Genomic DNA, 53,713 nt, shown 5'->3' on the forward strand with positions numbered 1-53,713 from the left:
CCTTGGGCCGCCGACATCAGCCATATCCGGACGGCGCAGGGCAGGCTGCGCCCGCCCGATCGCCTGAACCACTGAAAGATTTGGTCGGAGTGAGAGGATTCGAACCTCCGGCCCCTGCCTCCCGAAGGCAGTGCTCTACCAGGCTGAGCTACACTCCGAACCAGCGGCGCGGGCGGCGAATTCGGGCGCCCGCGCACGGGGTGGCTATAGCGAGGCGCCAAACCCGGCGCAAGCGCAAAATCGCCTGCGGTCGCGGCGGTCCGGAACCGACCCCGGATCGCGCCGGCAAGCGGGTCTGCGAATGCGCTTGCAGCAACCGGACTGGCTGCCTATGTTCCCGGCGCGTTTGGGGCGTCGCCAAGTGGTAAGGCAACGGTTTTTGGTATCGTCATTCGCAGGTTCGAATCCTGCCGCCCCAGCCAGCCCCTTTCGGCAAAGCTATGGCGGGTCCGCGCGCAGGTGGCAGGCCACCTGCTGATCCGCGCCTGCCGCGCCAGCCGGCCCGACCGCGCGCAGAACGGGGGCTTCGCGGCGGCAGATGTCCTCGGCCAGCGGGCAGCGGGGATGAAAATGGCAGCCGCGGGGCGGGTTGATCGGGCTCGGCACGTCGCCGCCAAGGATCTCGCGCTTGCGCTTCAGGCCCGGGCGCGGGGCGGGGACGGCGGCGAGCAGCGCCTCGGTGTAGGGGTGGCGCGGGGTCGCGAACAGGGTGCGCTTGTCGGCGATCTCCACGATCCGGCCCAGATACATCACCGCGATGCGATGCGCGATGTGCTCGACCACCGCGAGGTCGTGGGAAATGAACAGATACGCCAGGTTGGAGCCCCGCTGCAGGTCGCGCAGCAGGTTGAGCACCTGCGCCTGCACCGACACGTCGAGCGCCGAGACCGGTTCGTCGGCGACGATCAGCGACGGCTCCAGCGCCAGCGCGCGGGCCACCCCGAGCCGCTGGCGCTGCCCGCCCGACAGTTGATGCGGGTAGCGCGACATCTGGTCGGCGCGCAGCCCGACGCGTTCGAACATCTCGGCCACCTTGCGGATCTTGTCGCGGCCAAAGGCGATGCGGTGGATCTCCAGCGGCTCGGCGACGATGCGCCCGCAGGTCATGCGCGGATTGAGCGACGAGAACGGGTCCTGAAACACCATCTGCACATGGCGCCGCCCGGCGCGCAGATCGGCGTCGCTGGCGGCGGTGATGTCGCGCCCGTGCAGCGCGATGCGCCCCGCGTCGGGGTTCAGCAGGCGCATCACGGTCTTGCCGAGCGTGGTCTTGCCGCAGCCGCTTTCGCCGACCACGCCCAGGGTCTCGCCGGCATGGATGGCGAAGGACACCCCGGCGACCGCGTTCACCCAGCCGCCGCCGCGCCCCAGCAGCCCGCCGCGCAGGCGAAAGCGCTTGACCAGGTCCGAGACCTCGAGCACCGGGGTCGCGCTATCCATGATCGGCGCGCGCTGAAGGGGCGCCTTCGGGCGGGGGCTTGTCGGGCGGCGGCGCCCAGCAGGCGGCGGCGTGATCGGGCCCCCTTGTTTCGAGCGCCGGGGCCTCGCGCTCGCAGCGCGGGCGCGCCAGCGGACAGCGCGGGGCGAAGGCGCAGCCGGCGATGGGCTCGCGCATCGAGGGCACGACGCCGGGGATTTCCTGAAGCCGCTGCTCCTCCGCCCCCGGCTGAAGCGACGAGAACAGCCGCGGCGCGGACTGGAGCAGCCCGCGCGTGTAGGGATGCTGCGGGCGGGCGAACAGGTCCTCGACCGCGGCGCGCTCGACCACCTGTCCCGCATACATCACCACGACCCGCTGCGCCATTTCCGCCACCACGCCGAGGTCATGGGTGATGAGGATGATCGAGGCCCCGATGCGCGCCTTCAGTTCGTCCATCAGGTTCAAGATCTGCGCCTGCACGGTGACGTCGAGCGCGGTGGTCGGTTCGTCGGCGATCAGCAGCTGCGGGTTGCAGGCCATGGCCATGGCGATCATCACCCGCTGGCGCAGACCGCCGGACAATTCGAACGGATACTGGCGCGCGCGCTTGGCGGGGTCGGGCACGCGCACCAGTTCCAGCGCGGCGATCGCGGCGTCGAGCGCGGCGCCGCGCGACAGGCCCTGATGGACCTCCATGGCCTCGGCGATCTGGCGGCCCACGGTCATCACCGGGTCCAGCGAGGTCATGGGCTCCTGAAAGATCATGGCGATGTCGTTGCCGCGCACCTTGCGCATCTCGGCTTCGGACAGGGTCAGCAGATCGCGCCCGCCGAACCGGATTCGCCCGCTGACGACGCGGGCGTGGGGGGCGGGCAGCAGGCGCAGGATGGACAGCGCGGTGACGCTTTTGCCGCTGCCCGATTCGCCGACCACGGCGAGGGTTTCGCCGCGGCGCACCTCCAGCGACACGCCGTTGACGGCCCGCACCACGCCCGCGGCGGCGCGAAATTCCACGCGCAGATCCTCGACTCGGATCACCATGCCGCCGGCGGCCCCGCCCGGGCCCGCGCCCGCGTCGCCGGCTGGCGCGGGCGTCGAAACATTCAAGTCATTCATGCGCTGACCGTATCCGCAGCCCCGCGCAAAGGCAAACGCCCGAGCGCGTGAAGCAAAGCGGCCATCTGGCTGGAATCGCCGACAATCAAGGCTGATTTTGACATTCATCCACCTTGGTATACGCTTTCCGAATTCGCAGGCAGGAAGGGTGAGGGACTATGAAACGCAGAGATTTTCTAGTGACTTCAGGCGCTCTCATGGGCGGGACCGCGCTGGGCGCCGGGTTGCGCCCGTTCGCGGCGCAGGCGGCGGAAACCCCGGTGCGCGGCGGCACGCTGATCTGGGGCCATTCCGAGACCACGCAGAATCTTGACATGCACCAGACCGGCACGGCCTCGACCGCGCGGGTGCTGGAGAACGTCCATGACGCCATCGTCACCGTGGATCCTGAATTCAACGTCATCCCCAGCCTTGCGGAGAGCTTCGAGAAATCCGATGACGGGCTGACCTACACCTTCAGGCTGCGCAAGGGCGTGAAATTCCATGACGGGTCGGAGCTGACCTCGGCGGATGTGAAATATTCCTTCGAGCGGGTGAAGAACCCCGAGACCGGCGCGGTCAATTTCGAGGTGTTCAACGACGTGGCCGCCATCGAGACCCCCGACGACCTGACGGTCATCGTGCGCATGTCGCAGGTGAACGCGCCGTTTCTGAGCCGGCTGGCGGAAAACGGCGCCGGGGTGATCATGCCCGAGGGATCGGGCGACGTGCAAGGCACGGCCCCCGTGGGCTGCGGCCCGTTCAAGTTCGTGCGCCGGGAATTCGGCAACGAGGTGGAACTGGCGCGCTTTGACGATTACTGGCAGGGGGCGCCCTATCTCGACGGCGTGTTGAGCCGCGAGGTGACCGAGCCCACGGTGCGCCTGACCGGGGTGCGCACCGGCGAGATGCACCTGATCAACGACATCCCGCTGGACCGGGTGGAGGCGCTGAAGAAGGACCCGGATCTTCAGGTCAGCACCTGGTTCCCGCTGTCATGGGCGTTCCTGAACATGAATCACGACCGGGCGCCCTTTGACGATCCCAGGGTGCGCGAGGCGCTCGACTACATGATCGACAAGGCGGCGCTGGTGCAGGGGGCGCTGTGGGGGCAGGGCGAGGTCACGGCCTCGCCGAGCTTCCCGTCCTCGGCCTCCTACAACGCCGATCTGACCGCGCGGCCGCAGGATTTCGACAAGGCCAGGGCGCTGCTGGCCGAGGCCGGGTTCGCGCCGGGGCAGCTGGAATTCGTGTTCAAGGTGACCACCAACTATCCGTGGCACGTGCAGGCGGCGCAGATCCTGGTGGAATGGTTCCGCATGGGCGGGGTCAAGGCCACGGTGCAGCAGCTGACCTGGTCGGACTGGCTGAGCCAGATCTGGGTCGATCGCGACTACGCGGTCACGATGATGAACTTCTTCACCCTGTGGGAGCCGGATTTCCTGTATTATTCGCTGTGGAATTCCGAGGGCGCGTTCAACTACCGCCAGATCAAGGATTCCGAACTCGACCGCATGACCACCGCGGCGCGGCGCGAGGCCGACCCCGCCGCCCGGGCGCGGATCTACAAGGACATCCAGAAACGCATCCAGGACGAAACCCATGACGTGATCCTGTGGTTCCGCAACGGCACCGTGGCGGCGCGCCGGACTGTCGGCGGGCTGGACACGCTGGTGCACCCCAACGGATCGAACCTGCTGTTCCGCCAGATCTGGCTGAAATCCTGATTTCTTCGCCGGGCGGCGCCTTCGCGCCGCCCGGCGCATGACCCGCCCGGAACCCCCTCATGACCTATATCGCCCGACGGCTGTCGATCTTCGCGTTGACGCTGCTGCTGATCTCCATGGTGACCTTCGCCATAACGCAGGTGCTGCCCGGCGACGTGGCGATGATGATCATGGGCACCCAGAGCAACCCCGAGGCGCTGGAGGGGCTGCGGGACTCGCTGGGGCTGAACGATTCGCTGCCGACCCAGTACTGGCGCTGGATCGGCGGCATGCTCAGCGGCGACTGGGGGGTGAGCCTGCGCTTCAAGGAACCCATCGCGCCGCTGTTGGCGCAAAAGGCGCTGGCCAGCGCCATGATCGTGGCCATGTCGCTGATCATCGCGCTGGTCTTCGCGGTGCCGTTGGGGGTGTGGAGCGCGGTCAATCGCGACCGCTGGCAGGACACGACCGGGTCGGGGCTGGCGCTGGCCGGGATCAGTCTGCCGGATTTCTTCTGGGGCATCGTGCTGATCCTGGTGTTTTCGCGCTGGCTGGGCTGGCTGCCCTCGTCGGGCTACGCCTCGCCCACCGAGGATTTCTGGCTGGCGCTGCGCCACGCGCTGCTGCCGGCGATCGCGCTGGGGCTGGGGCTGATGGCGCATCTGACCCGCATGACCCGCTCGGCCATGCTGGAGGTGCTGAGCCAGGATTTCATCCGGGTCTGCCGCGCCAAGGGGCTGAGCCAGGGCGCGGTGCTGTTTCGCCACGCGCTGCGCAACGCCGTTTCGCCGGTGGTGACGGTGGTGGGGCTGCAGCTGGGCTACCTGTTCGGATCGATCATCGTCATCGAGACCCTGTTCAATTTCACCGGCATGGGCTGGCTGACCTATCAGGCGCTGCTCAACCGCGACGTGCCGCTGATCCAGGCCACGATCTTCGTGATCGCCGCGGTGGTGATGCTGACCAACATCGTCGTCGATCTGCTCTACACGCTGATCGATCCGCGCGTGAGGATGGAGTGATGCGCGCCCTGCTCACGACCAAGGGGCTGATCGGCCTGACGCTGGTGACGCTGTTTGCGGTGATGGCGATCGTCGCCCCGCTGGCGATCCCCGAGGCGCTGACCACCAAGATGAACCTGGCGGCGCGGCTGCAGCCGCCCTCGGCCGAACACCTGTTCGGCACCGATCAGCTGGGGCGCGAACTGATCTGGCGGGTGCTGCTGGGGGCGCACACCTCGCTGGTGATCGCGGTCTCGGCGGTGGCGCTGAGCATCGCCATCGGCCTGCCCGCGGGCATGCTGGCGGGGTTCTGCGGCGGCTGGGCCGACATGGCGCTGATGCGGCTGGTGGACACGCTGCTGAGCTTTCCGGTCTTGCTGCTGGCGCTGACCATCTCGGCGATCCTCGGGCCCAACCTGATCAACGCCATCCTCGCCATCGGCATCGCGTTTTCGCCCTATCTGGCGCGCATCGTGCGCGGCGAGACCCTGCGCGTCGCGGCGTTGCCCTTCGTCGAGGCGGCGCGATCGCAGGGGGCCTCGAACTGGCGCGTCATCCGCCTGCACCTGCTGCCCAACATCATGGCGCCGGTGATCGTGCAGGCGACCATCTCGGTGGCCTTCGCGATCCTCACCGAGGCGGCGCTGTCGTTTCTGGGGCTCGGCGCCCAGCCGCCGACGCCGTCCTGGGGGCTGATGATCCAGGCCTCGCGCGATTATCTCGACGTGGCGGCCTGGACCGCGCTGGCGCCGGGGATCGCGGTGGCGCTGACGGTGCTGGGGCTCAACATGCTCGGCGACGTGCTGCGCGACATGCTCGACCCGACCGTCGTCACCCAGCGCTGAGCGCCGCGGTCGATGAACGCGACGCGGCGGGCGATATTTACTGAGGTGAATTTTAATTGCATTTAGTTTAATTCCGGCCCATGCTGTTTCCTGCGCCAAGCGATTGAGCCGAAACGCCGTCGCGCCGCGCATAGGGGACGGGTCTGGCGGAACAAAAAGCATATCCCTGCCAGTCCTATGGAAAGCCGTCTCGCGGGGTCGAGCCGCGGGCGCTTTCGACAGAGATGGGTAGGGGCTCGGAGAGGTCGCCGGATGCCGGGAACGTTTCGGCAATTGACCTGAAAAATCGCGACCGCTCCGCCAACAAGGAGGAAACTGAATGGACAACAACCTGGATGCGCTAACCACGTTGTTCACCGAATTCTACTATTGGGTGACCGTGGTGTTCATGTTCCTGATTCACGTGGGCTTCTGCGTCTACGAGGTCGCGGCCAGCCGCAGACGGAACCACATGCACACGCTCATGAAAAACATCATGGTGATCCCGCTGGTCACCGTCACGTTCTTCTTCTTCGGATGGTGGATCTACTTCGCCTTCCCCAACGGCCCCTACATCTTCGAGGGCAAGGGGATTGATTTCGCCGCCGCCACCGGCGCGCGGCCATGGGATCCGGCCATGGGGCCGAACCTGTCCGACCACATCAACGGCGTGTTCTGGGCGGCGTTCCTGCTGTTTTCCTGGACCGCGGCGTCGATCGTGTCGGGCGCGGTGATGGAGCGCATCCGCTCCGGCGCGTTCTGGATCCTGGCGGTGATGATCGGGTCGGTGGCCTGGATCATCGACGCGGCCTGGGGCTGGCACTGGGACGGCTGGATGGTCAAGTATCTGGGCTATCACGACGCCTACGCCTCCGGGGTGATCCACGGCATCGCCGGCGGCTTCGCGCTCGGGGTGCTGGTCGTGCTCGGGCCGCGGCTGGGCAAGTTCCGCGCCGACGGCACGCCGCGCGACATCCCGCCGCACAATCCGTGGCTGGTGACGCTGGGCCTGTTCCTGATCTACACCGGGTTCTGGGGCTTTTACGCGGCCTGCAACATCCCGATCATCTCGCCCGAGGGCATCGGCGGCGAAATCACCGGCATCACCTGGACCGCCACCAACATCTATCTGGCGCCCACCACCCTGTCGGGGATCACCTTCAACTTCCTGATGTCGCTGTCCGGCGGCCTGATGGCGGCCTATGTGGTGTCCAAGGGCGACGCGTTCTGGACGTTTTCGGGCGGCCTGGCGGGGATCATCACCGCATCGGCGGGCAATGATCTGTATCACCCGGTGCAGTCCATGCTCATCGGCGGCGTCGGCGCATGGGCGGCCTACAAGCTGCATTACTGGGTCGAGCGCAAGTTCAAGATCGACGATGCGGTGGGCGCGGTCGCGGTGCATGGCTATGCCGGGGTGATCGGGCTGCTGATCGCCGGGTTCATGCTCTGGGGCCAGCCGTCCTCGCCCTATGCGGGCTACGCGACGATCAACCCGCTGGGCATGCTCGCCGGCGCGGTGATCATGTTCGGCGTGCTGGGCTTCCTGCCCGGCTTCGTTCTCGCCAAGATCCTTCAGGGGTTCGGCATGCTGCGCATCCCGCGCAAGGTGGAGCTCGAAGGGCTCGATTTCGAATCAGCCGAGGCGCATCAGGCCGCGATCGACGACGTGGTCGCCGCCGAGAAGGCGCTGGTCGCAACCTGACGCAAACCAAGGAGAAACATCATGTCCACCAATGGAATGACCAGTTGGGCCGTTGATCTGAAGGACGTGGCGGTGATCTATCCCTTCGAGGGGACGGAATTCATGCTCTACGTCATCGGGCTTGCGTTCTGGATCGGCTGGCACATCCTGCAGTTGCGCGGCGAGGCCACGGAGGTCAGCCACGAAATGGACGCCGACCCGACCGGCGACAAGGCGCGGGCCATGATCGAGGGGTATTGACCCACCGGTCCGCATAGCTGAATAACCAGCGCCGGCCCGGGATCCCGTGCCGGCGCTGCGGTTTGGACGCACAGTTGACAGGGCCAGGCATTCCCCCCACGGATCATTGCAGCGAGGACGATCATGGCCGAGAAACGCGGAGAGAAGGGCCCCGATGGCAAGACGGTCCTGGCGCAGGATCCCCACGCCTCGGGGCGGGCCGGGGGCAATCTGCTTGAAGAATCCATCGGCCGCGAGGTGCGCTCGCTGCGCGAGCAGCTGGGCATGACCATTTCGCGCCTGGCCAAATCCGCCGAGATGTCGGGCGGCATGCTGTCCAAGATCGAGAACGGCTCCACCTCGCCGTCGCTGTCGTCGCTGCAGGCGCTGTCCCGGGCGCTGCACGTGCCGGTGACGGCGCTGTTCAAGGGGTTCGAGAAAAGCCGCGAGGCGACCTTCGTGAAGGCCGGCGACGGGCTGGAGATCGAACGACGCGGCACCCGCGCCGGGCATCAATACATGCTGCTGGGCCACGCGCCCCATGGCGAACTGACCGTGGAGCCGTATCTGATCACGCTGCAGGACAATTCGGACGTGTTCCCGATTTTCCAGCATGACGGGCTGGAGTTCATCTACATGCTCGAAGGCGAGGTGGTCTACCGTCATGGCGACAACACCTACGCCATGCGCCCGGGGGATTCGCTGTTCTTCGACGCCAACGCCCCGCACGGCCCCGAGAGCATGCCGGTGCTGCCGATCCGTTACCTGTCGATCATCAGCTATCCGCGGGATTCCTGAGTCAGCCTGTTTCCCATCATTAAATTATATTTACTCTTAGTTGACGGCCGCAAGGCGCCCTGCTAGTCTCGGATCAGATATTTGAGACAATGCGAGGAAGCGCCATGTGCGGGATCGTTGGCCTCTACCTTAAAAACCGGAGCCTGCAGGCGGAGCTTGGCGCCCTGTTCGCGCCCATGCTGATCGAGATGACCGATCGCGGGCCCGATTCCGCCGGTTTCGCCATATATCGCAACGAGGTCGGCGAAAACGAAACCAAGTTCACGCTGGCCGGCGACGATCCCGGCGCTGACTGGAAGGCGCTGGACGCGGACATGGAACGGGCGCTTGACTGCGACGTGCGCGTCGCGCCCATGGGCGATCACGCGGTGCTGGTCACCGACGCGCCCGTGGACCGGGCGACCGCCTGGCTGGCGGCGGCGCGGCCCGGGATCCGCATCGTGGGCTCGGGGCGTTCCATCGAGATCTTCAAGCAGACCGGGCTGCCCAGGGAGGTGGCCGAAAAGTTCGACCTCGCCGGCGCCCATGGCAGCCACGCCATCGGCCACACCCGCATGGCCACCGAAAGCGCGGTCACCACCGAGGGCTCGCACCCCTTCGCCACCGGGCTGGACCTGTGCCTGGTGCATAACGGATCCCTGTCCAACCACAACCGGCTGCGCCGTCGGCTGCAGCGCGAGGGCATCGCGTTCCAGACCGACAACGACACCGAGGTCGCTGCGGGCTACCTGACCTGGAAGCTGCGCCAGGGGGCCTCGCTGCACGAGGCGCTGCAGGCGGGGCTGGAGGAACTGGACGGGTTCTACACCTTCTGCGTCGGCACGGCGGACGGTTTCGCGGTGGTGCGCGACCCGATCGCCTGCAAGCACGCGGTGATGGCGGAAACCGACGACTGGGTGGCCATGGCCACCGAATACCGCGCCATCGCGCATCTGCCCGGCGCGGATTGCGCGCGCATCTGGGAACCCGAGCCCGACAAGATCTACACTTGGGGGAGCGTCGACTGATCATGACCGAACTTGATGTGAAAACCCTTGGCGTGCGCGGCGTGAACGCCGCCCTGCACGCCCTGCCCGAGGGCGCCAACGAACTCGACTGGACCATCGCCAACCCCCAGGGCCAGCACGCCATCGCCTGCGGTCTGGACGGGCCGCTGAAGGTCGCGATCAACGGCCATGTGGGCTTCTATTGCGGCGGCATGAACCAGCGGGCCGAGATCACAGTGCGCGGCCATGCCGGGGTCGGGGTCGCCGAAAACATGATGTCGGGCGCGATCCGGGTCACCGGCAACGCCTCGGACTCCGCCGGGGCCACGGCCCATGGCGGGCTGCTGGTGATCGAGGGCGACGCGTCCTCGCGCTGCGGGATCTCCATGAAGGGCGTTGACATCGTGGTCGGCGGATCGGTCGGGCACATGTCGGCCTTCATGGCGCAGTCGGGGCATATGGTGGTCTGCGGCGACGCCGGGGACGCGCTGGGCGATTCGATCTACGAGGCGATCCTGTTCGTGCGCGGCGAGGTGAAAAGCCTCGGCGCCGACTGCGTCGAGAAGGAGATGCGCCCCGAGCATCTGGTCAGGCTGACGGCGCTGCTGAAGGCGGCGGGCATGGAGGCCGATCCCGGCGCGTTCCGCCGCTACGGCTCGGCGCGAAAACTCTACAATTTCGACATCGACAACATCGACGCATATTGAGGGCGAGCCAGATGTCCGCACCAACCCCGCACACCACCCCGCGCAAATCCGCGACCTTCGACGACTACACCCTGTCCGAGATCCGCCGCGCGGCGGCGACAGGCATCTATGACATTCGCGGCGGCGGCTCCAAGCGTCGGCTGCCGCATTTCGACGACCTGCTGTTTCTGGGCGCCTCCATGTCGCGCTACCCGCTGGAGGGCTATCGCGAACGCTGCGGCACGAACGTTGTTCTGGGCACGCGTTTCGCGAAAAAACCCATCGAATTGCAGATCCCCATCACCATCGCCGGGATGAGCTTCGGATCCCTGTCGGCGCAGGCCAAGGAGGCGCTGGGGCGCGGGGCCTCGATCGCCGGCACCTCGACCACCACCGGCGACGGCGGCATGACCCCGGAGGAGCGCGGGCAGTCGAAAACGCTGGTCTACCAGTATCTGCCTTCGCGCTACGGCATGAACCCGGTCGATCTGCGCAAGGCCGACGCCATCGAGGTGGTGGTCGGGCAGGGCGCCAAGCCCGGCGGCGGCGGCATGCTGCTGGGGCAGAAGATCTCGGACCGGGTGGCGCATATGCGCGACCTGCCCAAGGGCATCGACCAGCGATCCGCCTGCCGGCATCCCGACTGGACCGGGCCCGACGACCTGGAAATAAAAATCACCGAATTGCGCGAAATCACCAATTGGGAAAAGCCGATCTACGTGAAGATCGGCGGCACCCGCCCCTATTACGACACCGCGTTGTCGATCAAGGCGGGGGCTGACGTGGTGGTGCTCGACGGCATGCAGGGCGGCACGGCGGCGACGCAGGAGGTGTTCATCGAACATGTGGGCCTGCCGACGCTGGCCTGCATCCGCCCCGCGGTGCAGGCGCTGCAGGACATGGACATGCACCGCAAGGTGCAGCTGATCGTCTCGGGCGGCATCCGCAACGGCGCCGATGTGGCCAAGGCGCTGGCGCTGGGCGCCGACGCGGTGTCGATCGGCACCGCCGCGATGGTGGCGCTGGGCGACAACGACCCGGCGCTGGAGGCGGAATACAACAAGCTCGGCGCCACCGCCGGCGCCTATGACGACTGGCACGAAGGGCTGGATCCGGCGGGGATCTCGACCCAGGACCCGGAGCTTGCCAGGCGGCTCGACCCGGTGCTGGGCGGGCGTCGGCTGGCCAATTACCTCAAGGTGATGACGCTGGAGGCCCAGACCGTGGCCCGCGCCTGCGGCAAGTCGCATGTGCATAATCTGGAGCCCGAGGACCTGGTGGCGCTGACCATCGAATCCGCCGCCATGGCGCGGGTGCCGCTGGCCGGGACCGACTGGATCCCGGGCCGGCGGATCGACTAGGGCCTCTGGCCTGAAACCAGGAAAACGGCGAATACGGGAGGACCATCGGCAATGGCGATCGATCTGGAAAAATACGCGGCCGACAACGGCGTCAAATTCTTTCTGATGAATTTCACCGATCTGTTCGGGGCGCAGCGATCAAAACTGGTGCCCGCGCAGGCCATCGCCGGGATGCAGAAATCCGGCGCCGGTTTCGCGGGCTTCGCGTCCTGGCTCGACATGACCCCGGCGCATCCCGACATGTTCGCGGTGCCCGATGCGGATGCGGTGATCCAGCTGCCCTGGAAGCCGGAGCTGGCCTGGGTGCCCGGCGATCTCTACATCGAGGGCGCCAAGGTGGCGCAGGCCCCGCGCAACGTGCTGCAGGCGGTGATCGCCCGGGCCGCGGACAAGGGCTTGCGCCTGAAGGCCGGGGTCGAACCCGAATTCCACCTGATCAACGCCGACGGCACCGACATCTCCGACGATCGCGATACCCAGACAAAACCCTGCTACGATCAGGCGGCGCTGATGCGGCGCTACGACGTGATATCGGAAATCTGCACCCATATGCTGACGCTGGGCTGGGGCCCGTATCAGAACGATCACGAGGACGCCAACGGCCAGTTCGAGATCAACTGGAATTTCTACGACAGCCTGAAGACCGCCGACCAGATGTGCTTCTTCCGCTTCATGGTGAAGTCGGTCGCGGAAAACCACGGGCTGCGCGCCACCTTCATGCCCAAGCCCTTCGGGCATCTCACCGGCAATGGCTGCCATGTCCACGCCTCGCTGTGGACGCTGGACGAAAACACCTGCCTCACCCACGACCCCGACGATGATCTGGGGATTTCGGCGATGGGCTATCATTTCATGGGCGGGGTGCTGGCCCATGCCGGGGCGCTGGCCGCGATCACCAATCCGACGGTGAATTCCTACAAGCGCATCAACGCGCCGACCACGGTTTCGGGCGCCACCTGGGCCCCCAATTCGATCACTTTCGGCGGCAACAACCGCACCCACATGATCCGCGTGCCCGATGCGGGGCGGTTCGAGTTCCGCCAGGCCGACGGCGCCGCCAACCCGTATCTGCTGATGGCCGGGCTTCTTGCCGCCGGGCTCGACGGGATCGACAATGAAACCAGCCCGGGCAAGCGGCTTGACATCGACATGTACGCCGAGGGTCACAAGGTGCGGGGCGCCAGGAAGCTGCCGCTCTACCTGCTCGACGCGATCCGGGCCTTTGCCAGGGACAAGACCCTGCGCGCGGCGCTGGGGAGCGAATTCGCCGACGCCTACATCAAGCTCAAGACCAGTGAATGGGACGAGTATTCGCGCCACCTCACCCAGTGGGAGCGCGACCGCACGCTGGACTGCTAGGGCTCAGCCGAGGGGCGGATCGGCGCGCGATTCGTCCCAGTCCGGCTCGAACCCCAGCACCACGGTGTCGCGCGGCAGGGCCGGGTTGAACAGCCGGTTATGGGCCATGGTGGCCTGGTGCAGCGGGTTGCGTTCGGCCAGCCGCCAGACCTTGCAATGCAGATCGAAACGCTGGGCGTAGGCGTCAAAGGCCAGCGTGCAGGTTTGCGCCGCGCGGATCTTCGCCGCGCCCGGCGAGCCCGGCGGGAAGGTCGCCGTGAGGATGTCGGAAAATTCCCGGTGCTTCTGGTAATGGGTGGCGGCGAAGAAGTTCAGCGCCTGGCTGCGCCAATGCGCCGGGTCGTTGGTCTTGCGCGCCAGATGCAGCAGCTCCGGGGTCACTGAAAACTGCGGCGACTTGCTCATCACCGTGATGATGCGGCCCATGGGGGCGCTGTCGCCGGGCAGCAGCACCTGGGGCATGACCGCGTCGTCGGGGCGGCCCTGATGGTCGCGCATCATCATCTGGCGCACCCGGCACTGCCATTTCAGGAAGGCCGATTTCAGCGGATGCCCGGCCGGGCTGGCGCCGAGGACTGCGGACAGGGAGCTGCTCATGCGCGGCCTCCGTTGCTGTTGCGCGGCCCCGCGTAATGGCGGTCATGGCGCAGGCTGGGAATGCGGGCCCGGGTGGCCGTCGCCAGGTCCAGATCGATTTCGGCATGGACCACGCCGGGCAGGGCGCCGCCATCGGCGATGACTTTGCCCCAAGGGTCGATCACCAGCGAATGGCCGTAGCTTTCGCCGCCCCCCGGAATGGCGCCGATGGCGCAGGGCGCGATCACGAAGGCGCCGTTCTCGATGGCGCGGGCGCGGTTGAGCACATGCCAATGCGCCGCGCCGGTGCGCTTGGTGAAGGCGGCGGGAATGGCGAGGATCTCGGCCCCCGCCTGGGCGAGATCGCGATAAAGCCCGGGAAAACGCAGATCGTAGCAGATCGTGTGGCCGATGCGCCCGAAGGGCGCGTCGACGATCGCCGCGCAGGCGCCGGGCGCCACATGGGCGCTTTCGCGATAGGTCTCGTCGGGGGAAATCTGCACGTCGAACAGGTGAATCTTGTCATAGCGGCTGGCGACGGCGCCGGCGGCGTCGATGACGTAGCCGCGATTGAGGATCCGGCCGTCATCGCGGGCGATGGCGATGGAGCCGAGCATGACCCACACGCCCCTGTCGCGGGCGAAATCGCGAAACGCCGCGAGCACGGGATGCGCGGCCTCGGGCGCGGCGGGGGGCGCCAACGCCGCCCCTTCGCTTTTCAGCCCGCCGCAGTATTCGGGCAGCAGCAGGAAACGCGCGCCCGCCGCCACGGCGGCCTCGGCCATGGGCGCGGCCTCCTCCAGCGCCGCGGCGAAGTCGGCCGCCGGGCGGGTCTGGAGGCAGGCGAGGCGAAGCGGGCGCGCCATGCTCAGAACTTCATGTAGGCTTTTCTGAGCGACACCAGCGGGTGGCGGTCCGACATCTGGAATTTCAGCAGCAATTCGCGCGCGATCATGTCGCGATCCTGCTGGTTGTCGGGCAGCTCGAAGCTGTCGGGGATGCGCACCCAGCCGTTGATGTTGCGATCGAACACCGCCGGCATGCCTTCCTCGTAGCCCATATGCACGTCTTCGAGCCAGTTGAGGTCGTCCCAGCCCATCACCTCCATGTACTTGGCGAGGAACGGCGTGATCCGGTCGTAGTCGGGAACAAGATTCACGTCGTAGCGATAGCCGATATGCTGGCCGATCTCCTTTTCGCGCTCGGTCTCCAGCCCGGCGGCGTCGTTCAGAAACTGATCCACGTCGTGGATCTCGGATCCCCTGTATTGCGTTCCAGCCATGTCGCTCTCCTTACAGGTGATGATAGTCTTTGACGCCAACCGTGTGGTTGGTGCCGGCAAGCGGCACCCCGGCCATGGCCGAGGCCTCCATGGTCAGCGCCGCGAGATCCTCGGGCTCCAGCGAATGCACATGGGTCTTGCCGCAGGCGCGGGCGAAGAGCTGCGCCTCGATGGTCAGCGTGTGCAGGAAATTATAGACCCGCTCGGCGGCCTCGTCGGGGTCGAGTCTCGCGCGCAGCACCGGGTCCTGAGTCGCCACGCCCACCGGGCAGCGGCCGGTGTGGCAGTGGTAGCAATAGCCGGGATCGGCGCCGACCTCCTCGGGGTAGTTGGCCTCGGGGATGTCCTTGTTGCAGTTCAGCGCCATCATCGCCGAATGGCCGATGGCGATGGCGTCGGCCCCGAGCGCGATGGCCTTGGCCACGTCGGCGCCGTTGCGGATGCCGCCGGCGTAGACGAGGCTGATCTCGCCGCGCTTGCCCAGATCGTCGATGGCCTTGCGCGCCTGGCGGATGCCGGCCATGCCGGGCACGCCGGTTTCCTCGGTCGCCAGATGCGGGCCGGCGCCCGTCGAGCCCTCCATGCCGTCGATATAGATGCTGTCGGGGTCGCATTTCACCGCCATGCGCACATCGTCATAGACCCGCGCCGCGCCGAGCTTCAGCTGGATCGGGATCTGGCCGTCGGTGACCTCGCGGATCTCCTGGATCTTCAGCGCCAGATCGTCGGGGCCGAGCCAGTCGGGATGGCGCGCCGGGGACCGCTGGTCGATGCCGGCGGGCAGCGAGCGCATCTCGGCCACCTGATCGGTGACCTTCTGACCCATCAGATGCCCGCCGAGCCCGACCTTGCAGCCCTGGCCGATGAAGAATTCGACGCCGTCGGCCAGCACCAGATGGTTGGGGTTGAAGCCGTAGCGCGACTGGATGCACTGGTAGAACCATTTCGAACTGAAGCGGCGTTCGTCGGGGATCATGCCGCCCTCGCCCGAACAGGTGGCGGTGCCGGCCATGGTGGCGCCGCGCGCCAGCGCGGTCTTGGCCTCGTAGGACAGGGCGCCGAAGCTCATCCCGGTGATGTAGATCGGGATGTCGAGCACCAGCGGGCGTTTGGCGCGCGGGCCGATCACGGTGCGGGTTTCGCATTTCTCGCGGTAGCCCTCGATCACGAAGCGGGTGAGGGTGCCGGGCAGAAACGTCAGGTCATCCCAGTGCGGGATCTTCTTGAAAAGCGAGAATCCGCGCATGCGGTAGCGGCCAAGCTCGGATTTGATGTGGATGTCGTCCATCACCCGCGGCGGGAAGATGAAACTGTCGCCGATCCGGCTGGTGTCGCGATCCAACGGTTTCTTTCTGGGCATGTCGCCGTCAGCCATTGTTCAGGTCCTTTCCGGAGACGTCAAAGAATGAGCTTCTTTTCGTTGGGTTCGAGATTGTCGTAGTTCCAGAGCTGCTTGCCCGAGACGATCTTGGTGAAGTGATCCACGCCCCCGTCCGGCAGCATCCCGTAGAGCGACAGCTTGCGGGTCAGCCAGGCGCGGTCGAGATCGGTCAGCTCCGCCTCCACCGCGTCGACGCCGCAGGACTTGATGGCGCCGCCCACGTAGATCGTGCCGTCATACATGGAATCGCCGAGGTTCTTGCCCGCGTCGCCGCAGACCACCATGCGCCCGCGCTGCATCATGAAGCCCGACAGCGCGCCGGTGTCGCCGCCGACGATGATGGTGCCGCCCTTCATGTCGATGCCGGTGCGCGATCCGACGGATCCCCTGCACACCAGATCGCCGCCGCGGATCGCCGCGCCGAAGGTGGACCCGGCGTTCTTTTCGACGATCACCGTGCCCGACATCATGTTTTCGGCGCAGGACCAGCCGACGCGGCCGTTGATGCGCACGTTCGGCCCGTCGATCAGCCCGACCCCGAAATAGCCCGTGGAGCCCTCGATGATCAGGTTGAGCCGGCTGAGGATGCCCACCGCCAGCGAATGCTTGCCGCGCGGGTTCTTCAGCACGATGGTGCCGTAGCCCTCGGCCATCAGCTTGCGGATGGCGCTGTTGACCTCGGTCGAGCTCAGTTCGTCCGCATCCAGGTCCGTGCGCTTGTTGAAATCCACGTCCGGCGCCCACGGATAGGTGAAGCGTTCGCCCGCGTCGGGGTCGAACTCGATGTAGAGCGACTTGCCGGTGAGCTGTTCCGTGGTCATGCCGAGCGCCTGCGCGCGCTCGTCCTGGGTCATCTGCTTCAGGTCCGCATCGCTCACGCTTGCCATACCCGAACCTCCTCGTCGTAAGGGTCAGTGGTGTCGATTTCCTGGGGAAGGATCGCGCGGATGGCGACCTCTTCGGAGGCCATGGCGATCAGATCGTCGCTTTCGTAGAGCACCAGCGGCTTTGCGGCCATGGTGTCCTTGGCCATGCCGAGCTGGTCCCTGGTGGCCACCAGATAGGTGAACACGCCGTCGATCTCGTCGATCGAATTGCGCAGCGATTCTTCCAGCGACACGCCCTTGGACAGGTTGTGCGCGGTGTAGACCGCCAGCAATTCGCTGTCGCAATCGGACATGAACCGGTGGCCCTTGCGTTCCATTTCGCGGCGCATGATCCAGTAATTGGTGATCTGGCCGTTATGCACGACGCTGACGTCGTTATAGGGGAAGGCCCAGTAGGGATGCGCGGAACGGATGTCCACATCGGATTCCGTCGCCATGCGGGTGTGGCCGATGCCATGGGTGCCCTTGAAGTCGTTGAGACCGTAAAGCCCGGCCACGTCGGCGGCGTCGCCCAGGTCCTTGATCAGCTCCAGCCCGTTGCCCAGCGACAGGATCTCGACGCCCGAGGTTTCCTCGATATGCGCCGCCAGGTCGGCGGTGTCCGTGAGCCCGCCGAGCACATAGCGCAGCGAATACTCGGTCGCGGCCTCCTTGGACCTGACCAGCGCGTCATGCTCGTCGAGAATGGCGTCCACGGTCGCGATGCGATCGGCGATCAGCTGATGCACGCTGCGGCCGCGCGCCATGTCCTCGGCCTCGGCGACCTTCAGGCGCATGATGTAGTCGCCCGCCGTCGGCGCGCCATACACCGCGTAGCCGGTGGAATCCGGCCCCCGGTGCTTGAGGGCCTGCAACATGGCGGTCATTTCCGCGCCAACGTTGGAGCTCTTGCCCTTGTGAATCAATCCAGCGATTCCGCACATTTAGGATGCGCCTCCCGTGTTTCAGAGTGTCGTGATCCGAAAGTCGATGACGGTGCGCCGGCGGCCCGCGTGGATGCCGGGGCGGCGACGTCTGAGTGTCGATGTCAGCCGGCCGCCGCGGCGGGGGGGGGGGCGCGGCGCGGGGCCCGCCCCCCGCGGCGGGGGGGCGGGGGGGGGGGGGGGGGGGGGCGGGGTCTGGGTGTCGGGGGGGCGCGCGGGGGGGGGGGGGGGGGGGCCCCCCCGCGCCCCCCCCGCCCGCCGATCAGGGCAGGCATTCCATGTAGGTGTCGTTGTCCCAGTCGGTGACGGTGGACATGAAGCGGGCCCATTCGTCGTATTTGTATTCGTGATAGAGCCGGTACATCTCGCCGGGCATGCCGCGCTGCACCACCTTGTCGGCGGCCAGCGCCTCCAGCGCCTCGCCCAGCGACATGGGCAGTTTCTTGACCTGCTTGCCCTGTTCGATGGCGTCGTAGATGTTGCGTTCCTCCGGTTCGCCGGGGTCGAGCTGGTTGTCGATGCCGTCATCGGCGGCGGCGAGGATGGTGGAGCCCATGAGATACGGGTTCACCATCGAATCCACCGACCGGTATTCGAAGCGCCCCGGCGCGGACACGCGCAGCCCGGTGGTGCGGTTCTGGAAGCCCCAGTCGGCGAAGACCGGCGCCCAGAACCCGGTGTCCCACAGCCGGCGATAGGAATTCACCGTCGAGCAGCCGATGGCGGTCAGCGCGCGCAGGTGCTGCACGATGCCGCCGATGGCGTCGAGCCCGGCCTTCTGGGGCATCTGCGGGTCGCTGCCGTCGGGCATGAAGGTGTTGTCGCCGCCCTGCACATACATGTAGTTGTCGCGCATGCCCGGCAGGTTGGCCTCGTCATTGCCGCAGCGCACGAACTGGTCGTCGCCGCCGCGCCACAGGCTCATGTTGTGGTGACAGCCCGAGGCCGACACCCCCATGAAGGGCTTGGTCATGAAGCAGGCGAAGATGCCGTTTTCGCGGGCCACCTGGGCGCAGATCTGGCGATAGGTGGTCAGGCGGTCGGCGTTGCGCAGCACGTCGTCATACATCCAGTTCAGCTCAAGCTGCCCCGGCGCGTCCTCGTGATCGCCCTGGATCATGTCCAGCCCCATGGCCCGCGAATAGCGGATCACCTGCAGGGACACCGGGCGCAGGCTTTCGAACTGGTCGATATGGTAGCAGAAGGGTTTGGAATAGCCGTCCCTGGGCTTGCCGTTCTCGTCGTATTTCAGCCACATCATCTCGGGCTCGGTGCCCACGCGCAGCTTCAGGCCGTTGTGCTTTTTCTCGAATTCCTCGTGCATGCGGCGCAGGTTGCCGCGGCAGTCGGCGGTGAGATAGGCGCCCGGATCCTGCTTTTCCTCGCGGTTGCGGAACAGGGTGCAGTAGAAGCGCCCGATCTCCGGCGCCCAGGGCAGCTGCATGAAGGTCTCGGGTTCCGGGATGCCGATCAGCTCGGCCGCCTCCGGCCCGTAGCCGAGGTAGTTGCCGGCGCGGTCGGTGAACAGGTTGACCGTGGCGCCGTAGACCAGCTGGAAGCCCTTCCGGGCGACGGTTTCCCAGTGGTCCGACGGGATGCCCTTGCCCATGATCTTGCCAGTGACCGAGACGAATTGCAGATAGAGATACTCGATCCCCATCGCGTCGATCATCTTCCTGACTTCCTTGATCTTCTCGTCGCGCCCCGGGGCTTCGACAAATCTTTCGAGGTCGGTTTCTGCCACTGTTCTCTCCCTGGTTTCAGATTTGTCTGTCGTTGGTCGGTTTCGGGGGCGATCCGCCCCCGCGCGCCCGGATCAGCTCCACGGATAGGGGCTGTTGGACACCGGATGCAGATCGCCCCTGGCGAAACGTTCGAAGCGGAACGGCGCCAGCAGGTCCTGGGATTCGCCCAGCACCTCGTCGGCGATCAGATGTCCGACCCCGAGCATCTTCCAGCCATGGTTGGAATCCGCGATCAGCGTGACGTTGCCGTGGAAATGGTCGAAGACCGGAAAGCTGTCGGCGGTGAAACAGCCGATGCCGCCCGAGGCCTCGCGATGATACTTGCCCATCATGCCCTCGAAGCGGCGGTGGCAATGGGCCAGCGCGGACACCCACATATGGGCGAAATCCTCCGAGGCGACGAATTCCGGCGAGGACGGCCCGTAGGGGTCGATCGCCACCTGGTCCGCCGGCGTTTCCACCTTGTAGGGCGAGGCCCCGCCCTGGATGCCGCCGAAATGCCAGTCGGGCTTGTAGTAGATGCCCCACATGTCCTCGGTGATCAGCGACCCGTCGACCACCGATTTCAGCGGCGCGTCGGTGTCCACATGGATCACCGGCGGGGTGCGGCCGTCATTGGTGCGCAGGATCTCGGGGGGCACCTGCAGCACGCCCTCCTCCAGTTGCCAGTAGCGCCACATGTCGATGTTGTCATGGGTTTCGCCGTCGCGCCCCTTGACGGTGATCTGCTTGGGCATGCCCAGCATGTCCCAGAAATCCCGCGCCCAGGGCCCGGGCGCGACGATCAGCCGGTGGCAGGTGATCGCGCCCTTGTCGGTGTCGATCGCGCGGATGGCGCCGGACCCGCTTTCGCTGGTCAGGCCCTTGACCTCGACCCCGGTGAGGATGCGCACGCCGCGATCCTCGACCTTGCGGGCCAGCCCGTACATGGTCTTGGTGTTGTTGGAATAGCCGCCGCGCTTTTCGTGCAGGACCGAGGTGACGCCCTGCGCCTGCCAATCGTCGAACATCGCCCGCATGTAGGCGTTGGAGGCGTCGGCGCCCTCGATGAATTCGCTGTCGTAGCCGATGGCCCGCTGCTGTTCGAAGATCGCGCCCACGTCGTCGCGCATGGCCTCGCAGGAAATCTGCATGTAGCCGACGGGATGGTAGCTCAGCCCCTCCGGGTCGCTTTCCCAGACCCCCACCGAATGCGCCATCAGCCGCCGCATGGCGGGCTGGAAGTAGTTGTTGCGCACCACGCCGCAGGCGATGCCCGAGGCGCCCGAGGCGATGCCGGACTTGTCGATCACCAGGACGCGGCCCTCGACCGTCTCGCCCCGCGCGATCAGCCGGTCCGCCAGCCGCCAGGCCGTGGACAGGCCGTGGATGCCGGCGCCGATGATCAGGTAATCGGCATGTGCGGGAAATGCCATCCGCGTATCCTCCCTTCGGGCCGCCGCCGATCGTGGCGTCGCGCCCGTATTTGTCCTTGTCCGGAGGATAAATCGGGCGTTCGCCAAAAATCAACCTGTTTTGGACCAAACATGCGAATAGGGCTGGTTGTTCCGAATTATTGGTATATAATTGGACAAAATCGGAGGGCCCTTCATGACACACTCACCCCAGCGCAAGCTTGGCGCGGCGGATATCGCGGCGCTGCTGCGGCGCGATATCTCCAAGGGGACTCTGAAGCTGCATGACCGGCTGCCCCCGGAGCGGGTGCTGGCGGAGATGCATGACGTGGCCCGCGGCACGGTGCGCGAGGCGCTGCGGCGGCTGGCCGATGAAAACCTGGTGGAAATCCGCCGCTCCAGCGGCGCCTATGTCATTCAGCAGCCGCCGGAGGGGATCCCGTCGCCCATCGAGCACGCCAATCCGCTGGAGCTGATGGACGCCCGATTCGCGCTGGAGCCGCATATCTGCCGGCTGGCGGTGCTGTATGGGCTGCGCCAGGATTTCGACCTGCTCGACGGGCTGTGCCTGCGCATGGAGAACAGCCTCGACGATCCCGTCGCCTTCGCCGAGGCCGATACGGAGTTTCACCGTCATCTGGCGCAGAGCACCCGCAACGGGCTGCTGATCTGGATCCTCGACCAGATCACCTCGCTGCGCAGCCAGGATGAATGGACCCGGATGCGGCGGGTGACGCTCGACGGGCGAATCATCGGGCAATACAACGCCCAGCATCGCCAGATCCTCGACGCCGTGCGGGCGCGCGAACCCGAGCGCGCGGCCAATGCGATGAAGTCGCATCTGGAGACCGCGCGCCTGTCCCTGACCCGCGCCGCGGAGACCTGAGCCGGGATTGGATCGGGCCCCGGTGCCGAACCCGCAATCAGGCCCCGAGTCAGGTGTGCGCGGCGGCCTGCATCCAGTTCATGTAGAGCCGTTCGGCCATGGCGTTGAATCTGTCCATCCGCGCGGCGCATTCGGCGTCGAGCCGCGCCGCCGCGCCTTGCCCCAGCGCCGCGTCGAGCGCATCGGCGTATTCCTGGATCCGGGTCCAGTTGGCGACGGTGTCGGATTCGATCTCCACATGGAATTGCAGCGAATAGGCGCGGGTGCCCCAGCGCATCGCCTGCACCGCGCAGGCGGGCGAGGTGGCCAGGCATTGCGCCCCGACGGGCATGCGCGACACCTCCGCCCCATGCCATTGCAGGCACGCGAAGCGGTCCGGCATGTCGTCGAAAAACACCCCCGTCGCACCCTGTTCCGTAAGCTGGACCTCGCAGAGTCCGATTTCCGGAACCGCCGATTTTCCGACCGCGCCGCCAAGCGCCTCGGCCAGCAGCTGATGCCCCAGGCACAGGCCCAGAAACGGCAGGCCCATTTCCTCCACTGACTTGCGAATGAGTGTTTTTTCGTCTTTCAGCCAGGGATGGACATCCTCCTGCCAAACATCCATCGGCCCGCCCATCACCCACAACGCGTCATAGCCGTCGATGCCGGGCAGGGGATCGCCCGCGTCCAGTTCCACCGCATCCCAGCTGTGGCCGTCCTCGCGCAGGAATTTGCGGAAAACGCCGGGATGTTCGGCCGCGGCATGTTGCAGGACCAGTATGTGCATCGGCGCTCTCCCTGATCTGCGCGCAGCCTAAGCGCGCGATCGCCGATCGCGCAAGCGGTCACCTGAGCGCAGAGGGCGGCTGGCCGAAATTCGCCCCGTAGACCCGCGAGAAATGCGAGGAGCTGGCAAAGCCCGTGGCCAGCGCGATCTCGGTGAGCGACAGGGGCGAATTGCGCAACAGGCTCTGCGCCTTGTCGAGCCGCAATGCGCGATAATGCGCCATGGTCGAACGCCCGAGCCGGTCGCGAAACAGCCGGTTGAGCTGGCGCGGCGACACCCCCGCCGCGGTCGCCAGCTGGTCCAGCGTCAACGGGTCGGCGACATGGCTTTCCATGGCCTCGACCGCGTCGAGAATCGCCGGGTTGGTGGAGCCGACCCGCGCCACCAATCCGCTGCGCTGCGGGCCGATCGAGGGGCGGATTTCTGTGTGCAGGAACCAGTCGCTGACCCGCCGCGCGAACATGGCGCCGTGGTGGCTGGCGATCAACGCGTGCATCAGGTCCATGGCCGCGGCGCCGCCGGCGCAGGTGACGCGGTCGCGGTCGATGACGAACAGGGTGCGCTCGATCAGCAGGTGCGGCGACACTTCGGCCAGCGCTTCGGCGTGTTCCCAATGCACGGTCATGCGCCGCCCCGCCATCAGCCCGGCGCGCGCCAGAATCACCGGCCCGCCCGACACGCCGCCCATGCGCGTCCCGGCCCGCGCCTGGCGCCCCAGCCATTTCAGCGTCGGCGCGTGATCGAAGCGCGCCGGATCGCCGCCGGCGACCACGAACAGGCAGTCGAGCGCCATATCCTCGCCCACCCGGGCCTGCGCGGCGACAAAGGCGGCGCCGGAGCTTTGCGCCGGGGCCTCGCCGATCGCGATGTTGACGATTTCGTAAAGCGGGCGGCGGCTCAGCAGATTGGCGGCGCGGAACGGTTCGACCGTGGCGGCGTAGGACATCAGCGCGAAGCCGTCGATGGTCAGGACGCCAATGCGCAGCGGAACAGGGTTTGCGCCAATTTCGACCATTTCCGGTATGTATCCGTCCAGTTCGTAAAAGTCTACGCCAATGAAAACCCGGAACATGGCGGCGGACAAACACGGGAAACGCCCAATGCGCTATTCTGCTTTCAGGATTCTCTGGGAAGGTCTCACCGGCAACAAGGGCTGGAAACCGGTCTGGCGCGAACCGGACCCCCGCCCGCACTACGACATCGTCATCGTCGGCGGCGGCGGGCACGGGCTGGCCACCGCCTATTATCTGGCGAAGGAATTCGGCGCCAAGAACATCGCCGTGCTGGAAAAGGGCTGGATCGGGTCGGGCAATGTGGGGCGCAACACCACCATCATCCGATCGAACTACATGCTGCCGGGCAACGAGCCGTTCTATGAATTCTCGCTGAAACTGTGGGAGGGGCTGGAGCAGGATTTCAACTACAACGCCATGGTCTCCCAGCGCTCGATCCTGAACCTGTTCCATTCCGACCCGCAGCGCGACGCGTTCGTGCGCCGCGCCAACGCCATGCTGCTGGCTGGGGCCGACGCGGAACTGGCGGATGCGGATCAGTTGCGCCGGGAATTGCCGTTTCTGGATTTCGACAACGCGCGATTCCCGATCAGGGGCGGGCTGTTCCAGCGCCGCGGCGGCACGGTGCGCCATGACGCGGTGGCCTGGGGCTATGCGCGCGGCGCCGACGCGCTGGGCGTCGACATCATCCAGAATTGCGAGGTCACCGGGTTTGACATCGAAAACGGGGTCTGCCGCGGCGTTCAGACCTCGCGCGGGGCGATCCGGGCGAACAGGGTCGGGGTCTGCGTCGCCGGGTCCTCGGGGCGGGTGATGGCGCTGGCCGGCATGCGCCTGCCGATCGAGAGCCACGTGCTGCAGGCCTTCGTCACCGAGGGGCTGAAGCCGGTGATCCCCGGGGTCATCACCTTCGGCGCCGGGCATTTCTACGTCAGCCAGTCCGACAAGGGCGGGCTGGTCTTCGGCGGCGACATCGACGGCTACAACACCTACGCGCAGCGCGGCAACCTGCCGGTGGTCGAGGACGTGGCCGAGGGCGGCATGGCGATCATGCCGATGATCGGGCGCGCCCGCCTGCTGCGCAGCTGGGGCGGGGTCATGGACATGTCCATGGACGGATCCCCCTTCATCGACCGCACCCATGTGGAGGGGCTCTATTTCAACGGCGGCTGGTGCTATGGCGGCTTCAAGGCGACCCCGGCCAGCGGCTTTTGCTACGCGCATCTGCTGGCCTGCAACACGCCGCATCCGACCGCGACCGAATTCCGGCTGGACCGGTTCAGACGCGGGCATCTGATCGACGAAAAGGGCCAGGGCGCCCAGCCCAACCTGCATTGAAGGAGGCGCAAGCATGATCATCAACCACCCGCTGCTCGGCCCGCGCGACGCCTCGGAATTCGTCTATCTCGGCGATGCGGCGCTGATCGGGAGGCCCGACTGGCAAGACCCGGACGCGGCTGAAAAATTCCATGATTACATGTATCTGCGCGACAACCCGGCGGGCGCGCATCGGGAGCTGTGGTATCATGAACAGGGCGACAGGTCCTGGCTGGTGGTGACGCGCGACACGCTCAGCCACGAAATCACCGACGTGCGCCTGGCGCGCGACGTGGCGCTGGAACGGGGGCGCGGCCGATGACCCAGAGCAACCGCATTTCGCCGGATCCTGGGGGCGGGCTGATCGACCGCGGCCGAACCCTGAATTTTTCCTTCAACGGCGCGTCCCTGCAGGGGCATCCGGGGGATACGCTGGCCTCGGCCCTGCTCGCCAACGGGCGCCGTCTTGTGGGGCGCGGTTTCAAGTATCACCGCCCGCGCGGCATCTTCACCGCCGGGTCCGAGGAGCCCAACGCGCTGGTGGAGCTGCGCCGCGGCGCCCATCGCGAACCCAACACCCGCGCCACCACCGCCGAATTGTTCGAGGGCCTGAGCGCCGCCAGCCAGAACCATCGCGGCTCGCTCGAACACGATGTCATGGAGCTCACCGACCTGCTGGCGCCGTTCCTGTCGGCGGGGTTCTACTACAAGACCTTCATGTGGCCGAAAGCCTTCTGGGAAAAGCTCTACGAACCGATGATCCGCCATTCGGCGGGGCTGGGGCGGCTGTCCATGCAGGCGGATCCGGATTGCTACGACAAGGGGTTCCTGCATTGCGACCTGCTGGTGATCGGGGCCGGGCCGGCGGGGCTGGCGGCGGCGCTCGCCGCGGGGCGGGCCGGGGCGCGGGTGATTCTGGCGGATGAGGATTTCGTTGTCGGCGGACGGCTCAACGCCGAAACGCTGGCGATCGACGACATGTCGGGCGCCGACTGGGCGGCCGCGGCGCGCGGCGAACTCGCGGCCATGGACAATGTGCGCCTGCTGACCCGGACCACGATCTACGGGGCCTATGATCACGGCATCTACGGGGCGCTGGAACGGCGCACTGATCATCTGGCGGATGCGGGCGGCCTGCCGCGCCAGATCCTCTGGCGCATCTATTCGCGGCGGGCGATTCTGGCGGCGGGGGCCACCGAGCGCCCGATCGCGTTCGGCAACAACGACCGCCCCGGCGTGATGCTGGCGGGGGCGGTGCGCACCTATGTCAACCGCTTCGGCGTGGCCCCGGGCCGAAACGTGGCGGTGTTCACCAACAACGATGACGGCTGGCGCACGGCGCTGGATCTGGCGGGCAAGGGCGTCGCCGTCAGCGCGGTGATCGACACCCGCGACATCGCCGCTCCGGCCTCGATCTCCGGCGTCGAGGCGGTGATGGGCGGGCGCGTGGTCGAGGCCGCGGGGCGCAAGGGGCTGACCGGGGTCAGGCTGGCCGACGGGCGCAGGATCGCGGCGGAATGCCTTGCGGTGTCCGGGGGCTGGAACCCCAATGTCCATCTCACCTGCCATCAGCGCGGCCGCCCGGACTGGCGCGAGGACATCGCCGCCTTCGTGCCCGGCAAGACCCTGCCGCCGGGCATGATCGTCGCGGGGGCCGCGAACGGAACGCTGACCCTTGGCGCGGCGCTTGGCGAAGCCGCCGCCGCCGCCGCCGGGGCGCTCGCCGATCTGGGATTCGCGCCCGCCGCCGCCGCGCCGCCGCGCGCCGAGGACGAGCCGGCCCATGTCGCCGCCTTCTGGCATGTGGGCGAGAGCCGCAAGCGCGCCTGGCTGGACCTGCAGAACGATGTCACCGTCAAGGACGTGAAGCTGGCGCATCGCGAAGGGTTCCGCGCCGTTGAGCATCTGAAGCGCTACACGACGCTGGGCATGGCCACCGATCAGGGCAAGACGGCCAATGTCACCGCGCTGGCGGTGATGGCCGAATGCACCGGGCGGACCATTCCCGAGACCGGCGCGACCATCTTTCGCCCGCCCTACACGCCGATCCCCATGGGGGCGCTGGCGGGGCGCGCGCGGGGCAAGGATTTCCGCCCCTATCGCCTCACGCCAAGCCACGCATGGGCCAGAGAGCAGGGCGCGGTGTTCGTCGAGACCGGCGCCTGGCTGCGCGCGCAATGGTTCCCGCGCGCCGGCGAAACCGGCTGGCGCGACAGCGTCGATCGCGAGGTGACGATGACCCGCGCCTCGGTGGGCGTGTGCGACGTGACCACCTTGGGCAAGATCGACATCCAGGGGCGCGACGCGGCGGAATTTCTCAACAAGGTCTACGCCAACGGCTTCGCCAAGCTGGCGGTCGGCAAGGTCCGCTACGGGCTGATGCTGCGCGAGGACGGCATCGCCTATGACGACGGCACCACGGCGCGGCTCGGCGAATATCACTATGTGATGACCACCACCACCGCCAACGCGGTGCTGGTGTTCCGGCGCATGGAGTTCGCGCGCCAATGCCTGTGGCCGGGACTGGACGTGCATCTGATCTCGGCCACCGACGGCTGGGCGCAATTCGCCGTCGCCGGGCCCAATGCGCGCCGGCTGCTGCGCAAGATCGTCGATGCGCGGCACGACATTTCCAACGAGGCGTTCCCATTCATGGCCTGCGGCGCCGTCTCGGTCTGCGGCGGCACGCCGGCGCGGCTGTTCCGGATCTCGTTTTCGGGGGAGCTGGCCTACGAGATCGCGGTGCCGGCGCGCTATGGCGACGGGCTGATCCGGGCGCTGATGCGGGCGGGGGCGGAGTACGACGCCGTGCCCTACGGCACCGAGGCGCTCGGGGTGATGCGCATTGAAAAGGGCCACGCGGCGGGCAACGAGCTGAACGGCCAGACCACGGCGCTCAATCTCGGCATGGGGCGGATGGTGTCCAGGAAGAAGGACTGCATCGGCAACACCCTGTCCGAACGCCCGGAGCTGAACCGCGACGACGCCATCCGGCTGGTGGGCCTGCGCCCGGTGGATCGCGCCAGACAGCTGCGCGCCGGGGCGCATTTCATCGCCCGGGGGCAGGCGGCGAACATGGAAAACGATCAGGGCTGGATGTCCTCCGTCGCCTGGTCGCCGACGCTTGGCCATTCCATCGGCCTCGGGTTCGTCAAGCGCGGCCATGAGCGCATGGGCGAGGTCCTGCGCGCCGTCGATCCGATCCGCGACGGCGAGGTCGAGGTGGAGATCGTCCCGGCCCATTTCGTCGATCCCGAGGGAGAACGGCTCCGTGTCTGAGTTCAAGCTGCAAGCCCGCGCGCCGCTCGGCGGTTTCGCGCAATCCTTCGACGGCGTCGAACTGCGCGAGGTCCCGGATCTGGCCATCGTGTCCATGGCGCTGCCGCTGGGGGGGGAGGACGCGGCGCTGCGCGCCATCGCCGAGGCGTTCGGCGTCGCCGCGCCCGATGTGGGGCGGGTCGCGCCGTCAGGCGACGGCGCGACCCGTCTGGCGCGGCTGGGGCGCGACCAGTTCTTTGCGATGTTCGCGCATCCCACGCCCGACGCGGGGGCGCTGATCGCCGAAAAGCTGGGCGGCGCGGTCTACGTCACCGACCAGACCGATGTCTGGGTCGCGCTGGACATCTCGGGACCCCGCGCCCGCGCCGCGCTGGAACGCATCTGTCCCATCGACCTGCATCCCCTGGCCTTTGGCCCCGACGCCATGGCCCGCACCGCGATGGAGCATCTGGGGACGCTGGTCATCCGCGCCGGCGAGGACGGGTTCCTGCTGCTGTCGGCCAGTTCCTCGGCCGAATCCTTCCTGCACGCGCTGACGACCTCCATCGGCAATATCGGGGCGGGCGGGGCGCAGTAGGCCCCGGCGCTGGACAGGCGCGGGTTTCCGGGGTCTCGTGGCGTCAAGCGGGAAAACGGAGGCCGCGCCCATGTCGCGAGATGATCGGAAATTCGGCTGGCTCCCCGGCGCCGCGACGGCGCTGTCGCTGATCGCCTGTTACGGCACGCTGGCGGTCATCGCGACGCTCGGGGCGCTGGGCGTCGCCATCGCCCTGGACGAGGCGCTGTGGGCCGGGGCGATCATGGGGTTCGCGGGGCTTGCGGTGGGGTTGCTCGCGGTTGGCGCGCGCCGGCGGCGCCGCTTTGCGCCGCTTGCGCTTGGCGGGCTCGGGGCGCTGGTTCTCGGCTACGCCATGTATGGGCAATACAGCCGGATCACCGAGATCGCCGGCTTCGCGTTGCTGTGCCTCGCGGCGCTGCTGGAGTGGCGGCAGGGCCGGGCGGCGCGGCCCGGGGCCTGAGCGCCGCGGCGCGATTTCACCCAAGCGTGAAGCCCGACGGGGGGCGCGATCGTTTACAGCCGTGCATTTACCGGATAGCCTGCTTGTAAGTTGAGCCGCCCGCCCGGAGCGCGCGCCTCGGCGGGAGGAGGCGATGAGCGCAGTCAGGCGACGCACGCAGGCGGAACGATCCTCGGCCACCCGGCAGGCGTTGCTGGAGGCGGCGCGCGAGACGCTCTCGCAGCGCGGCTATGCGGGCGTGACCACGGTGGAGACCGCGCGGCGCGCCGGGGTGTCGCGCGGCGCGCAGCTTCATCATTACGCCACCAAGCAGGACCTGCTGCTGGCCGCCATCGATTTCATCCATGGCGAGGTCGAGGCGGATGTGAAGCGCATCTCGCATCGCATCGACGCGGGCACGGACGAGGATATCCGCGAATTCATCTGCGAGCTGTGGCATCGGGTGTTCGCCCCGGCGAATTTCAATCCCAATCTCGAACTGCTCACCGCCGCGCGCACCAATCCCGAGCTGCGCGAGCGACTGCAAAGGCGCTGGAAACGGCTGGCGGCCGCCTATGAGGAGATATGGAACGATACGCTGGCGCGCTCCGGCCACGGCGCGGCGGAGGCCGGCGCGCTGCTGACGCTGACCCTGAATTTCCTGCGCGGCATGGCGTTGCAGCGCATCGCCATGGGCGACGACCCGGCGTTCTTCGACGCCCAGCTCGACCAGTGGACCGCGATCGTGCAGCAGGTGCTGAGGCGATCGCGCGACGCGGAGCGCGGCGCATGAGCGCCCCGGCGCTGGACTGCCGCGACCTGTCGAAATCCTTCGGCGGGTTTCGGGCGGTGAACGGCATGTCGCTGACGATCGAGACCGGCCGGATCACCGGCCTGATCGGCCCCAACGGCGCCGGCAAATCCACCATGTTCAACCTGATATCAGGGGTCATGCGGTCAAGCGCCGGCAGCGTGAAGCTGTTCGGCGAGGACATCACCCGCGAACCGGCGCACCGGATCGCGCGGCGCGGGCTGATCCGCACCTTTCAGCTGTCGCGCGAGATGGCGCGCATGACGATTCTCGAAAACCTGATGCTGGCGCCCCAGCAGCAGCTTGGCGAGACCATGCGCGGGCTTTGGCTGCATCCGCGCGCCGTGGCGCGGCAGGAATCCGCGATCTTCGCGAAGGCCGAACAGGTGCTGGCGCAGATCAGCCTCGCCCATGTGGCCGACGAATACGCCGGCAACGTGTCGGGCGGGCAGAAGAAGCTGCTCGAAATCGGCCGGGTGCTGATGATCGACCCGAAGGTGGTGCTGCTCGACGAACCGGCGGCGGGGGTGAATCCGACGCTGATGGGGCTGCTGGGCGAAACCATCGTGCGGTTGAAGGAGGAATTCGGCAAGACCGTGCTGGTGGTCGAGCATGACATGGACATGATCGCCCGACTTTGCGACCGCGTCGTGGTGATGGCCGAGGGCGCGTTTCTGTGCGACGGCACGTTCGCGGAGGTGGCCGGCGACAGGCAGGTGCTGGAAGCCTATCTCGGGGGGGCGGCCTGATGGATGGGGCGCAGCCTTTCATCGAGGTCGAGAACCTGACCTCGGGCTATGGCCGGGCGGAGATCGTCAAGGGCGTGACTCTGCGCGTCTATCCGGGCGAGATCACCACCGTCATCGGCCCCAACGGCGCCGGGAAATCGACGTTCCTGAAGACCATCGCCGGGGTCGTGAAGGTGTTCAAGGGCGCGATCCGCATCCACGGCGCGGACGTGACCGGCAAGCGTGCATCGGACATCGCCCATTGCGGCGTCGCCTACGTGCCTCAGGAATACAACGTGTTCCGCACGCTTACGGTGCAGGAAAACCTCGAGATGGGCGCCTGGACGGTCACCGGCGACCTGAAGCCGCGGATCGACGCGATCTACGCGATTTTCCCCGACCTGCGCGACAAGCGGGCCATGCAGGCGGGCAACCTGTCGGGCGGGCAGCGGCAGATGGTGGCTTTCGGCGCGGCGCTGATCGTCGATCCGAAGGTGCTGCTGCTTGACGAGCCCTCGGCCGGGCTGTCGCCGAAACTGGTGCAGGAGATGTTCGCCACCATCCGCCGGGTCAATGATGCCGGCGTCGGCATCCTGATGGTCGAACAGAACGCGGTGCAGGCGCTGGAGATGTCGGATCGCGGTTTCGTCATGGCCTCGGGGCGGGAACGCATGTCGGGGCCGGCTTCGGACCTGCTGGCCGACGCCGAGATGGGCGAACTTTATCTGGGGGTGCGCGGCTCATGATGCAGATCCTCGTCAACGGGGTGATTTCCGGGGCGATCATCGCGCTGCCCGCGATCGCCTTCACGCTGATGTTCTCGATCCTGAAATTCGCCAATTTCGCCATCGGGGCCTATGTGACCGTGGGCGCGTTTTCAATCCTGTTCTTCGAGCAGGCCGCCGGCCTGCCGATCTGGGCCGCCGTGGTTCCGGGCATGGCGGTGACGGCGGGGGTGGCGTGGCTCAGCGACTGGCTGGTGTTCAAGCCGCTGCGCAACCGGTCCTCCATCACCCTGCTGATCGTGTCGATCGCCGTGGCCTTCATCCTCGAAAACGTCATCCGCTTCATCGCCGGCAACGACATCCGCGGCTTCGACGTGCCGCTGAGCCGACCGGTGAAATTCGCCGGGCTGCGCGCAACCCCCGAACAGATGCAACTGGTGCTGATCTCGCTGGCGGCGATGCTGATCGTGTTCGCGATGCTGAAATACACCCGGCTGGGCAAGGCCATGCGCGCCACGGCGGATAATTTCACCCTCGCCGAGGTGCGCGGCATCGACACCTCGCGCATCATTCTGGCCACCTGGCTGATCGGCGGCGCGCTGGCCGGGTTGGCCGGGCTGCTGGCCGGGCTGGATCTGGTGATCGAGCCGCTGGTGGGCTGGAACCTGACGATCCCGATCCTCGCCGCCGCGATCCTCGGCGGCATCGGATCGCCGGCGGGGGCGCTGGCGGGGGCGATCGTCATCGGCGTGGCCGAGGAGCTGACCGCCGATTTCTACGATCCCGCCTACAAGGTCGGGGTCGGTTTCGTGGTGATCGCCGTGCTGCTGCTGGTGCGCCCGCAGGGGCTGTTCGGTCATCCCGAGATCAAGAAATAGGGGCGCGGGGGCATGACGGCATATCTGGTCTCCATCGCCACCTTCGCCGGGTTCTTCATGATCCTGGCGCTGGCGCTGAACCTGCAATGGGGCATGACCGGCATGGTGAATTTCGGCATTGCCGGCTTCTACGCGGTCGGGGCCTACGGATCGGGGCTGCTGAGCGTCGACGCGGGCTGGCCGTTTCCGGCGGCGTTTCTGGCGGCGGGGCTGCTGGCCATGGCGCTGGGGGTCGGGGTGGCGTTCCTGTCGATCCGGCTCAGCGACGACTATCTGGCCATCGTGACGCTGGGATTCGCCGAACTGGTGCGGCTGGTGATCCTCAACGAGGACTGGCTGACCCGCGGTCCGCGCGGATTGCCCATCGAGAACCGCCCGCTGGCCGACATGTTCGGGCGCGAGGCCTACGGGCTGTTCTATCTGGGGCTGGTCGCGGCGGTGATCCTGGCGGCGTTCCTGATCAACGAGCGCATCCGCAAGTCCCCCTACGGGCGGCTGGTCAAGGCCATTCGCGAGGATGACCTGGCGGCGAGCACCCTTGGCAAGGACGTGCTGCTGACCCGCGTGCAGGTGTTCGCGCTGGGGGCGTTCTTCATGGGCCTCGCCGGGTCGCTGAACGCCCATTACATCCAGAACATCTCGCCCGACGCCTACACCACCTCGATTTCCATCTTCATCTGGATGAGCGTCATCGCCGGCGGCGCGGGCAACAACAAGGGCCTGCTGATCGGCGCCGGGCTGGTGATGTTCCTGCTTGAGGGCACGCGGTTCCTGGGCGGGATCTTTTCATTCCTCGACGCCGAGAAAGCCTCGGCCATGCGCATCATCATCATCAGCGCGCTGCTGATCCTGGTGGTGCGGTTTCGCCCCGAGGGCATTCTGCCCGAGGCGAAATTCAAGGGCCCGAGACCCGCCGGCCCGACCTGACAACGATCCGAACCACAAAAGAATCCAACAGCTGGGAGGCTACGATCATGGCACTGAACATCAGCCGCAGAACATTGCTGAAAACCTCGGCCGCCGCGGGGTTCACCACGGCGCTGCTGCCCAACCTCGCGCTGGGCGCCGAACCGATCAACATCGGCTCGCTGACCCCCAACACCGGCGGCGGCGGGCCGTTCGGGCCCAAGATCACCGCCGCGCATCGCATGATCGTGGATCACGTGAATTCCATGGGCGGCATCGACGGGCGCGAGATCAATCTGGTGCAGGAAAACTCCGAGACCAACCCCGAGACCGCCATCCGCGCAGCGCGAAAGCTGGTGGATGTCAACAAGGTGTCGGCGATCATCGGCACCTGGAATTCCTCGGTGACGCTTGGCATCATGCCGCTGTGTCAGGAGGCCGACGTGATCCAGATGTGCACCTCGTCCTCGGCCGACATCCCGGGCAAGGATCACAAGAACCTCGTCTACAACTTCATGATCCTCAGCCCGGCATGGGGCGGGCCGTTCGGGGATTTCGCCATGCAGCAGGGGGCCAGGACCTTTGCGGTGATGGCGCTCAACACCGATTTCACCAAATCCACCGTGGACGCCTTCGAAGCCCGGGCGCTGGGCAACGGCATGGAGCGCGTGCAGGACGCGTTCTTCTACAATGGCGGGCAGTCGTCGTATCGCGCCGAGGTCTCCAAGCTGATCGCCAAGGACCCGGATCTGGTGTTCATCCCGGCCTTCGTCACCGATTTCACCGCCGTCTACAAGGAAATCTACCGGCAGGGCTACGAGGGCAAGGTGCTGGCGATCTCCATCGCCACCGGGTCGAAATTCATCGACGCCATCGGCGGCGCGGCGGATGGCGTGCTGCACGGGCTGCCGATCCCCAATCTGGGCTCCAGGGCCTACAAGCATTACCTGAAGATGTTCGGGCTCGAGGACAACGGCGGCGTGCAGCACCCGTTCGGCACCGCCGGCTACGATCAGATCAACACGCTGCTGCTGGCCATCGCCAAGGCGAAATCCTCGGACGGGCCGAAGGTGGCGAAGGCCATCCATCAGGTGGCCAACGGGCCGGGGGTGTCGGTCTACAGGCTCGAGGACGGGCTCGAGGCGCTGGCGGCGGGCGAGGAGATCAATTTCGACGGGGCCTCGTCGACGGTGGACTTCCAATCCCCCACCGGCGTGCTGTCATCGCGCGATTTCGGGTTCTGGAAGATCGAGAACGGCAAGAACACGCTCATGTCCACGGTCAGGAGCTGAATCCCCGCCGGGCGGCGCCAACGCATCGCCCGGCATGCACAGGCAAAGCAATCGAAAGGGCCCGCCACATGGCCAGAGTGCGCGACATCGAGATCGACGAGGTGCCGGAGGACGTCCGCGACACCTACCGGGCCTTCGCCACCGAATACGGCCCCTTCATCAATCAGGTGAAGGTGTTCGCCCACCGCCCCCCGGCGCTGCGCCACATCATGGGCCTGCTGCTGGAACTGAAATCCGAGGCGGTGCTGCCCAAGCGCTGCCTGGAAATCGCGCTGGTGACGGTGTCGAAACTCAACGAATGCACCTATTGCGTGGCGCATCACACCCCGCGCCTGATCGAGCAGGGCCTGCCGGTCGCGGCGGTGGAAAACATCCTCGCGGACGAAATCGAGGGTTTTGACGAGATCGACATGCTGGTGCGCGATTTCGCGGTGCAGATCACGCGCAAACCGCAATACATGCGCGACCGGATATTCGACGACCTGAAGAAGCACTTTTCGGAGGAGCAAGTCGTCGAACTGGCCCTGCGCGCCACGCTTTGCGGGTTCTTCAACCGCTTCAACGACGCCATGCAGATCGGCATGGAGGACGGCGTGGTCGCCGACATGCTGGCCCACGGCGCCTCGGAAGACAGCCTGCCGCAGCACGCGGCGAAATAGGGAGGACGCGCATCATGTATGGATGGCGAGGCCGCATCGGGCTGGTCGTGCCCACCGGCAATTCGGTGATGGAGCCGGAGTTTCAGCGCATGGCGCCCGCGGGCGTCACCACTCACGCCAACCGCATCGCCCTGAAAAACGTCACCGCGGGCGCGCTGGCCGAAATGGAAAGCGACACCGCGCGCGCCGCCATCGGCATCGCCAGCGTGCGCGTCGGGGTGATCGCCTTCGGCTGCACCTCGGGCAGCTTCGTCGGCGGGCCGGGTCATGACGAACGCCTGATCGGCATCATGGAGGACGCCACCGGCGTGCCCGCGACCACCACCACCAGTGCGGTGATGCGGGCGCTGGACTGTCTGAACGTGTCGCGCATCGCGCTGGCGGCGCCCTACACCGACGACGTGGTGCGCCTCGAAGTCGACTATCTGCAGGCGGCGGGCATCGAGGTCACCAACTGGAAAGGCGGCGCCATGGTCGAGGTCGCCGACATTCAGGAATGCAGCCCGCAGACATCGTATCGCCGCGCCGTCGAGGTCGATGACGACCGCGCCGAGGCGGTGTTCATCTCCTGCACCGGGTTTCGCGCCATCGATCACCTGGAAAAGCTGGAGACGGATCTGGGCAAGCCGGTGATCTGCTCCAATCAGGCGACCTTCGCGGATTGCATGCGCATTCTCGGCATTGGCGAGGCCGCGCCCGGCCATGGCAGCCTGTTCGGGCGGATGCTCGGCGCGCCGCCGGGCGACGCCGACGCCGCGCGCGCGCGGCTGGCCGCCGCCTGACCCCGGCGGGCGGGGCGCGTCAGATCGCGAAGCGCTCCACCGCCGCCGGATCGAAGGAAAACCCCAGCCCCGGGCGATCGGGGATGAGGATGCAGCCGTCCCGCATTTCCAGCCGCTCGCGGAACAGCGGCTCGAACCACGGCATGTGCTCGGCGAAGCGGCAGGTCGGGGCGCTGGCGCAAAGCTGCAGGCTGTGCTCGGTGAACAGATGCGGGCTGACCTCGACATCGCGCGCCGCCGCCATCTGCGCCACCTGCGCCCAGCCGGACACCCCGCCGACGCGTTCCAGATCCGGCATCAGGATCGCGGCCGCGCCGCGTTCAAGCATGTCCTGAAACCCGCGCGGGCCGTATTCGCTTTCGCCGCTGGCGACCGGGATCGGGATCTCGCGCGCCACCCGCGCGCATCCGGCCAGGTCGTGGGCCTGCACGGGTTCCTCGAACCAGGTGAGGTCATGGGGCGCGAGCCGCCGCCCCAGCGCGATCGCCCGATCGACCGACAGCCCCTGATTGACATCGACCATCAGCGCCACGTCCGGGCCGATCGCGTCGCGCACGGCGGCGACCCTTGCCGCGTCCTCGCCGGGATCGGGCCGCCCGACGCGCATCTTCATGGCGGTGAAGCCCCGCGCGACGAAAGCCCTGGCCTCGGCGCGCAACTCGTCCTCGCTCTGCGTCGCCCACAGCCCGCCCGAGGCGTAGGCCCGCACCCGGTCGCGCCGCCGCCCCAGCAGCCGCGACACCGGCGCCCCCAGCGATTTGCCCAGAATGTCCCAGCAGGCCCAGTCGATGGCCGACAGCCCGAACAGCGACACCCCCTTGTGGCCGAAGAAATTTATCTCCGCCCACATCTCGTCATGGCCGCGCCCGGTGTCGCGCGGATCCTTGCCCATGCGCCCGGGGGCGAGCGCGCGCACCATCGCCTCCAGCACCGGCAGGCGATGGGCGCCCGCGACCCAGAGATAGCTTTCGCCGGTGATCCCCGCATCGGTGTCGATCCAGACCAGCAGCCCGGCGACGCCTTCGATGCGGTGAATCGCCGTGCCGATGGGCTTTTCGAACGGGATGTTGATCCGGCGCGTCCTGATTCCGGTGATCTTCATCGCCCGCCCCCTGCTGCGCGCCGCGCTGACCGGGCGGCCGGGCGACGCTAGCGCAGCGCCGGGCGCCGGTCCATCGCCGCCGGCTTTACCGGATTGCGAAACCATCTAGACTTGCCGCGTGACAAGCGAGGGAGAGCGCCGTGACCGGGACCAGCAGCAAGGCAGAGATCGCCATCGAAACCATCGAGGCCGCGGAAAGGATCATGGGCGTCGCCTACACGCCGGAAGAACGCGCGCTGATGCTCGACAATCTCGACAGCCAGGTCGAGGCGGCGCGGGCGCGGCGGGCGGTGGCGCTGGACAACGCCGCGCCCATGGCGCTGCGCTTCGATCCGCGTCTGCCGGGCGCGCGGCCGCTGCCGCAGCAAGCGCCGGTCCGGGCGTCGAACGCCGATCCGGGCCCGCTGCCCGACAGCGACGCGGACATCGCTTTCGCCCCCGTCGCCCGGCTGTCGCAATGGATCGCCAGCGGCGCGCTGTCGAGCCGCCGGCTGACCGAAATCTATCTGGCGCGCATCGCGCAATACGGCGACCGGCTGGAATGCGTCGTCACCGTGACCGCGGATCTGGCGCGCGCGCAGGCCGACGCCGCCGATGCGATGCTGAAGGCGGGCATGCGGCGCGGCCCGCTGCACGGCATTCCCTACGGGCTGAAGGATCTGTTCGACACCAGGGGCGTCCCCACCACCTGGGGCGCGGCGCCGTATCGCGACCGCGTGCCCGACAGCGACGCGCGGGTGGTCGACATGCTGCGCGCCGCCGGCGCGGTTCTGATCGCCAAGACCACGGCCGGTGCGCTGGCCTATGGCGACATCTGGTTCGGCGGCAAGACCCGCAATCCGTTCAATCTCAACGAAGGGTCGAGCGGGTCGAGCGCGGGGTCGGCCTCGGCCGCCGCCGCCGGGCTGTGCGGCTTTGCCATCGGCACCGAAACCCTCGGCTCCATCACCTCGCCCTCGCAGCGCTGCGGGACCACCGGGCTGCGCCCGACCTTCGGGCGAGTGTCGCGCGCCGGGGCCATGGCGCTGTGCTGGTCGCTGGACAAGGTCGGGCCGATCTGCCGCTCGGTCGAGGATTGCGCGCTGGTGCTGGCGGCGATCAACGGCGGCGACCGGGCGGATCGCGGCTCCATCGACGCGGCGTTCAATTTCGACGCGCGCGCCGGGATCGAGGGCATGCGCCTTGGTTACCTGCCCGCCGCCTTCGCGGACGAGGGCGCGACCGATGTGGACCGCGCGGCGCTGGCGGCGGCGCGCCGCCTTGGCGTCGAACTGGTGGAGGTCGCGCTGCCCGATCTGCCCTACGGGTCGCTGATGCAGGCGCTGTTCGCCGAGGCGGCGGCGGCTTTCGAGGATCTGACGCTCAGCGACCGCGATGACGAATTGGTCTGGCAGGACAAGGGCGCCTGGCCCAACACCTTCCGCAAGGCGCGGTTCCTGTCGGCGGTGGATCACATTCAGCTCGACCGGCTGCGCTACAAGGTCATGGAGGCGTTCGACGGCGTTTTTCGCGAGGTCGACGCGATGATCGGGCCGTTCATGACCGGGCCGATGCTGGTGGCGACCAATTTCACCGGCCATCCCTGCCTGCATCTGCGCGCCGGGTTTCTGGAAATCGGGACCCGTTCGGACCCGTCGCTGGAAGGCGGCAAGCTCAATATCGGCGCGGCGGCGGATGCGGATCGGCTGTTCGGCGTGCCGCAGGGGATCTCGCTATGGGCCGGGCTGTTCGACGAGGGCAGGCTGTGCAATCTCGGCATGGCGCTGGAGGCGGAGCTTGGCGTGGCGGACCGGCGGCCGGAGTTCTTGAAATAGGCGGGGGTTGCGCGTTGAATAGTTGTGCCTGGAAATTGAAATTTCTGGAATTTGCAGGAGTTTTTGGCGGAGAATGTCTCGGACATATGGTAAGGTTACGAGTGGATTTCGTAAATAGATTTGTGCTGGAGGAAGAAAGTGGAACTTCCCGACTATCTTGATGCCGAGAATCGGGTGCGCCTGTTTCCGGTTTTGTCGGATACGTCCAAGGAAGGCCGCACCACCTCTATCATGCTTGCTTGCCTGGCTAATGTCAGGGAGTTGTCTTTTGACTTGTTCGGCGCCATCGGGCAGCGCGTGGGCAAGACCACGAAAGTCGATGCGTTCACCGAGGTCCGATTTCCCGGCGAAGACGGCGCCGGTGATCTGCGTCCTGACGGCGTGATCACGCTCACCACTGGAAAACGGCGCTGGACCGCGCTGGTCGAAGCCAAGGTCGGCGCTGCGGAACTGCAGCGGGATCAGGTTGAAAGCTATCTTGGCCTGGCGCGCAGGCACGACATTGACGCGGTCATCACCATTTCCAACCAGTTTACGACGACGCCGGCGCATCATCCGCTGGACCTTCCCCAAAAGTTGACGAAAAGGGTTGGCCTGTTTCACTGGTCATGGATGTATATCCGCACTGCTGCTGATCTGTTGTGCATGAATGACGCTGTTGACGATCGGGACCAACGCTACGTTGTCGACGAGATGGTGCGGTTTCTTTCCCATGACAGCGCTGGCGTCAAAGGGTTTGCCAGCATGCCTTCGGAATGGGCGGACTTGGTGAAATCGGCGGCGGTCGACGCGGCGCTGGCGCCGCGAAGCGACATGGTTCTGGCGGTTGTGGACGCCTGGCATCAGGAACTGCGCGATCTGAGTCTGATCATGAGTCGCGTCGTGGAGGTCTCGCAAACCGTCGAGGTCAAGCTGCCGCGGGCGCATGCGTCGGATCAGGCGGCGCGGATCAAATCGGATTCCGAGGCGCTTGCGAAACGCCATGTGCTCGAGGCTGCGCTTGCAGTGCCCGGCGCCGCCGCGCCGATCGGGATCTGCGCCAACATCAAATCGCGCACCATCGCCTGCTCGCTGCGTTTGCGAGCGCCGGACGACCGGAAAAGCACGCGGGCCCGGGTGAATTGGCTGCTTCGCCAATTGCCGCGCGACCAGCTGGGCGACGATCTTCTGCTGCGTCTTTTTTGGCCGGGACGGGCTGAATCGACCCAGTATCCGATCGTCGCGTTAATCGAAAATCCCGATCTGGCGCCGAAGGATCGCGAAAGCATGCAGGTCACAAGTTTCGAAATTCTGCAGGTCCGGCAATTGGCAGGCCGTTTTGGGCAGCGGCGAAACTTCATTGCCGATCTGGAGGCGGCGGTGGCGGAATTCTACGGGGCCGTCGTCGCGCGCGTGAAGCGATACCAGCCCGCCGCGCCGCGAATGCGCGACGCGACGCCGGAACCAAGCGAAGAATCGGCTGCGGGCGTTGAAGGCGCCGGGTAATCCTCCGCCGGCCCTCCCGTTGACCTTGCCCCCTCGCCCCGCGTAGGTTCCGCGCGCGTCCGCTCCGGGCGCGCAACGGAATTTTCGCATCATGGCGCATCAGGGGAACGCGGGCGCGCCGCGCTCGTTTCAGGAGATCATTCTGCGGCTCCAGACCTATTGGGCGGGCAAGGGCTGCGCCATGCTGCAACCCTATGACATGGAGGTCGGCGCCGGCACCTTCCACCCGGCGACCACGCTGCGCGCGCTGGGTTCGAAAGCCTGGGCGGCGGCCTATGTGCAGCCCTCGCGCCGCCCCACCGACGGGCGCTACGGCGACAACCCCAACAGGATGCAGCACTATTATCAGTATCAGGTGATCATCAAGCCTTCGCCCCCCGATCTGCAGGCGTTGTATCTGGGTTCGCTCGAAGCCATCGGCATCGACATGGCGCTGCACGACATCCGCTTTGTCGAGGATGATTGGGAAAGCCCGACGCTGGGCGCCTGGGGGCTGGGCTGGGAGGTCTGGTGCGACGGCATGGAGGTGAGCCAGTTCACCTATTTCCAGCAGGTGGGCGGGCATGACTGCGCCCCGGTTTCGGGGGAACTGACCTACGGGCTGGAGCGGCTGGCGATGTATGTGCTCGGCGTCGATCACGTCATGGACATGCCGTTCAACGATCCTGACGCGCCGATCCCGCTGACCTATGGCGACGTGTTTCGCCAGACCGAGCGCGAGTATTCGCGCTGGAATTTCGACGTCGCGGACACCGGCGCGCTGCTGCGCCATTTCGACGACGCCGAGGCCGAATGCGCCGCCATCCTTGATCAGCCGAGCCTGGACCCCAAGACCGGGCGCGATATCTGCATGGCGCATCCCGCCTATGACCAGTGCATCAAGGCCAGCCATCTGTTCAATCTGCTGGACGCGCGGGGCGTGATCTCGGTGACCGAACGGCAGGCCTATATCGGCCGGGTGCGCGCATTGGCCAAGCTTTGCGCCGACGCGTTCCTGACCACCGAGGCCGCGGGTCAGGCGGCCGCGGGCGATGCGGCGGCGGGGGCCTGAGCGGTGAACGGCAAGCATCTGATGATCGCGCTGCTGGTCTTCACGGCGATCTTCGGCGCGGCGCTGTGGTGGTTTCAGACCCGCGCATTCTATGAACGCGTCGCGGGGGTGGAGACGATCCGCGTGCTGGGCGTGGATTACGCCGTCTCGGATTACGAGGGCGTCGACGCGGACACCAGCCCGCTGAAGCTGCGCGGCTGCTTCCGGCTGACCGAGGCGGACGCGGCGACGCTGGCGGCCTTGCCCGGCGCGGCGAAACCGACCCCCCTGACCGCGCCCGACTGGTTCGGATGCTTCAGGGCGGAGACCCTCGCCCATGACCTCGAAGCCGGACGGGCGCATGCGGTCGCGGCGGCGATCAACGAACCCGACGGGTTCGACCGTATCGTGCAGATCTACCCGGATGGGCGCGCGTATCTCTGGCGCCAGCTCAACGAGAATTTTGCGGAGTGATCTGAATGACTGCGACTGCAGACCTGATTGCCCGTGAAATCCTCATCCCGGATTTCGTGGCGCTGACGCTGGGGCTGGCGGTCTGTCTGTCTGGCGCCGAACTCACCCGGCGCGTCGCCTTCCCGCGCGACTGCAACATCCCCGAACCGGCCTCGGGCGGCATCGTCGCGGCGCTGGCGGTGACCGCGATGCATTCGCTGTTCAACGTCAACATCTCCTTTGAAATGGAGACCCGCGACGGCCTGCTGGTGCTGTTTTTCGCCGGCATTGGCCTGAACGCGCGCTTTTCCGACCTGGTGCGCGGCGGCAAGCCGCTGGCGATCCTGCTGGGGGTGACCGTCGCCTGTCTGATGCTTCAGAACATCGTCGGCGCCGCCGGGGCCGTGACGTTCGGGCTGCTGTCGCAAGCGGGGGTGCTGCTGGGCTCGGCCTGGCTGATGGGCGGCCATGGCGCCGCCATCGCCTGGGCGCCGGACATCGGCGCGACCTACGGGGTCGAGGGCGCCATGGGGATGGGCGTGGCGGCTGCGACGCTGGGGCTGGTCGCGGCGTCGCTGATCGGGGGCCCGATCGCGCGGTTTCTGATCGAGCGGAACAACCTCACCCCGGATCGTCCCGCCGAGGATCTGACCGTCGGTCTCGCCTTCGACGAGGAAAAAAACCGAGCCGATCACCCATCAGGGCATCGACCAGTTGGGCCTCAAGCTGCCGCTGGTGTCGGCGTTCTTCGTGGATCTGGCGAACGCCTTCACGATCCGGTTGTTTCTCTCCTTCTAGCTTTCCTTTTCAGGCTCCACCCTGAAAACCGGCTCAGGATCTGACCATGCCCGACCTGCTGATCGAATTGTTTTCCGAGGAAATCCCGGCCCGCATGCAGGCGCGCGCGGCGGCGGATCTGAAGCGGCGCATGACCGACGGGCTGGCGACGCGGGGTCTGACCTGTTCGGCCGCCGCCGCCTTCGCCACGCCGCGCAGGCTGGCGCTGTCGCTGACCGACCTGCCGGCGCAGACCAGGGCGGTGCGCGAGGAACGCAAGGGCCCCCGCGCCGACGCCCCCGAAAAGGCCGTGGCCGGCTTCCTGCGCGCCACCGGGCTGAGCCGCGATCAGCTCGAGACGCGCGAAACCGGGAAGGGCCCGGTGCTGTTCGCGGCGATCGAAAAACCCGGCCGCCCGGCTGCGGAGGTGATCGCCGAAACGCTCGGCGAGGTCATCCGCAATTTCCCCTGGCCGAAATCCATGCGCTGGGGCGCCGGGTCGTTGCGCTGGGTGCGCCCGCTGCATTCGATCCTGTGCATTCTCAGCGACGAGGCCGGGACCGAAATCGTGCCCTTCGAAATCGCCGGGCTGACGGCGGGCGACACGACCGAGGGCCACCGGTTCATGAGCGCGGGCCGGTTTTCGGTCACCGGCTTTGATGATTACCGCGCCAGGCTGCTGGCGGCGCATGTGGTGCTTGACAGCGACGAACGCGCGGCGCGGATCGAGGCCGACGCGGGCAACCTCGCCTTCGCGCAGGGGCTGGAATTGGTCGAGGACAAGGGCCTGCTGGCCGAGGTCGCGGGGCTGGTCGAATGGCCGGTGACGCTGATGGGCGCCATCGACGACGCATTTCTGGACCTGCCGCCCGAGGTGCTGCGGTGCTCGATGAAAGAGCATCAGAAATTTTTCTCGGTGCGCAATCCCGCGAGCGGGCGCATCGAGAAGTTTGTCACGGTGGCCAATCGGGAGACCTCGGACCACGGCGCCACCATCCTCGCGGGCAACCAGAAGGTGTTGTTTGCGCGGCTGTCGGACGCGAAGTTCTTCTGGGAGAACGATTTGCGGGTGTCGCCTGACGACATGGCGCAAAAGCTTGAAAACGTGACGTTTCACAACAAGCTGGGCACGCAGGCGGCGCGGGTGGCGCGCATCGCCGCGCTGGCGCGCGAGATCGCGCCGATGGTGGGCGCCGACCCGGACTTGGCCGAGCGGGCGGCGCGGATCTGCAAGGCTGATCTGTGTTCCGAAATGGTCTATGAATTCCCGGAACTGCAGGGCGTCATGGGCGGGTATTACGCGCTGAAAGCCGGCGAACCGCCGGAGGTGGCCGCCGCCTGCAAGGCCCATTACGCGCCGTTGGGGCCATCGGACGACGTGCCGACCGAGCCGGTGAGCGTGGCGGTGGCGCTGGCCGACAAGATCGACCTTTTGTCGGGATTCTGGGCGATCGAAGAAAAACCCACGGGATCGAAGGATCCGTTTGCCTTGCGGCGGGCGGCGCTGGGGGTTATCCGGATTCTGCTTGATAACCGATTGCGACTAAAGCTTGCCCCTTTGATGTTCGTTCATTCAGGACATGTTTTCGGGCATTTGAGCGGAGATGCCGTTGCGACGCCCTATTCGAAGGCTGCGCAAGCCGCACATCAAGAGGGCGGCGCTGAACTGGCAAGCGCAGGAATGAATCGCATTGATGATCAGATTGGATCGGAGTCGAAAGACAGAGAAAATGCTGCGATGGATGCGATGGGACATCTCCTTTCCTTCTTCGCCGAGCGCCTGAAGGTCCACCTGAAATCCGAAAGGATCCGCCACGACGTCATCGACGCCTGTTTCAATCTCGGCGATCAGGACGACCTCGTGCTGCTGGTCAACCGCGTGCATGCATTGCAGAAATTCATCGACACCGAGGACGGCGCCAACCTGCTGGCCGGCTACAGGCGCGCCGCCAACATCCTGACGGCGGAGGAAAAGAAGGACGGCGTCGAATATTCGCTCGATCCGCATCCCTCGCTTGCCGAACAACCCGAGGAAAAGGCGCTGTTCGCGGCGCTCGACGCGGCGGAGGCGGCCATCGACCCGGCGCTCAAATCGGAAGATTTCACCGCCGCCATGGCCGCGATGGCCGGATTGCGCGCCCCCATCGACGGGTTTTTCGACCGGGTGAAGGTGAATGCCGACAACGCCGCGATCCGGCGCAACCGGCTTTGCCTGCTCAACCGGATCCGCGCGGTGATGCTGAAAGTGGCGGATTTTTCGGCGATCGAGGGTTGAGCCGCCCCGGAACCGCGCGAAAACCCGAACAAAAATTCCCGCCGCGACCAAGCTGCGCTTTCCCGGCGCGGCGGCGCCCGCTATGCTTGCCGCAATGCACAATGATCGCACGTTGAAACCGATTTCAGTCGTGAATGCGACATGAAGCACGATGCGCGAAATGCGGAGGACGGGATGGAGGGGGACGCGGCGGTGCTCTCCAGGACCATGATCCGGGATCTGGCGGCGTCGGGTCCGGCGGATGCGGCGCTTTATGGCGTGAAGGCCGCGATGCTGGCGCGGCTCGCGGCGCTCGGCGTGCCGGGGATGCGCGGCGTGGTCATCGCCGCCCCCGCCGTGGCCCGGTTCGCCGAAGAAGGCGCGGGGGCGGTGCTCGGCCCGGCTCTCGACGCCGCGCTGGGCGCGGTTCTGGGCCCGGTTCCGGGCTCGGTTCCGGGCTCGGGCGCGCGCCGTGCGCCGACGCTGCTGGCATTGCGCAGTTCGCCCGGCGAACGCGGCTGGGGCGGGCCGCATGCGATCCTCAACATCGGCATCGGCGCGGACGCCCTGCCGGGGCTGGTGGACCGGCTCGGCGCGCGCGTCGCCCATGATCTGCACCGGCGGCTGATCCAGGGCTATGCGGTCGGCGCCATGGGCGCGGATGCGGACATGTTCGAGATGGCGTTGCACGACGCCCTGAAACACGCCGGCGCCGACAGCGAAAGGGATCTGGACGCGGCGGCGCTGAAAACCCTGTCGGAGACGTTTCTGCAAGTGGTCGAGGACGAGACCGGCGAAGCGTTTCCCCAGGACCCGCGCGCGCAGCTGCTGGGCGCCATGGCGGCGATGGCGAAAAGCTGGGCCTCGCCCTCGACGCGCATCCTGCGGGTGGCGCGCGGCGGGCCGGAGGATGGCGGGCTGGCGCTGATCGTGCAGGAAATGGCGCTGGGGCTGGGGCCGTCGGGGCGGGGCGGCGGCAGCGGCGCCGGGCGCGCGGCGTTCCGCAATCCGCGCAGCGGCGCGCCGGAACTGACCGGGCGGATGCTGTGGATGGCCCAGGGCGACGATGCGCGCATGGGCCTGCGCGCTCCGATTTTCGTGGGCAAGGCCGAACGCGAGGCGGCGGGCGTGCGCAGCCCGGCGCTGGAGGAATCCCAGCCCGGCGCCGCGGCGGCGCTGAAGAAATACGCGCAGGCGGTGGAACGCGACCGGGGCGAGGCCTGCGAACTGGAATTCACTCTCACCGACGGAGATCTGAAGATTCTCGCGGCGGAGCCCATGCGCCGGGCCCCCGCCGCTTCGGTGCGCATCGTGGTCGATCTGGCCAAGGCCGGGGCGATCAGCCGCGAGGAGGCGGTGCTGCGCATCGAGCCGCGTCTGCTCACCGAATTGCTGCACCCGAGCATCGACCCCGACGCGCCGCGCGACGTGCTGGCGCGCGGGCTGCCCGCGAGCCCCGGCGCGGCCTCGGGCCCGCTGTCCTTCAGCCCCGAGGCGGCGGAGGCGGCGGCGGCGCGCGGCGCGCCGGCGATCCTGGTGCGCGTCGAGACCAGCCCCGAGGACATTCGCGGCATGCATTCCGCCGCCGGGGTGCTGACCATGCGCGGCGGCATGACCTCGCACGCGGCGGTGGTGGCGCGGGGGCTGGGGACGCCGGCGGTGGTCGGGGCCTCGGGGCTGCGGCTTGACCTCGATCGGCGCACCCTGACCGCGCCCGACGGGCGGGTGTTCTTCGAGGGCGACGCCATCACGATCGACGGCGGCGCCGGGGAGGCGCTGGCCGGCGCGGTGTCCACCATCCAGCCGGCGTTTTCCGAGGCGCTGGGCGAACTGATGGGCTGGGCCGACGGCCTGCGCCGCATGAAGGTGCGCGCCAACGCCGACACGGCGGTCGATGCGCGGGTGGCGCTGGGGTTCCACGCAGACGGCATCGGGCTGTGCCGCACCGAGCACATGTTCTTCGAGGCCGGGCGCATCACGGTGATGCGGCAGATGATCCTCGCCGAGACCGAGGCCGACCGCCGCGCCGCGCTTGATCTGCTGCTGCCCATGCAGCGCGGCGATTTCGTGTCGATCTACGAGGTGATGCGCGGGCGACAGGTGACCATCCGCCTGCTCGACCCGCCGCTGCACGAATTCCTGCCCCACGGGGCGCAGGAACGCGCCGAACTGGCCCGCGCCATCGGGCTCAGCGCGGCGCAGGTGGCGCGGCGCATCGAGGATCTGCAGGAATTCAACCCCATGCTCGGCAAGCGCGGCTGCCGGCTGGGCATCACCATCCCCGAGATCTACGAAATGCAGGTGCGCGCGATTTTCGAAGCCCTGGCGGCAAGCTGGGACGGCGGGCAACTGGTGACGCCGGAAATCATGATCCCGCTGGTTTCGGCGCGGCGCGAGGCCAGCCTGATCCGCGAACGCGTGGATGCGGTGGCCGTTCAGGTGACGGCGGAGACCGGGCGCGATTTCGACTACCGCGTCGGGGTGATGGTCGAAACCCCGCGCGCGGCGCTGCGGGCCGGCGATCTGGCCAGCGACATGGATTTTCTGAGCTTCGGCACCAATGACCTGACGCAGATGACCTATGGGCTGAGCCGCGACGACGCCGGTCGTTTCATGCGCGACTACGTGAACAGCGGCGTTTTCCCCGAGGACCCGTTCCATTCGCTGGATCTGGAGGGGGTGGGCGAACTGATGCTGATGGCCGCCGAACGCGCCCGCGCCAGCCGGCCCGGCATGTCGCTGGGGTTGTGCGGCGAACATGGCGGCGACCCGGCCTCGGTGCGGTTTTGCGAATTGGCGGAATTCGACTACGTGTCCTGTTCGCCCTACCGGGTGCCGATCGCGCGGCTGGCGGCGGCGCAGGCGACTATCCTGGCGCGCCGGGCGATCGCCGCCGGCGCGGCGGGGGCGCCCGCGCCGGGCCGGGGCGGGCGTACATGACCGGGGACAGCGCGCGGCGGCGCGACGCGGCGGCGGATGCCGGCCTGGCGATCGGGTCCGCGCCGGACGGTGCGGCGGCGCTCGCGCAGCTGCGCGGCGGCGGCAAGCGGGCCATGGCGCAGGCGCTGGCGGCGATCGAGGCGCGCCCGGAATCGCCGGGCGTCACGGCCTTGCTGGACGCCGCCCATGGCGACCCGCTGGGCCATGTGATCGGGCTCACCGGTCCGCCGGGGGTGGGCAAGTCGACGCTGGCCAGCCAGTTGATCCGGCTTTGGCGCGCGCAGGGCCTGCGCGTCGGGGTGATCGCGGTGGACCCGTCCTCGCGCCGTTCGGGCGGGGCGCTGCTGGGCGATCGCACCCGCATGCGCGCCGATCCCGAGGATGACGGCGTGTTCGTGCGATCCATGGCGGCGCGGGCGCGGCTGGGCGGGCTGGCGGAACTGGCCTATCCGGCGATGACGCTGATGCGCGCGGTCCATGACCGGGTGCTGGTGGAGACCGTGGGCGTCGGGCAATCCGAGACCGAGATCGTCGATCTGGCCGACACGGTGCTGCTCTGCGTGCAGCCCGGCGCCGGGGACGCGCTGCAATTCCTGAAATCAGGGATCATGGAGATCCCGCATGTCGTGCTGGTGACCAAGGCGGATCTGGGCGGCGCGGCGCGCCGGGCGCTGGCGGATCTGAAAGGCGCCCTGACGCTGGCCGCGCCGCGATCCGCCGCGGCGGGAGAGGGCGACTGGACCCCTCGGGCGCTGGCGGTGTCGGCGAACAGCGGCGAGGGGCTGGACGCGGCGCTGGCGGCGGTGGAATCGCGGATCGCCGGCTTCGGGCGGCCCGGGGGCGCGGCGCGGCTCGCGGCCCTGCGCGCCGGCCATGCGCGCGCCTGGGCCGAAAGCGCCCTGCGCGGGCGATTCGGCGTCTGCGGCCTGGAGTCAGCGCGAATGCACGGCGCGCTCGACAACCTGCAGGATAGCACTTTCGCGCAAATAGCTGTGATTTCGGGGCGTTTCGCCATCGCACTTGACTCGATCAAAGCGGTAAACGACCTTTAAACAGCTGAATGTGGTGCATTGCGTCAACAATCAGAGCGCGGGATCGCGCTGCGTCAACCTAGTCAATGGAATTCCGGGGCGCAGGCCATCAGGCATGGCCCCGACGCGTGCGGCGCAGACCGCCGCGACTTGGGTGGAACGGATCTGGGCGCGCCGTCGGCGCGAGGGTGCAACATGGGCAAGCTTAAAGCATTCGGCCGCATTGCGGCTGCGCTGATCGGCGTCGGGCTCTACGCGGGCGCCGCATCGGCGCAACCCGCGAATGCCGGGGCCGCGTCTTTCGTGAAATCGGCCCTGGCGGGGGAGCGGCTGGCGCTGTCGGGCGTGGTCTCGCGCCGGGGGTCGGTGGATGTGGACGCGGTTGACGGGCGGGTGACGCCGCGTTTCGCCGCGGCGACGGATCTGGGGAATCTGCTGGCCGAGGACGTGGCGATCACCGGGCTGCTGCTCGACGGGCAAAGCCGGGCGGCGACGGCGCTGGGGGCGATCGACGCCGGCGCCGCCGCCTGGCCGGATTTCGAGGACGCGAAGGTCAGCGGCGGCCCGCAATGGCGCTGCCTGTCCGAGGCGATCTATTTCGAAGCCCGCGGCGAGACGCTGAGCGGCCAGGTCGCGGTCGCCGAAGTGGTGCTCAACCGCGTTGACAGCAAGCGCTTTCCCAACAGCGTCTGCGCCGTGGTGCGCCAGGGCGCCGGGCGCAGGAACGGCTGCCAGTTTTCCTACAATTGCGACGGGCGCCCGGAACGCATGACCGAGAGCAAGTCGTTCAGGCGCGCCGGCAAGATCGCGCGGCGGATGCTTGACGGACGGCGGCGCAATCTGACCGGCAACGCCACCCATTACCACAACACCTCGGTGCGCCCGAAATGGTCGCGCAAGCTGGTGCGCACCGCCAAGATCGGCGATCATGTGTTCTATCGCCTGCCGGATCGTCTCGCCAACAAGTGAGCCGGGGCGGGCGGTCGCAGGGGGGTCAGCCGGGTTCGGCCAGCGCCGCGTCGCGGATTGCCCGCGCCTCGGCCAGCGTGATCCGGGTGCGGTGCTGGCAGGCCGGATTCGGATCGGGAAAATCCGACCTGAAATGACCGCCGCGGCTTTCCTCGCGGTTCAGGGCGGCGGCGGCGACCAGCGTCGCGGCGGTGGTCATGTTGAGAAAGCCGCGCATGGGGTTTTCGCGTTCCAGCCGGGCGATGCCCTGCAGCGCGGCCTTCAAACCCGGCGCGTCGCGCTCCACCCCCACATGCCGGCTCATCAGGGCGCGCAGCGCGGCCTCGGCCGCGCGCGGCATGAGCGGATTGTCGCCGATCGACGCATTCGCCGTCGCCGGGCGGGCGAACCGGGCGCCGGCGGTCCGGTCGCGCGGGAGGTCGGAGGCCGCGAGGTCCTCGGCGATCCTCGCCGCGAACACGATCGCCTCCAGCAGCGAATTCGAGGCCAGCCTGTTGGCGCCGTGCAGCCCCGTGCAGGCGGCCTCGCCGCAGGCCCACAGCCCCGGCAGGCTGGTGCGCCCGGCTTCGTCGGCAAGCACGCCGCCCATGTGGTAATGCTGCACCGGGCGCACCGGGATCGGCGCCACGACCGGGTCGATCCCGGCGTCGAGGCAATGCTTCGCCACGGTGGGAAATTCGTCGAGGATCCGGGCGCCGAGGCTGGCGCGGGTGTCAAGATAGGCCTTGCCGCCGGCGGCGATGCGGCGATGCAGGGCGCGGGCGACGATATCGCGGGGCGCAAGCTCCATGTCCTTGTGCACGCCCTGCATGATCCGCGCGCCGGTCTCGTCGATCAGCAGCGCGCCCTCGCCGCGCAGCGCCTCGGAGGCGAGCGGCGTCGGATCGCGATCCACCGCCAGCCCGGTGGGGTGGAACTGCACGAATTCCGGGTCGCCGATCAGCGCCCCGGCGCGGGCGGCCATGCCCAGCCCCTGACCGCGGACCTTCGAAGGGTTGGTGGTGATCGCGAACAGCCCGCCGAGGCCGCCGCTGGCCAGCACCGTGGCCGGGGCCAGGAACAGCAGCGGCGCGGCGTGGGGGTCGGCGGGGCGGCGCGCGAACGCCCCGGTGACGCGACCGTTTTCCATTGCCAGATCATCGACGGTGACGCCCTCGATCACACGGATCGACGGCGTGGCGCGGGTGGCGGCGATCAGCGCGTCCATCACCGCGCGCCCGGCCTGATCGCCTTTCACCCGCACCACGCGGTTGGCGGAATGGGCGGCCTCGCGCGATTGCAGCAGGGCGCCGGAGGCGTCGCGGTCGAACGGCGCGCCGAGGCGCAGCAGGTCCTCGATCCGCGCCGCGGCCTCGCCGGCCACGGACAGCGCCACGCCCCGGTCCACCAGCCCGGCGCCGGCGATCACGGTGTCCGCGGCATGGGATCGGGCGCTGTCGTCCGGGGCCAGCGCCGCGGCGATTCCGCCCTGCGCCCAAGCCGACGACGCGCCGTCGCCCAGCGGCAGCGGCGACAGCACCACGCAGGGGATCGGCGCCAGCTTCAACGCGGTGAACAGCCCGGCGAGCCCGGCCCCGATGATCAACGGCCCGTCGGCGTGAAAAACATTGTCGCCTGAATGCGGCGGCGCGGGGGCGGGGGAAAGACTTGGGGGCATCGCCTGACGTCTCCGGCTGGCGTGGGAGGGTCCGGCGCGATCCGGGGGACGGCGCGACGCCGCCCCCGGCGCCCGCTCAGGCGGTGAGGGCGATCATGCGTTCCACGGCGCGGCGCGCCGGGGCGATCAGATGGTCGGGCACCGTGACCTCCTCGGTCCCCGAATGCAGCGACCAGAGGATGTTTTCCAGCGTGATCCGCTTCATGTGCGGACAGATGTTGCAGGGGCGGATGAATTCGGTCTCCGGCAGCCCCGCCGCCACGTTGTCGGACATGGAGCATTCGGTGACCATCACCACCTGCGCGGGCTTGTTCTTGCGCACCCAGTTGATCATGCCGGAGGTCGAGCCGGTGAAATCGGCCTCGGCCACCACTTCGGGCGTGCATTCGGGATGGGCGATGATGGCGATCCCGGGGTGATCCTCGCGATAGCCGCGCAGTTCCTCGGCGGTGAAGCGCTCATGCACGATGCAGGCGCCGTCCCACCAGACCACGCGCTTGTCGGCGAGCCTGGCCACGTTCTGCGCCAGATAGCCGTCAGGGGTCATGATCACCGTGTCGCCGTCCTGGGCGTTCACCACCTCGAGCGCGTTGGCCGAGGTGCAGCAGATGTCGGACGCGGCCTTCACCTCGGCGGTGGTGTTGACGTAGCTCACCACCGGGGCGCCGGGATGCTGCGCGCGCAGGGTGGCGATGTCGTTCGCGGCGATCGAGGAGGCCAGCGAGCAGCCCGCGCGGCTGTCGGGGATCAGCACGGTCTTGGACGGATTGAGGATCTTCGAGGTCTCGGCCATGAAATGCACGCCGCATTGCACGATGGTCTGCTGCGCGACCTTGGTCGCCTCCATCGCCAGCTGCAGCGAATCGCCGGCGACGTCGGCGACGCCGTGGAAGATCTCCGGCGTCATGTAGTTGTGGGCGAGGATCACCGCGTCCTTTTCCGCCTTCAGTCGGTTGATCGCGCGCACATAGGGGGCGTGGATCATCCAGTCGGGCGCGGGAATGATGTCGCTGACCCGGGCGTAGATGTCGGCGGTGTCGCGCATCGCCGCGTCCGAGGGCGCAAGATCGTAGAGCGCCAGCATCTCCGCGCGGGCGGCCGCCAGGGCCGTGTCGGCGTTCATGAACATGTGGGTCTCTCCCCCTTGCCGCTATATGCTCATTTTGAGCATATATAGGGTCTTAAAAAAACACGCTTGGCGCGTGCGCAGACGTGATCGCCCTGAACATGGTTGCGGATTCGGTCCGTGTCAAGCGGCGCGAAGCGGCGCCGGCATCGTGACGCGGGGGCGGATCCGGGGGCGGTTGCGTCGGATGCGCGCTTGCAATCCACGCGCGCAGGGGGGACTAGGGGGGCGCGCCAGCCACCGCAGATCAAGCAGGACAGCCGCATGACCGACGATCCCGCCGCCGCCCGAACCGCGCCCAATCCCGACGCCGCGCCGCTGGATCGGATCAGCGTGCGCGACCTGCTGCGCGAGGTGGAGATCGGCGCCTTCCGCTCTGAACGCGGGGTCACGCAGCGGTTGCGGTTCAACGTGACGCTGGAGGTGCGCGAGGCGGGCCTGGACGGCTCGGATCAGGTGGATCGGGTGATATCCTATGACAATCTGGTGGAGGCGATCGACGACACGCTGGCGGGCGAACGGCTGAACCTGCTGGAAACCTGCGCCGAGAAGATCGCCGCGCGGGCGCTGGCCGATCCGCGGGCCGCGCGCGTGGTCGTGCGGGTGGAAAAACTGGATCGCGTGCCCGGCGCGCTGGGCGTCGAGATCACGCGCGCGCGCACGCGCACGGGCGCGGGCATGGCC

49 protein-coding genes and 2 tRNA genes are annotated in these 53,713 nt (G+C 67.6%); 35 read left to right on the forward strand and 16 right to left on the reverse strand.

Features of this window, described 5'->3' with window-relative positions; genetic code table 11:
- Positions 1 to 81: 81 nt before the first annotated feature.
- Positions 82 to 158, reverse strand: a tRNA-Pro gene (locus tag AC1HC7_RS13330).
- A 189-nt stretch (positions 159 to 347) separates the two neighbouring features.
- Here AC1HC7_RS13330 and AC1HC7_RS13335 point away from each other — a divergent pair.
- Positions 348 to 422, forward strand: a tRNA-Gln gene (locus tag AC1HC7_RS13335).
- A gap of 16 nt (positions 423 to 438) precedes the next feature.
- Here the strand turns inward: AC1HC7_RS13335 and AC1HC7_RS13340 are convergent.
- Together AC1HC7_RS13340 and AC1HC7_RS13345 are read right to left on the reverse strand one after the other, a co-directional pair.
- Entirely contained in the window at positions 439 to 1,440 is a 1,002-nt protein-coding gene (locus tag AC1HC7_RS13340) for an ABC transporter ATP-binding protein (RefSeq protein ID WP_479499100.1), read from the reverse strand.
- Positions 1,433 to 2,461, reverse strand: coding sequence for an ABC transporter ATP-binding protein (locus AC1HC7_RS13345; RefSeq protein ID WP_479499101.1), 1,029 nt, complete (start codon positions 2,459 to 2,461; stop codon positions 1,433 to 1,435). Before AC1HC7_RS13345 ends, AC1HC7_RS13340 begins: the two co-directional genes overlap by 8 nt.
- A 272-nt stretch (positions 2,462 to 2,733) precedes the next feature.
- Here AC1HC7_RS13345 and AC1HC7_RS13350 point away from each other — a divergent pair, with 272 nt between their 5' ends.
- The 10 genes from AC1HC7_RS13350 (at position 2,734) to glnT (ending at position 13,160) form a co-directional block, all read left to right on the forward strand.
- Positions 2,734 to 4,242, forward strand: coding sequence for an ABC transporter substrate-binding protein (locus AC1HC7_RS13350; RefSeq protein ID WP_479499102.1), 1,509 nt, complete (start codon positions 2,734 to 2,736; stop codon positions 4,240 to 4,242).
- Positions 4,243 to 4,301: 59 nt separating this feature from the next.
- The gene (locus AC1HC7_RS13355) at positions 4,302 to 5,243 is read left to right on the forward strand and encodes an ABC transporter permease (protein WP_479499103.1); all 942 of its coding nucleotides are present in this window, start codon (positions 4,302 to 4,304) and stop codon (positions 5,241 to 5,243) included.
- Entirely contained in the window at positions 5,243 to 6,067 is an 825-nt protein-coding gene (locus tag AC1HC7_RS13360) for an ABC transporter permease (protein WP_479499104.1), read from the forward strand. The genes AC1HC7_RS13355 and AC1HC7_RS13360 overlap by 1 nt, the downstream gene beginning before the upstream one ends.
- 319 nt (positions 6,068 to 6,386) lie before the next feature.
- On the forward strand, positions 6,387 to 7,751 hold the full coding sequence (locus AC1HC7_RS13365; RefSeq protein ID WP_479499105.1) for an ammonium transporter: 1,365 nt from the start codon (positions 6,387 to 6,389) through the stop codon (positions 7,749 to 7,751).
- A 21-nt stretch (positions 7,752 to 7,772) separates the two neighbouring features.
- Positions 7,773 to 7,991 carry a hypothetical protein gene (locus tag AC1HC7_RS13370; protein ID WP_479499106.1) on the forward strand — a complete coding sequence of 73 codons (219 nt, stop codon included), beginning with the start codon at positions 7,773 to 7,775 and terminating at the stop codon, positions 7,989 to 7,991.
- 123 nt (positions 7,992 to 8,114) lie between these two features.
- On the forward strand, positions 8,115 to 8,768 hold the full coding sequence (locus tag AC1HC7_RS13375) for a helix-turn-helix domain-containing protein (protein ID WP_479499107.1): 654 nt from the start codon (positions 8,115 to 8,117) through the stop codon (positions 8,766 to 8,768).
- 104 nt (positions 8,769 to 8,872) lie between these two features.
- Entirely contained in the window at positions 8,873 to 9,775 is a 903-nt protein-coding gene (locus tag AC1HC7_RS13380; protein ID WP_479499108.1) for a class II glutamine amidotransferase, read from the forward strand.
- A gap of 2 nt (positions 9,776 to 9,777) precedes the next feature.
- Positions 9,778 to 10,461 carry a protein GlxC gene (locus tag AC1HC7_RS13385; RefSeq protein ID WP_479499109.1) on the forward strand — a complete coding sequence of 228 codons (684 nt, stop codon included), beginning with the start codon at positions 9,778 to 9,780 and terminating at the stop codon, positions 10,459 to 10,461.
- A gap of 11 nt (positions 10,462 to 10,472) precedes the next feature.
- The gene (locus tag AC1HC7_RS13390) at positions 10,473 to 11,801 is read left to right on the forward strand and encodes an FMN-binding glutamate synthase family protein (protein ID WP_479499110.1); all 1,329 of its coding nucleotides are present in this window, start codon (positions 10,473 to 10,475) and stop codon (positions 11,799 to 11,801) included.
- Positions 11,802 to 11,852: 51 nt separating this feature from the next.
- Positions 11,853 to 13,160, forward strand: coding sequence for a type III glutamate--ammonia ligase (glnT, locus tag AC1HC7_RS13395; protein ID WP_479499111.1), 1,308 nt, complete (start codon positions 11,853 to 11,855; stop codon positions 13,158 to 13,160).
- A gap of 3 nt (positions 13,161 to 13,163) precedes the next feature.
- On the opposite strand, the gene AC1HC7_RS13400 is transcribed toward glnT, so the two are convergent.
- The 8 genes from AC1HC7_RS13400 to AC1HC7_RS13435 form a co-directional block, all read right to left on the reverse strand.
- Positions 13,164 to 13,757 (reverse strand): hypothetical protein, encoded by a 594-nt coding sequence (locus AC1HC7_RS13400; RefSeq protein WP_479499112.1) that lies wholly within the window; start codon positions 13,755 to 13,757, stop codon positions 13,164 to 13,166.
- Complete coding sequence (locus tag AC1HC7_RS13405; RefSeq protein ID WP_479499113.1) at positions 13,754 to 14,602, reverse strand: nitrilase-related carbon-nitrogen hydrolase; 849 nt, start codon at positions 14,600 to 14,602, stop codon at positions 13,754 to 13,756. The genes AC1HC7_RS13400 and AC1HC7_RS13405 overlap by 4 nt, the downstream gene beginning before the upstream one ends.
- A 2-nt stretch (positions 14,603 to 14,604) precedes the next feature.
- Positions 14,605 to 15,018: a hypothetical protein gene (locus AC1HC7_RS13410; protein WP_479499114.1), complete on the reverse strand. Its 414-nt coding sequence runs from the start codon at positions 15,016 to 15,018 to the stop codon at positions 14,605 to 14,607.
- Positions 15,019 to 15,028: 10 nt separating this feature from the next.
- On the reverse strand, positions 15,029 to 16,393 hold the full coding sequence (locus AC1HC7_RS13415; RefSeq protein ID WP_479499115.1) for an FMN-binding glutamate synthase family protein: 1,365 nt from the start codon (positions 16,391 to 16,393) through the stop codon (positions 15,029 to 15,031).
- A gap of 23 nt (positions 16,394 to 16,416) precedes the next feature.
- Positions 16,417 to 17,286 (reverse strand): GltB/FmdC/FwdC-like GXGXG domain-containing protein, encoded by an 870-nt coding sequence (locus AC1HC7_RS13420; RefSeq protein ID WP_479499116.1) that lies wholly within the window; start codon positions 17,284 to 17,286, stop codon positions 16,417 to 16,419.
- Positions 17,274 to 18,143, reverse strand: coding sequence for a class II glutamine amidotransferase domain-containing protein (locus AC1HC7_RS13425; RefSeq protein WP_479499117.1), 870 nt, complete (start codon positions 18,141 to 18,143; stop codon positions 17,274 to 17,276). Before AC1HC7_RS13425 ends, AC1HC7_RS13420 begins: the two co-directional genes overlap by 13 nt.
- 328 nt (positions 18,144 to 18,471) lie before the next feature.
- Entirely contained in the window at positions 18,472 to 19,953 is a 1,482-nt protein-coding gene (locus tag AC1HC7_RS13430) for a glutamine synthetase family protein (protein ID WP_479498245.1), read from the reverse strand.
- A gap of 72 nt (positions 19,954 to 20,025) precedes the next feature.
- A complete protein-coding gene (locus AC1HC7_RS13435) occupies positions 20,026 to 21,369 on the reverse strand; it encodes an NAD(P)/FAD-dependent oxidoreductase (protein ID WP_479498246.1) in 1,344 nt (447 codons plus the stop codon).
- Positions 21,370 to 21,544: 175 nt separating this feature from the next.
- Between AC1HC7_RS13435 and AC1HC7_RS13440 the strand changes: the two genes are divergently transcribed.
- Positions 21,545 to 22,234, forward strand: a complete 690-nt coding sequence (locus AC1HC7_RS13440) for a FadR/GntR family transcriptional regulator (RefSeq protein WP_479498247.1) — start codon at positions 21,545 to 21,547, stop codon at positions 22,232 to 22,234.
- Positions 22,235 to 22,283: 49 nt separating this feature from the next.
- Here AC1HC7_RS13440 and AC1HC7_RS13445 read toward each other — a convergent pair whose 3' ends face one another.
- The gene (locus tag AC1HC7_RS13445) at positions 22,284 to 23,003 is read right to left on the reverse strand and encodes a type 1 glutamine amidotransferase (RefSeq protein ID WP_479498248.1); all 720 of its coding nucleotides are present in this window, start codon (positions 23,001 to 23,003) and stop codon (positions 22,284 to 22,286) included.
- A 58-nt stretch (positions 23,004 to 23,061) separates the two neighbouring features.
- Positions 23,062 to 24,018 carry a GlxA family transcriptional regulator gene (locus AC1HC7_RS13450; RefSeq protein WP_479498249.1) on the reverse strand — a complete coding sequence of 319 codons (957 nt, stop codon included), beginning with the start codon at positions 24,016 to 24,018 and terminating at the stop codon, positions 23,062 to 23,064.
- Between the two features lie 85 nt (positions 24,019 to 24,103).
- Between AC1HC7_RS13450 and AC1HC7_RS13455 the strand changes: the two genes are divergently transcribed.
- From AC1HC7_RS13455 to AC1HC7_RS13515, 13 genes are all read left to right on the forward strand, one after another.
- Positions 24,104 to 25,354, forward strand: a complete 1,251-nt coding sequence (locus tag AC1HC7_RS13455) for a sarcosine oxidase subunit beta family protein (protein WP_479498250.1) — start codon at positions 24,104 to 24,106, stop codon at positions 25,352 to 25,354.
- 13 nt (positions 25,355 to 25,367) lie between these two features.
- Positions 25,368 to 25,655: a sarcosine oxidase subunit delta gene (locus AC1HC7_RS13460; RefSeq protein ID WP_479498251.1), complete on the forward strand. Its 288-nt coding sequence runs from the start codon at positions 25,368 to 25,370 to the stop codon at positions 25,653 to 25,655.
- Positions 25,652 to 28,612, forward strand: coding sequence for a sarcosine oxidase subunit alpha family protein (locus AC1HC7_RS13465; protein WP_479498252.1), 2,961 nt, complete (start codon positions 25,652 to 25,654; stop codon positions 28,610 to 28,612). Before AC1HC7_RS13460 ends, AC1HC7_RS13465 begins: the two co-directional genes overlap by 4 nt.
- Positions 28,605 to 29,189, forward strand: coding sequence for a sarcosine oxidase subunit gamma (locus AC1HC7_RS13470; RefSeq protein WP_479499118.1), 585 nt, complete (start codon positions 28,605 to 28,607; stop codon positions 29,187 to 29,189). The genes AC1HC7_RS13465 and AC1HC7_RS13470 overlap by 8 nt, the downstream gene beginning before the upstream one ends.
- A gap of 70 nt (positions 29,190 to 29,259) precedes the next feature.
- Positions 29,260 to 29,631 carry a MerC family mercury resistance protein gene (locus AC1HC7_RS13475; protein ID WP_479498254.1) on the forward strand — a complete coding sequence of 124 codons (372 nt, stop codon included), beginning with the start codon at positions 29,260 to 29,262 and terminating at the stop codon, positions 29,629 to 29,631.
- A 133-nt stretch (positions 29,632 to 29,764) separates the two neighbouring features.
- Positions 29,765 to 30,403 carry a TetR/AcrR family transcriptional regulator gene (locus AC1HC7_RS13480; protein ID WP_479498255.1) on the forward strand — a complete coding sequence of 213 codons (639 nt, stop codon included), beginning with the start codon at positions 29,765 to 29,767 and terminating at the stop codon, positions 30,401 to 30,403.
- Entirely contained in the window at positions 30,400 to 31,170 is a 771-nt protein-coding gene (locus AC1HC7_RS13485; RefSeq protein WP_479498256.1) for an ABC transporter ATP-binding protein, read from the forward strand. The genes AC1HC7_RS13480 and AC1HC7_RS13485 overlap by 4 nt, the downstream gene beginning before the upstream one ends.
- Positions 31,170 to 31,895 carry an ABC transporter ATP-binding protein gene (locus AC1HC7_RS13490; protein WP_479499119.1) on the forward strand — a complete coding sequence of 242 codons (726 nt, stop codon included), beginning with the start codon at positions 31,170 to 31,172 and terminating at the stop codon, positions 31,893 to 31,895. The genes AC1HC7_RS13485 and AC1HC7_RS13490 overlap by 1 nt, the downstream gene beginning before the upstream one ends.
- Complete coding sequence (locus AC1HC7_RS13495; protein WP_479498258.1) at positions 31,892 to 32,752, forward strand: branched-chain amino acid ABC transporter permease; 861 nt, start codon at positions 31,892 to 31,894, stop codon at positions 32,750 to 32,752. Before AC1HC7_RS13490 ends, AC1HC7_RS13495 begins: the two co-directional genes overlap by 4 nt.
- 12 nt (positions 32,753 to 32,764) lie before the next feature.
- Positions 32,765 to 33,679, forward strand: a complete 915-nt coding sequence (locus tag AC1HC7_RS13500; RefSeq protein WP_479498259.1) for a branched-chain amino acid ABC transporter permease — start codon at positions 32,765 to 32,767, stop codon at positions 33,677 to 33,679.
- Positions 33,680 to 33,726: 47 nt separating this feature from the next.
- Positions 33,727 to 34,950 carry an ABC transporter substrate-binding protein gene (locus tag AC1HC7_RS13505; protein ID WP_479498260.1) on the forward strand — a complete coding sequence of 408 codons (1,224 nt, stop codon included), beginning with the start codon at positions 33,727 to 33,729 and terminating at the stop codon, positions 34,948 to 34,950.
- A 68-nt stretch (positions 34,951 to 35,018) separates the two neighbouring features.
- The gene (locus tag AC1HC7_RS13510; protein ID WP_479498261.1) at positions 35,019 to 35,609 is read left to right on the forward strand and encodes a carboxymuconolactone decarboxylase family protein; all 591 of its coding nucleotides are present in this window, start codon (positions 35,019 to 35,021) and stop codon (positions 35,607 to 35,609) included.
- A gap of 14 nt (positions 35,610 to 35,623) precedes the next feature.
- Positions 35,624 to 36,391: a maleate cis-trans isomerase family protein gene (locus tag AC1HC7_RS13515; protein WP_479498262.1), complete on the forward strand. Its 768-nt coding sequence runs from the start codon at positions 35,624 to 35,626 to the stop codon at positions 36,389 to 36,391.
- A gap of 19 nt (positions 36,392 to 36,410) precedes the next feature.
- On the opposite strand, the gene AC1HC7_RS13520 is transcribed toward AC1HC7_RS13515, so the two are convergent.
- Positions 36,411 to 37,493, reverse strand: a complete 1,083-nt coding sequence (locus tag AC1HC7_RS13520) for a mandelate racemase/muconate lactonizing enzyme family protein (RefSeq protein WP_479498263.1) — start codon at positions 37,491 to 37,493, stop codon at positions 36,411 to 36,413.
- Positions 37,494 to 37,633: 140 nt separating this feature from the next.
- Here AC1HC7_RS13520 and AC1HC7_RS13525 point away from each other — a divergent pair, with 140 nt between their 5' ends.
- From AC1HC7_RS13525 to AC1HC7_RS13565, 9 genes are all read left to right on the forward strand, one after another.
- On the forward strand, positions 37,634 to 39,307 hold the full coding sequence (locus AC1HC7_RS13525) for an amidase (protein WP_479498264.1): 1,674 nt from the start codon (positions 37,634 to 37,636) through the stop codon (positions 39,305 to 39,307).
- 138 nt (positions 39,308 to 39,445) lie between these two features.
- Positions 39,446 to 40,792, forward strand: coding sequence for a hypothetical protein (locus AC1HC7_RS13530; protein WP_479498265.1), 1,347 nt, complete (start codon positions 39,446 to 39,448; stop codon positions 40,790 to 40,792).
- A gap of 91 nt (positions 40,793 to 40,883) precedes the next feature.
- Complete coding sequence (locus tag AC1HC7_RS13535; RefSeq protein ID WP_479498266.1) at positions 40,884 to 41,843, forward strand: glycine--tRNA ligase subunit alpha; 960 nt, start codon at positions 40,884 to 40,886, stop codon at positions 41,841 to 41,843.
- A gap of 3 nt (positions 41,844 to 41,846) precedes the next feature.
- Positions 41,847 to 42,296 (forward strand): DUF6446 family protein, encoded by a 450-nt coding sequence (locus AC1HC7_RS13540; RefSeq protein ID WP_479498267.1) that lies wholly within the window; start codon positions 41,847 to 41,849, stop codon positions 42,294 to 42,296.
- A gap of 5 nt (positions 42,297 to 42,301) precedes the next feature.
- On the forward strand, positions 42,302 to 43,117 hold the full coding sequence (locus AC1HC7_RS13545) for a sodium/glutamate symporter (protein ID WP_479498268.1): 816 nt from the start codon (positions 42,302 to 42,304) through the stop codon (positions 43,115 to 43,117).
- Positions 43,118 to 43,119: 2 nt separating this feature from the next.
- Complete coding sequence (glyS, locus tag AC1HC7_RS13550; RefSeq protein ID WP_479499120.1) at positions 43,120 to 45,327, forward strand: glycine--tRNA ligase subunit beta; 2,208 nt, start codon at positions 43,120 to 43,122, stop codon at positions 45,325 to 45,327.
- A gap of 141 nt (positions 45,328 to 45,468) precedes the next feature.
- Positions 45,469 to 48,246 (forward strand): pyruvate, phosphate dikinase, encoded by a 2,778-nt coding sequence (gene ppdK / locus AC1HC7_RS13555; protein WP_479499121.1) that lies wholly within the window; start codon positions 45,469 to 45,471, stop codon positions 48,244 to 48,246.
- A complete protein-coding gene (locus tag AC1HC7_RS13560) occupies positions 48,243 to 49,298 on the forward strand; it encodes an ArgK/MeaB family GTPase (protein ID WP_479498271.1) in 1,056 nt (351 codons plus the stop codon). The genes ppdK and AC1HC7_RS13560 overlap by 4 nt, the downstream gene beginning before the upstream one ends.
- A 174-nt stretch (positions 49,299 to 49,472) precedes the next feature.
- The gene (locus tag AC1HC7_RS13565) at positions 49,473 to 50,246 is read left to right on the forward strand and encodes a cell wall hydrolase (protein ID WP_479498272.1); all 774 of its coding nucleotides are present in this window, start codon (positions 49,473 to 49,475) and stop codon (positions 50,244 to 50,246) included.
- Positions 50,247 to 50,271: 25 nt separating this feature from the next.
- On the opposite strand, the gene AC1HC7_RS13570 is transcribed toward AC1HC7_RS13565, so the two are convergent.
- Together AC1HC7_RS13570 and nadA are read right to left on the reverse strand one after the other, a co-directional pair.
- Positions 50,272 to 51,903, reverse strand: coding sequence for an L-aspartate oxidase (locus AC1HC7_RS13570; protein WP_479498273.1), 1,632 nt, complete (start codon positions 51,901 to 51,903; stop codon positions 50,272 to 50,274).
- Positions 51,904 to 51,979: 76 nt separating this feature from the next.
- Positions 51,980 to 53,032: a quinolinate synthase NadA gene (gene nadA, locus AC1HC7_RS13575; RefSeq protein ID WP_479498274.1), complete on the reverse strand. Its 1,053-nt coding sequence runs from the start codon at positions 53,030 to 53,032 to the stop codon at positions 51,980 to 51,982.
- A gap of 261 nt (positions 53,033 to 53,293) precedes the next feature.
- On the opposite strand from nadA, the gene AC1HC7_RS13580 reads away from it, so the two are divergent.
- Positions 53,294 to 53,713: dihydroneopterin aldolase (locus tag AC1HC7_RS13580; protein WP_479499122.1), on the forward strand; the 420-nt coding region annotated here is incomplete at its 3' end.

The organism is Oceanicella sp., from assembly GCF_056449545.1.

Bases quoted from the DNA above. Each gene is read 5' to 3' on its own strand.
- AC1HC7_RS13340 (WP_479499100.1), bottom strand. From the start codon at position 1,440: ATGGATAGCGCGACCCCGGTGCTCGAGGTCTCGGACCTGGTCAAGCGC.
- AC1HC7_RS13345 (WP_479499101.1), bottom strand. From the start codon at position 2,461: ATGGTGATCCGAGTCGAGGATCTGCGCGTGGAATTTCGCGCCGCCGCG.
- AC1HC7_RS13350 (WP_479499102.1), top strand. From the start codon at position 2,734: ATGGGCGGGACCGCGCTGGGCGCCGGGTTGCGCCCGTTCGCGGCGCAG.
- AC1HC7_RS13355 (WP_479499103.1), top strand. From the start codon at position 4,302: ATGACCTATATCGCCCGACGGCTGTCGATCTTCGCGTTGACGCTGCTG.
- AC1HC7_RS13360 (WP_479499104.1), top strand. From the start codon at position 5,243: ATGCGCGCCCTGCTCACGACCAAGGGGCTGATCGGCCTGACGCTGGTG.
- AC1HC7_RS13365 (WP_479499105.1), top strand. From the start codon at position 6,387: ATGGACAACAACCTGGATGCGCTAACCACGTTGTTCACCGAATTCTAC.
- AC1HC7_RS13370 (WP_479499106.1), top strand. From the start codon at position 7,773: ATGTCCACCAATGGAATGACCAGTTGGGCCGTTGATCTGAAGGACGTG.
- AC1HC7_RS13375 (WP_479499107.1), top strand. From the start codon at position 8,115: ATGGCCGAGAAACGCGGAGAGAAGGGCCCCGATGGCAAGACGGTCCTG.
- AC1HC7_RS13380 (WP_479499108.1), top strand. From the start codon at position 8,873: ATGTGCGGGATCGTTGGCCTCTACCTTAAAAACCGGAGCCTGCAGGCG.
- AC1HC7_RS13385 (WP_479499109.1), top strand. From the start codon at position 9,778: ATGACCGAACTTGATGTGAAAACCCTTGGCGTGCGCGGCGTGAACGCC.
- AC1HC7_RS13390 (WP_479499110.1), top strand. From the start codon at position 10,473: ATGTCCGCACCAACCCCGCACACCACCCCGCGCAAATCCGCGACCTTC.
- glnT (WP_479499111.1), top strand. From the start codon at position 11,853: ATGGCGATCGATCTGGAAAAATACGCGGCCGACAACGGCGTCAAATTC.
- AC1HC7_RS13400 (WP_479499112.1), bottom strand. From the start codon at position 13,757: ATGAGCAGCTCCCTGTCCGCAGTCCTCGGCGCCAGCCCGGCCGGGCAT.
- AC1HC7_RS13405 (WP_479499113.1), bottom strand. From the start codon at position 14,602: ATGGCGCGCCCGCTTCGCCTCGCCTGCCTCCAGACCCGCCCGGCGGCC.
- AC1HC7_RS13410 (WP_479499114.1), bottom strand. From the start codon at position 15,018: ATGGCTGGAACGCAATACAGGGGATCCGAGATCCACGACGTGGATCAG.
- AC1HC7_RS13415 (WP_479499115.1), bottom strand. From the start codon at position 16,393: ATGGCTGACGGCGACATGCCCAGAAAGAAACCGTTGGATCGCGACACC.
- AC1HC7_RS13420 (WP_479499116.1), bottom strand. From the start codon at position 17,286: ATGGCAAGCGTGAGCGATGCGGACCTGAAGCAGATGACCCAGGACGAG.
- AC1HC7_RS13425 (WP_479499117.1), bottom strand. From the start codon at position 18,143: ATGTTGCAGGCCCTCAAGCACCGGGGGCCGGATTCCACCGGCTACGCG.
- AC1HC7_RS13435 (WP_479498246.1), bottom strand. From the start codon at position 21,369: ATGGCATTTCCCGCACATGCCGATTACCTGATCATCGGCGCCGGCATC.
- AC1HC7_RS13440 (WP_479498247.1), top strand. From the start codon at position 21,545: ATGACACACTCACCCCAGCGCAAGCTTGGCGCGGCGGATATCGCGGCG.
- AC1HC7_RS13445 (WP_479498248.1), bottom strand. From the start codon at position 23,003: ATGCACATACTGGTCCTGCAACATGCCGCGGCCGAACATCCCGGCGTT.
- AC1HC7_RS13450 (WP_479498249.1), bottom strand. From the start codon at position 24,018: ATGGTCGAAATTGGCGCAAACCCTGTTCCGCTGCGCATTGGCGTCCTG.
- AC1HC7_RS13455 (WP_479498250.1), top strand. From the start codon at position 24,104: ATGCGCTATTCTGCTTTCAGGATTCTCTGGGAAGGTCTCACCGGCAAC.
- AC1HC7_RS13460 (WP_479498251.1), top strand. From the start codon at position 25,368: ATGATCATCAACCACCCGCTGCTCGGCCCGCGCGACGCCTCGGAATTC.
- AC1HC7_RS13465 (WP_479498252.1), top strand. From the start codon at position 25,652: ATGACCCAGAGCAACCGCATTTCGCCGGATCCTGGGGGCGGGCTGATC.
- AC1HC7_RS13475 (WP_479498254.1), top strand. From the start codon at position 29,260: ATGTCGCGAGATGATCGGAAATTCGGCTGGCTCCCCGGCGCCGCGACG.
- AC1HC7_RS13480 (WP_479498255.1), top strand. From the start codon at position 29,765: ATGAGCGCAGTCAGGCGACGCACGCAGGCGGAACGATCCTCGGCCACC.
- AC1HC7_RS13485 (WP_479498256.1), top strand. From the start codon at position 30,400: ATGAGCGCCCCGGCGCTGGACTGCCGCGACCTGTCGAAATCCTTCGGC.
- AC1HC7_RS13490 (WP_479499119.1), top strand. From the start codon at position 31,170: ATGGATGGGGCGCAGCCTTTCATCGAGGTCGAGAACCTGACCTCGGGC.
- AC1HC7_RS13495 (WP_479498258.1), top strand. From the start codon at position 31,892: ATGATGCAGATCCTCGTCAACGGGGTGATTTCCGGGGCGATCATCGCG.
- AC1HC7_RS13500 (WP_479498259.1), top strand. From the start codon at position 32,765: ATGACGGCATATCTGGTCTCCATCGCCACCTTCGCCGGGTTCTTCATG.
- AC1HC7_RS13505 (WP_479498260.1), top strand. From the start codon at position 33,727: ATGGCACTGAACATCAGCCGCAGAACATTGCTGAAAACCTCGGCCGCC.
- AC1HC7_RS13510 (WP_479498261.1), top strand. From the start codon at position 35,019: ATGGCCAGAGTGCGCGACATCGAGATCGACGAGGTGCCGGAGGACGTC.
- AC1HC7_RS13515 (WP_479498262.1), top strand. From the start codon at position 35,624: ATGTATGGATGGCGAGGCCGCATCGGGCTGGTCGTGCCCACCGGCAAT.
- AC1HC7_RS13520 (WP_479498263.1), bottom strand. From the start codon at position 37,493: ATGAAGATCACCGGAATCAGGACGCGCCGGATCAACATCCCGTTCGAA.
- AC1HC7_RS13535 (WP_479498266.1), top strand. From the start codon at position 40,884: ATGGCGCATCAGGGGAACGCGGGCGCGCCGCGCTCGTTTCAGGAGATC.
- AC1HC7_RS13545 (WP_479498268.1), top strand. From the start codon at position 42,302: ATGACTGCGACTGCAGACCTGATTGCCCGTGAAATCCTCATCCCGGAT.
- glyS (WP_479499120.1), top strand. From the start codon at position 43,120: ATGCCCGACCTGCTGATCGAATTGTTTTCCGAGGAAATCCCGGCCCGC.
- ppdK (WP_479499121.1), top strand. From the start codon at position 45,469: ATGAAGCACGATGCGCGAAATGCGGAGGACGGGATGGAGGGGGACGCG.
- AC1HC7_RS13560 (WP_479498271.1), top strand. From the start codon at position 48,243: ATGACCGGGGACAGCGCGCGGCGGCGCGACGCGGCGGCGGATGCCGGC.
- AC1HC7_RS13565 (WP_479498272.1), top strand. From the start codon at position 49,473: ATGGGCAAGCTTAAAGCATTCGGCCGCATTGCGGCTGCGCTGATCGGC.
- AC1HC7_RS13570 (WP_479498273.1), bottom strand. From the start codon at position 51,903: ATGCCCCCAAGTCTTTCCCCCGCCCCCGCGCCGCCGCATTCAGGCGAC.
- nadA (WP_479498274.1), bottom strand. From the start codon at position 53,032: ATGTTCATGAACGCCGACACGGCCCTGGCGGCCGCCCGCGCGGAGATG.